A 57,671-nucleotide genomic window follows, 5' to 3' on the forward strand; every position below is an offset into this window, starting at 1 on the left:
GTGGTGAGCAATGACTTCCACGGGGGCTTTCTGGCCACCCGGCATCTTTTGGAACAGGGGTACCGGCGCATTGCCTATATCTCCCATCCCCGGTATACCATCTCCCTGAATCGATACATGGGCTATCTGAGCGCGTTGAACCTGGCCGGTGTCGAGCCTGAGCCCGGGCTGGCCGTGTTTTCCGATTCCTGGGAGTTTGAGGCGCCGGGTTATCAGGAGATGGGGCGGATGCTGGAAGAGCAAAACCCCCCGGACGCGGTGTTTTGCTTTACCGATCTTATCGCCAAAGGCGCGTACGATGCGGTCATGGATCGGGGGCTTATGCCGGGTCGCGACGTGGGAATCGTGGGGTATGACGACACCTCGGTCTGCCGCACTCTCTCTCCTCAGATCAGCTCCGTAAAAATCCACTCCTTTGAACTCGGACGCCAGGCGGCCGAGCTTCTCTTTGACAGGATCTCCGAACCCCGTGCCAAAGGCACGACCTCCATCATTCTCACCCCGGACCTCATGGTCCGTGAAAGCAGCTGCCGGGTATAGCGGATGCCAGTAAAAAGCATGCCTCCGGCGGCAAGGTGAGCCACCTTGAAAGCGGGTGTGCGAATGCTCTACGGCTGGCGGTGCCCTGGGCACTTCGCGTCCGCATTCGCGTGACGGGAGAGGGGTGGCAACGGATGTCGCACGTGCATGAGCTGCCGGTGCTTCCGTGTCAATTCACGGGTTGACATTACTCGCTCCCAGGGAACGTAACCAGGCGGAGCCTATGTACAAGAGAAAACAGCCAAAACGTGTCTCGTATCCGTTGTCACATCCCAACAAGCGACTCCCTCCCAACGGTATCGCGTAAATGTCGCGACGGAGCACGGCGCGCCCGAAAAACAGCACTGCAGAGAAGTTGAAGAGAAATGGAGCCCACCGAACGGAAACATTGCCCGGGCTTGGCACTACGGCATCCTCCTGGGCGCGCCGTGCTCCGCCGCGGCTTTTTTACTCGCTCCCAGGCTCCGCCTGGTAGTGTCTGGTGCAAGGCTCTGCCTTGCCGGTATGGTGAACCCTGGTTTGAAGCTTTAAATTTGCAGGTTGCGATGGGATCAGGCATGGAGGCGGAGCCTCGGGGGAACGTAACCAGGCGGAGCCTGGGTACGAGATAAAGTTATATTATCGTGTAGGGCCTGAGGCCCCGCCCTTGATTTCTCAGGAGACGGGGCCTCAGGTGTTTTGCGGTTATTTTTCGGCGGGTGCGTCCGGGGTCAGGCCCAGAACGACTCGGGCCACATGATCGGCCGCCTGTTCCGGGGAGGCGCAGGAAACCACGCCTTTGATATCGGGTGGATCGACCAGGCCAAAGACCTGTTTTTCGAACTGAAGGCCGAAGGCGAGCTCGGGGGGGGTGCCGTGGCCGCCACCGATGGCGATCAGGCAGAGGGCCGATTGGGCCACCGGGGCGTTGCGGGCCACGCCGATACCCGTGGCGATGGGGACGGTGACGTAGGGATTGGCCAGGGTCGGGTCGGCATCGGGCAGGATGCCCACGCTGATGCCGCCGGCCATGGCGCTCCCCTTGCAGGCGGCCTCCATGATGCCCTGGCGTCCACCGCAGATGAGGGTGAGCCCCATCTGGCCCAGGAGGTTGCCCATGGCCTGGGCTGTGTGAAGCTGAACATCGGTGGCCTCTCGGCCACCGATGACAGCCACGGGAATTCTGCAGGGGTGGCCACTTTCGGCCTGGAGCCACCGGACAGCGTCCTTCAGGGAGAGGGGACTACCTGTGGGGGGGCGCTCTTCGGGGGCTCGCTGTACCCAGCATCGTTCCCGTGGTGTAAATTGGGTGTTCGTCTCCGGGCAGATCAGCCCGTTTTCTATATCAAGCAACAGGGACATTGCGGTCTCTCCTGAGGGTAAAAAGCTCTCCGGCTGCCAGTATCAGTGTGCACAGGGTCAGCAGGATCACGGACAGGGCCGCGGCTGAAGGGAAATCTGTGCCGGTATCGGAGATGCGGCTGTAAAGGAGAAGAGGTAAAATATTAACCTGGGTGCCCACCAGGGCCAGGGCGGTACCATAGGCGCCGATGGCGACGGCCGAGACCAGGCAGAAGGCATTCACGGCGCTGGGCATGATCTGGGGGATCAGGATATCGATCACAGCCCGGGCCGGATGAGATCCCAGAGACTGGGCCGCCCGGATCTGTGCCCGATCAAAGTTGACCAGGACCGGCAGCAGGATGAGCACCACCCTGGGGATCAGATAGTAGGAGTAGGCAAAGGCCAGGCCCACGGGGCTGTAAAGAAACCCTGAGAACCGGGACGGGTCCACACCCACCTCGGCCAAGCCGAGGGTGACAAATCCGGATCGTCCATAGGCCAGAATAAATCCGTAGGCCACGATGAGCCCTGAAAACGTCAGGGGCAGGGAGATCCAGAATTGAAGGCTGGTGCGCATGCGTTCCGACAGGGTGGAGAGGTGAAGCGCCACCCCGAATCCCACCAGCAGGGAGAACGTCGGGGCGGTGAGCCCGATGACCAGGCTTCCCCCCAGCCCTTTCCAGAAAATAGGGTCCGTGAGAACCTTCTGAAAGGCCGAGCCGCCGTTTGCAAAGCCTTCCCCGGTGACCATGGCCAGGGGGATGACAAAGAAAAACAAAATGACCAGGGAGCCGGGGGCGGCCATAAGCAGCAGCCGCCACCGGTCCGATGTGTTGCGTTTATTTTCCAAGGATCAGCTTCGCCCAGGTTGTGTCGATTTCAGATTTAAGCGCGGACGCCTTGACCAGGTCCAGGGGTCGGAGCTGGGGGGTTTCCGGGAATCGGTCGGCGATGTCCGCGGGCAGCTTGAGGCCGGGAACTGAAGGCCGGACAAAGCCTTCGGCAAAGGTGGTCTGGCCCTGGTCCGTCATGATGAAGTTGAGCCAGAGTCTTCCGGCGTTGGGGTTGGGTCCGTTTTTTACGAGGCTGATGGCATAGGGGGCGGCCACGGTGGCTTCGCTGGGGATGACCACGGCAATGTTATCGCCCATGCGGTCTTTGTACTTGGCCTTGAGGCCGTCGTTTTCATACCCGATCCAGATGGGGATTTCTCCCTTGACGAATTTGGCGTACGGGGTGGTCCCTTCGACCCGCATGATGTTGCCTGTCTTGTGGAGAGAAGCCAGGTACTCCATGCCCGGGTTGATGTCGGTCATGTCTCCGCCTGCCCCGAAGTTGGCTGCAAAGCTCAAGACCTGGCCCTGTCCTGTGGAGCGGGGGTCCAGGTAGACAATGCTGTTTTTGTATTCGGGTTTGGTAAGATCGGCCCAGGAGTGGGGAATGTTTTTGACCAGCTTGGTGTTGACGAGAAAGGCGATGGTCAGCTGGTGGACGACAAACCAGCGGCCCTCTTTTTCCCGGTAGACTTCGGGCAGCTTTTCGAAGTTGACGGGTTTAAACCCTTCGAGCAGCCCTTTGGCGGCTGCGTCAATGGCCGAACCGCCGAAATAGTAAGCGGAGTCGGCCTGGGGGCGTCTGCGCGATTTGTCCAGGGCCACCACGGTGGCGCCGGAGCCCAGGTCGTTGTAAGCCATTTCTACCTGAGGGTAACGTTTCTTGAACCGCTTGAACATATTTTTCCAGTTGGCCCAGGTGGGGCCGGTGTCAAACGAAACCACCATGCCTTCTTCCGTGGCTTTTTCGTAGAGGGCTTTTTCGCCGGGGTAGAGCTCGGGGCCCTCAAGCGCGTGGGCTGCCTGGCAGATCAGGATCAGGGAGGCGGCACCGATCAGAATGGATTTAAGTTTCATCGAAAATCTCCAAGGTTGTGTGTTAGGGCTGAATCGGCAGGAGTCTGACATGCTCCGGCCTGATGTTGATTGAATCGATGGGGCCACGGATGCCCGTCTGGCCCAGGACCAGAGAAGGGCCTACGGACAGGTCGAAGCGGCGTATGGCGCCTAAGAAACGATCCCGGACTACCGCGCCGGTCAAGGCGTTGATTCCGTCGGTTGCCTTGCCGATACCGATGTTTTCCGGTCGAACCAGGACAGTAACGGGTTGGCCGGTGGAAAGGCCATGGGGCTCGGTCGTCAGCCGTCCGAAGGGGAGCTCTACGGTATCGTGGGCCACGGTTTTTCCGTCCCAGAGGTTGGCTTCGCCGACAAAGGCGGCCACGCTCCGGGTGGCGGGATGGTCGTAGAGTTCTCGGGGGGTGGCGACCTGGACCAGGCGTCCGGCTTCCATCACTGCCACGCGGTCGGCCATGGAGAGGGCCTCTTCCTGGTCGTGGGTGATATGGACCGTGGAGATGGAGAATTCCCGCTGAAGTCGCTGGATCTCATCCCGCATGCTCCCCCGCAGGCTGGCATCCAGGGCGGAGAGGGGCTCGTCCAGGAGCAGGGCCCTGGGAGCAAACACCAAGGCGCGGGCCAGGGCCACTCGCTGCTGCTGGCCGCCGGACAGGGTCTGGGGCATGCGGTTCTCAAAGCCTTGAAGGCCCACCCGCTCTAAGGCCTCTACGGCTTTTCTCTCACGGGTCTCAGAGGGGACTTTTCGGATTTTTAACGGGTAGGCCACGTTCTGCCAGGCGGTCATGTGGGGAAACAGGGCGTAGGTCTGAAAGACGACCCCCAGCTGGCGGTTTCTGACCGGAAGCTGGGTGATGTCATCGCTGCCCAGCAGGATCCGTCCCCGGTCAGCGGTTTCAAACCCGGCGATGAGTTTGAGCAGGGTGGTTTTCCCGGATCCGCTGGATCCGATAACGGCCAGGAGCTCGCCGTCACCGATGGAGAGGTTGATATCAAAGACACCCGAGGTGGTTCCCGGGTAGGTGAAGTTTACATTCTCAAGTGTGAGGCTCATGATCGATGTGTCCGGTATTGACTGGCGGAGCGGGCAGCAAGGGCGCCACCGGCCGAGGCAAGCAGTGCCAGGATAAGTAGAATGACGGTGGCGGCACAGGCGAACCCTGTGGAACCGTAAAAAGCCTGGAGCAGCACCACCGGGTAGGGCCTGTATAAAAACCCCGAGATGAGATTGGAGAGCTGGAACTCCCCGATGGAGAGGGCCGCCACCATGATGAGGCCTGAGCCCAGGCTGTGGCGCAGCAGGGGGACCACCACATCGAAGAACTGTCGAAAAAATCCGGCCCCCATGGATTCTGCCGCCTGTTCCAAGGTGTCCAGGTGGAGATGGCGCATGTCCGCCACCAGGGTCTGCAGAAGATAGGGCAGGGTCAGGACCACGTGACCCGCAATGAGCAGCCAGATGCTGTTCAGCCAGGGCAGGGCATCGCTGGTGAAGACCAGGATAAACCCGAAGGCCAGAACCAGTGGCGGGGCGGCAATGGGCAAGAGAAAAACAATGCGGGCTGCCGCCATGATTTTTTTGGAGGCGCTCCTGTACAGGGCATAGGCCAGGGGCACCGCAAGAAGGGTGCAGAAGATACAGGTGGCGGTCACCACCTCCAGGCTCACGATAAAGGCCCTTCGGAAGCTTCCGTCGTCCCATAATTCAAGGAACCACTCCAGGGTAAAGCCGGTGGGAAGCAGGGTGTTGGTCCAGGTCTCCCCGAAAGCTCCCACAAAGAGCAGGATAATGGGGATACATAGATAAACCAGGTATAAACCTGTGACAAAGCGCATGGCGCGAAACATTCCTCCATCGTGCCCTGGGTTCCCCCGAGGGTCGGCGGTGAGTATTGGTCTGTCCAATTATAGAAAATGGGCTGGCCACAAAATGATTATTAACAGTTTTTACTGGCCGAGACTCTATCGTTTACTTCTCAGGCTGTCAATGCTCACCGGGTGCCCTTTGTCGAATTAACACAAATTTAACAAATAAGGTAAGACCTTGTGATGTATTTTGGGGGGGATGGGACGGGGTGCGGAACGGTGGCTGGGGATAAATATTTTTAACGGGCCACTTGGCTGTTTAGCGGGCCACTTTTGGGGGATAGGTTGGCCCGGGAAGGCATGGCTCCGCTCGGGCGTTTATTGAAAGGGCATGAATGAAGCGAAGACATCGAACGAGGAACTTTTTTCATGGGGGGATGAATGCCACGGCGCGCTGCCTCACAAAAGGAGGGCAACGCGCAGCGGCAATCAGGTACAGAGGTGGTAACACCTCGCAATGGTAATTTGTGCACCAAGAACTTTTCTGTGCTTGGTTCAGGTATCGCTCCGCTCCGGCTTTTATCAAAAGGCCATGAGCGAAGCGAATACATCGAACGAAGAACGAGGAACCAAGCACCAAGCACTTTTTTTACTTACATCCGGATCACACGTCCCGGGGCGTTACCGGTGGTTTTGCCATCCGTTACCACGGGGGCGCCGTTGACCAGCACGTGGGAGATTCCGTCGGGGTGCTGGCAGGGGTCGGTGAAGGTGCCGTTGTCGCAGATGGTGTCGGGGTTGAAGACGGTGACATCGGCGAAGTACCCTGGTTTCAGGAGGCCTCGGTGTTCGATGGCGAAGACCTCGGCGGGGCGGCCCGTCATTTTACGGACGGCTTCTGTCAGGCTGAGGGCTTTTTTGTCGCGGGAGTAGCGGCCAAGGACCCGAGCGAAGGATCCGTAAACTCTCGGGTGGGGCTTGCCGCCCAGGAGGCCGTCGGTGCAGACGTTCATTTCGGGGCGTCTCATAAACCCTTCAACGTGCTCTTCCAGGCCGTAGAAGTCCACCATGCCCACGGCATTTTCTTCCTGCAGGAGGAGGTCGAAGGTGGCCTCGTAGGGGTTTTTGCCCCGCAGCTCGCCTAATTCTGTCAAGCTTTTGCCGATGGCGTCTTTGTTTTTGTCTGTTTTTACGTCAGTGACGAAGATGCCGTCAAGCCCTGCGAACTCCACGAAGTTGTCCCACCCATGGATGCCCGTTTCGATGTCTTTGACCATTTTTTTGCGGAGGTCTGCGTCTCCCAGTCTTGCCAGGAGCTTGTCGGTGCCGCCGTCGTGGACCCAGGGGGGGAGAATGACGCCCAGCATGGTGCTGCCGGCCACGTAAGGGTACTGATCGAAGGAGACTCGGATACCTTCGGCTTTGCATTTTTCCAGGAGTTCGAGCACTTTTTCATACTTATCGGCGTTGTTTTTGCCGCAGACCTTGAAGTGGGAGAAGTGGATCTTGGCCCCGGATTCCCGGCCCATGGTGATCACCTCTTCCATGGATTCAAGGATGGCGTCGGCTTCGCTGCGCTGGTGGATGACTAAGGGGCGGTCGAACTCTGCGCAGACCTTGCAGAGGGCGATCATCTCACGGGTGTCGCTGTAGGCACAAGGCATGTAGATGAGTCCGGTGGACAGGCCCATGCCCCCGGCTTCGAGGTCTCGCCTCAGGATATCCTGCATGCAGGCAAGGTCTTCATCGGTGCCGACCTTGTTGTCGAGACCGATGCCCTCCATGCGGACGTTGCCGTGGGGGATGAGGTACCCTTCGTTGGGGGCAGAACCGTTTGCTTCCAGGAGTTTCAGGTAGCCGTCGGTGGTCTTGAAGGTCCAGTCGAGGTCTTCCACGTCCCCATCTAAGCCGGCAAGGTTCTTGCGCCAGGGGCTGATGTATTCAACGGGGAGGGGAGCCGCAGAGATGCCATCCTGGCCCAGGATCTCGGTGGTGATTCCCTGTCGGGTTTTTGCCTCGACAAGGCGGTCTTTAAAAAGGAGCAGGTCAGAGTGGCTGTGGGTGTCGATGAACCCGGGGCAGATCACCTGGCCGTTGGCGTCGATCTCTTCGTCAAAGGTTCCTGCCGGGGCAGGGCCCGCTGTTACGGCCGTAATTCGGTCGTCTTCCATGATCAGGCTGCCGGAAAAGGCTGCGTCGCCTGTTCCGTCGATAATCGTTCCGTTTTTGATTAGACGTTTCAATTCAGATCTCCCGTGAATGCGTGTAACTGTTCGGCTTGCCTTTTCTGGTTAACGTGTGGTGAACCACAGAGCCTCAGAGGTCTTGGATGAAAAACCAAAAGCCTGCCTCCGGCGGTGAGGGATGCCCCTTCGAGTGCCGGTTGCAGATGATGACCCAGGCTATTCCACAGGTTTTGCAAGTCTGTGGACTCGGTGTCGTGAAATCGCCAAGTCCAGCGTATATCTGAGTGCCCTGTGGCAGGAGGAGGGCGACACCCTCCCCCTGCCACTCGGGACAAAACATATGGATAGATTTAAAAAAACAAGCACAGCCTGCGGCGTCCCGCCATCCGGGACGCCGCGAACTGTTTTGCGATTATGCTGCGTCTTCCTTGGCCTGTGCCTCGTGCTCTGCGGTGATGGCCAGGGGGGCGGAGGGTTTGCCCATGGCGATCTCGATTTTAGAGATGGCAAAAAAGACGACGGTGCTGGTGAAAGAACCGAAGATGATGGACATGACGCCGTAAGGCTCGCCCATCTGTTTCCAGACGATGGCGGCTACAGAGCCCAGGATGATGGACCAGAGTCCGGCGTTTACCGTGGCTTTTTTGTAGACCAGGCCGAAGACAAAGGCCGCAAAGGGACCGGCTGCGCGCATGGTAAAGGCGAGGATCAGAAGGGAGATGATGGGGTAATCGTTCAAGGCGATGACGATGGAGCATGCCCCCACGATGATGATGGCCCCTTTACTCCAAGTCATCAGATCTTTGTCCGCTGCCTTGGGGTTAAGGTAGGTCTGGTAGACGTCTTTCGTGAACAGGGTGGAGACGGCCAGCATGTTGCCGGAGGCGCTGGACATAGTCGCTGCCACAACCGATGCCAACACCAGCCCTGCGATGATTGTGGGCGCGAAATGCTGCGCTGCCGTGGGCAGGGCGCTGTTGGCGGAGATGTTGGGGAAGTGAGCCAGGGCGACCAGGCCGATGATGGCTGGGATAAATCCGTAGCAGGCCATGAGCACAGAGCAGAGGAAGGAACCGGTCTTGGCAACCTTGGCGTTTTTTGCCGCAAAGTAGCGCTGAACCGCTTCCTGACCGGTTGAGAAGGTCATGAAGTACATCAGGATCAGGCCGGCGATGGTTTTCCAGCCCACCTTGGTGAGGCCCAGCTGACCGGGAGGCAGGTTCTCCACAAGGTAGCTCCAGCCGCCTGCGTTATGTAAAATAATGGGCATGGCGATGGCCATCCCCACGGTAATGAAAAAGATGTGAACGATGTCGGTGTAGGCGACGGAGACCAGCCCCCCCATGAGGGTGTAGCCCGTGACCACACATCCGACGATCACAACCACGGTTTTTATGTCCGCTCCGGTGACCACGTGAATGACCGACGAGGTGGCCACCACCTGGGCGGCGGTGGCGAAGAAGAGCGCCGAAATGGAAAGGATGGTGGTGATCATGTGGGACGCCTTGCCGTAGCGTCGGCCGATAATCTCCGGAACCGTCGTGGCCATGGATTTACGCAGATAAGGAGCCACAAAGGAGACGAGGAAGATCCCGATTCCTGCGCAGACCACATACCAGCCGGCGGAAAGGCCCCATTCTCCGTATGCTTTGGAGGCAACGCCCAAGGTGGAACCGCCGCCAATCTCGGCGGCAGCCAGAGTCCCTGCGACCATCAAGGGGCCAAGCTGGCGGCCGGCCAGCATAAAGTCGTTTGAACCTTTGATTTTTCGTTTGGCAACCCAGAGGCCGATGCCAATCATGCCTGCCATATATGCGACAATGATGTAAAATGTGCTTGTCATGATACTCCCCTTGTTCGAATCAGTTGTTGAGCAGGCTTTTGATAATCGCTGAATACCCCTCAACCGCTTTTGCAAGCTGGTCGGTGGTGATGTATTCGTCGTCGGTGTGGGCCAGGGTCTCCAGGGAAGGGCCAAACCCTAAGGTTTTGATGCCCGCTTCTCCGGCATAGTGGCTTCCGTTGGTGCAGAAAGCATAGTGGGAGATCTTTGAATCGATGCCCACGGCTTTCAGTCCGGCCAGGGACTTCTGAATAAATGCCTCGTCCTCTTTGTAAAGCCATGCGGGGAAGAATCGTTCGGCGGAGATGGTTTCGCCGGTGTAGCAGGCCGCCTGGTCGGTGGCCAGGCCAGCGGTGGCAGAAAACTCAGAATCTTCAGCCGTGCAGGCAGCCACGGCTTCGTGGATGGGGGCCAGAACGCTTTCGATGGTCTCGCCCACCAGCAGACGTCGGTCGTAGGTGACGCGGCAGGAAGAGGGGACCACAGAGGCACCGGGGTAGGGGGCAGACTTGATATCCGTCAGCACGTTGGTCCCTTTGCCGAGGACGGGGTGATCCGGGGGGGTGATGGCTTCCACCTTATTAAGAAGGGCCATCATCTTGTGAACGGCATTGATGCCTGCTTCAGGCGAGGCGGAGTGAGCGGGTTTTCCTTGGGTTTCCAGGACGATTTCCGCGCGGCCACGCTGGGCGATTTTCAGGTTTAACTGGGAGGCTTCGCCGATGATGACGTAGTCCGGCTGAACCCTCTGGCTGATTTCTCGGGAGGCGACGCCTTCAAAGCACTCTTCGTGCACGGCACCCACCACGTGGATCTCCCCTTCGAAATCTCGACCGGTCTCTTCGGCCACCTGTAAGGCCGCGCAGGCCATGGCGGCCACGGCGCCTTTCATGTCGGACGAACCCCTGCCGAAAATTTTGCCATCGATGAGATCGGCACCGAAGGGTTTTTCGGTCCAGCGGGCCGGATCCACGGGGACGGTGTCGATGTGGCCGTCCAGAAGGACTTTTTTGCCGGGGCGGTTGCCGCGAATGGTGCCGGTGACACTTCCGTATCGGTCCACGAACACCTCGTCGAACCCGTTGGACTCCAGGAATTCTTTCAGGACCCCGGCAACCCCCGCTTCTTCACCAGAAACGCTGGGTTGCTTGATCATGTCTTGGCACAGTGTGATAACCTGCTCTTTTTTCGCTTCATTTAGCATTGTTTTTCCTCCTCATTCTCGGTATGGCGGCCAAACCAGGTGATGTCTCGGTAGATGTCAGGATCCGTATCGCCTTCGGTGCTTATCAGGAGCACGCGCGAATCGGAATCAATTTTCAATTGTTCCCGGATATATCCCAATTCCGGGCGTGTCATGATCAGGTGGAGCAGGCCGGCGGTGACGGCTCCGGATTCACCGGAGATCACCTGGGGATCGCCTGCGACCGGGGCGCCCAGGATGCGCATGCCGTTGGCTGCGACCCAGTCCGGGCAGGAGATGAAGCCGTCGGCGTAGTCGCGGAGAATGTCCCACCCGATGATGTTGGGCTCACCGCAGGCAAGGCCCGCCATCAAGGTATCCATGTCACCGGTGGTGAATCGGGGCTCACCGTCGCCGGCTTCGGCAGATTTGTAGATGCAGTTGGCCTTGTGGGGTTCAACCACGGTGGTGATGGGGCGATTTTCTCCGAAGGCGGTGGCCAGAAATCCCTGGATTCCTCCGGCATAGGAGCCGACCCCTGCTTGGAGGAAGATGTGAGTGGGAGCGCTCGCCTTGATCGCGTCCAGCTGCTCAAGGGCTTCAAAGGCCATGGTCATGTAGCCCTGCATAATCCACGCAGGGATGTCTTCATAGCCTTTCCAGGCAGTGTCCTGCACCATGACCCACCCTTTTTCCTGGGACTGTTTCCAGGCGAGGCGGACGGCGTCGTCATAGTTCATGTCCGTGATGGAGGCTTCGGCCCCTTCGGCCTGGATATTGGCCAGGCGGGTGAGGGACGATCCTTTGGGCATGTAGATGACAGATTTCTGGCCCATCTGCCGCGCGGCCCAGGCCACACCGCGGCCGTGGTTGCCGTCGGTGGCCGAGACAAAAGTGATCTCTCCCACGGCTTTTCGAGTGGCGTCGGAACGAATGGCCTCAGCCGTCAGCTCTGAAATGTCCACACCCAGGCGTTCAGCGATGACGCTGGCGATGGCGAACCCGCATCCGAGAACCTTAAAGGCGTTGAGCCCCATACGTTTGGACTCATCTTTCACGTAAACGCTGGCAACGCCCAACGTCTTGGAGAGCCCAGGCAGCGAGGCCAGGGGGGTGGGAGCGTATTCGGCAAAACTCTTAAAATAATCGCGAACCACCGCAGCTTTTTCAGCCGAAAGAAAGGCGGTGTCTGCCTTATCTCCCTTTTGCCGTGCGGAGGGGTTTGCAATAAAGTCGATGTTTGTGGTCATGAAGTGTCCTTAAATGTCGGCGGTTACTTCTGTTTCAACTTCGGCTCCCATGGGGGAGGGCGGCGACCTGAACGCAGCAGCAGGCAGGGTCGTCACCGTCGAAGAAGGGGGTGTAAATATCGTTCATGTCATCACATGAGTGCTTGGGTCTGTGTTGCTACGGGGGACAGATAAAGCAACTCGCGGGCCAAAAATGATAATTTTTTTATAACCTTCGGAGAACAGGGGTGTTTTGCCTTATTCATGCACTGAGTGGGGCAGCTTTAGGTGAAAAGTTGATTATCGTTTTGATAATAATTACCAAAATGATAATATTGCTTTTTAAGAAAATTTATAGATGGTATGGGCGGTTTCTTTTGAATATCCCTTCTGATTCGGGATAATTGGTGCTATGTATTTTTGCGCGCTATGGAAAATGGAACGAATATCAAAATGATAATAGGCGGATTGCAAAGGAAAGATCAGGATGCTTTATTCAATTGAAGAGTCCATCAGGAAATTTGCCCATGTGATTGCCGTGGTCGTGGGCATGGACGTGGAAGTGGTGGGGGCGGACCTGAAACGAATCGCCGGAACAGGTCGGTATGCCGAAGGGGATGGCAAAAGCATCGAGGATGAAGGCGAGGTCTATCGGCACGCCTTGAAAACCGGGCGACCGGTGTGCATCGATAACCCGAAGAATGATCCGATCTGCTTCAACTGCAAGAATCGGGAAGGGTGCGAAGAGAAGCTCACCCTCTGCTCTCCGATTCTCCGTGACGGCAAGGCCATCGGGATTATCGGTATCATCTGTTTTACCGAACAGGACAAACGTACCATCTTGAAGAACCGTAATAATTACGGGGCGTTCCTCTCTATGATGGCGGACCTGATCGCCGCCAAAGCCGAGGATTATCACCATATCACAGAGACCACCCAGACCCTGGACGTCCTGAGGCAGGTGATGGACGTTCACGCCGGGGGCATGTTTGTCTTTGGGGCCGATGGGAGCGTGACTTACGCCAACGCCCACGCCAGAAAGGAGCTGGGTATCGAAGACCCCGGAGATACCGTCTCCGTACAGCTGATCCCCACCGGCAACACCGTGGGGGATGCCGAAGAGTATGAACTCCATTTCGGGGAACAGCACCTGGTGATCATGGGGCAGATGGTGGACCTGAAAAAAGACGACCCCCGCTTCTCACGGGTGATGCTTTTTGAGACCCAGACCGACTTCACCCGGAAGGTGTCCAGTCTCACCTCCTCAGCCGGAGGGGAAGGTCTCGACGCCATCCTTGGAATGTCGCCTGCCATACGCAGGCTCAAAGAACAGGTCATGGCCATCACCACCTCCTCATCCACGGTTCTGATCAGTGGAAAAAGCGGCACGGGAAAAGAGCTGTTCGCCCGGGCCATCCATCATGAGGGCGATCGCCGGGAGCAGCCCTTTGTGGCCATCAACTGCGGGGCCATCCCCGATACCCTCCTGGAGAGCGAGCTCTTCGGCTACACCTCAGGCGCCTTTACCGGCGCAAACCCCGGGGGTCGCATCGGAAAATTCGAGCTGGCACATAAAGGGGTCCTCTTTCTCGATGAGATCAGCTCCATGCCTCTTTATCTCCAGGTGAAACTGCTGCGGGTGCTCCAGGAACGCAAGGTCGAACGCCTGGGTGCCAATAAACCCATCGACGTCGACATCCGGGTGGTGGCCGCCACCAACGATGACCTGCCGGAACTCATCGCCAAGAATATGTTCCGCAGTGACCTTTATTACCGACTCAATGTCATTCCCCTGGAAATTCCCCCCCTATGCGAACGCATCGAAGACATTGACCTGCTCGCCGACCATTTTCTCGTCAAGTACAGCCGCCGCTTCAGCAAACGGTTTAAAAAAATTGAAGGGTCCACCATGGCCCGTCTTCGCAGCTATGCATGGCCCGGTAACGTCCGCGAGTTTGAAAACATCATTGAGTTTATGGTCAATATGATGCCCGCCGACGGCGTCATCAATGACGCCCTCCTGCCCTCCAGGATTCTTCAAAATCACGACAGCTGTGCCGCCCTCCCCACAGAGAACGCCGTCCTCCCCCTCAAAGAGGTGGAAAAGCGGGTTATCACAGAAGCCGTGGCCCGCTACGGCAACGATACCAAAGGAAAACGCACCGCCGCCACCGCCCTGGGGATCGGGGTGGCCACCCTGTATCGGAAAATTCGGGAGTATGGGATTGAGTAGCGAGTAGTGAGTGGTGAGTAGTGAGTAGGGAGTAGTGAGTAGTGAGTAGTGAGTAGTGAGTAGGGAGTAGGGAGTAGGGAGTAGGGAGTAGGGAGTAGGGAGTAGGGAGTAGGGAGTAGGGAAAAGAGCCTCCGGCGGCAAGGTGTGCACCTTTCCGCCGGAGGCATCGATTTTTGTATCGTTTATTTTTGTGCTGGCCCTTATTTTTTTGTAGCGTTGCTCCGTGGTTTTTCAAAGTGCTGGTAATCTTTATAAGAGGTCCAGTTCCCGCCCCAATCCCATCCAAGCCGCAGAAATGTTTTTACAATCGGGCTGTCCGCCGTCAGGGTTCCGGCAACCATTGGGTCATAGGTTGATCCTGTGGGCAAAACCGTATCGCCTTTGATGTAAGGGTTCTGAAACGGATTGATATCAATGGCTCTCCCTTGTGCATGTTTGGACAGCCGGGTCGTGCTTCCTGTGATCATTCTGTAATTGAATGCCGATGTATTATTGGCCTCCATGGAAAGATCATCATCCCAGGAATTGTTTTTGCGAAAGTGCTTATCGGAAATGGGAATCACCGAATAAATAACAAAATGCTCGTTGAGTGCCTGTTTGAATACCGTTTTGATATCTTCTTCCAGCTCGCCATCAACCACCACCTGGCCTTCATGAATGCGATTGTCATATGAGTAATATTTAACCTGCACAATTTTCTGCTTTTTGCGCAGCTCTTCCGGGCATTTTGGATTCAGACCATTAAACGCTTCGTTTTCGGTCATCCTGGCATCGATGACGGAAACGTCCGGAGTCACCTGCTTGCTTTCAGCGTAGCTTGGGTTGCTGACAGCCAACAGCATAACGAATAAAGGGAAAATATAGAACAAGCGACTGAATTTACTTGTGGTCGTAGTTTTGATCATTTTAAAAAAGTTCCAATCTTTTCATCATTATATTTCCGGTTTATGTATTGCGAATATTCTAAATGCTTTATGTTAAGTAAAGTTGCATAACGTAACATGGAATATACTTTTGAACAAGCGGTTACTATAATAAGGAAATATACGAAAAGGGTGTGATCCCTCCTCTCTTTTCAGCGGTGAATGCGCTTCACCCGCCCTACGAGCCCGCTCTCCAAGCGCACTTTTATCCCATGGGGATGGGTGGCCGATTTTGTGAGAAGATCCCGGACGATCCCTTTGGTGAGGGTTCCGGTTCTCTGATCTTGTTTCAAGACGATGGAGACAGTCAGTCCCGCTTTGATATCTGCCCGTTTCGTGCCCTCATCCATGATAAAAACCTCCTGATGACTCTTTTTTGTTGGTTCCCCGGTCAGGAAACCAGCGTGGAATACACCCGTATCTTTCGGGGTGTTTTTTTGTACCGGAGGCCAGGCCAAGGCGGGCCTCCAGAAGCATCTCGTCATAAATCAACGGTGGGATATGACAAAAAAAGATAGCATATATTCATCGTTATTTTAAGCCCTGGAAAGCCCCTTCGCCCCCGAGACAAGGCTTCATCATCCTCTCCTGGATTCTCTCTCGCAGTGTTTTCGGTATTAGCATAATCAATGGTTAATAAAGAAAGTATCAATATATAGTATTGGAATATTCACGATCAGCCGGATATGAAGAGACGAAATTTTACTGACACTTTTTTCAATGTGAACCGTCACACACCATGATAACCAACCATTTCAGGGGTTAAAATACTTACAATGAAGAGACTACTTATTTCTTTAGCCTTACTCTCCCTCATGGGAAGCCTCCTCTGCACAGGGTGCAGCGCACCGTCAAAGCCCACCGAAGGCGCGGTCCAAAGCACCCAAATGAATATCGGCTACCTGGCCTCACCCGAACACCTCCTCTATTTTGTGGCCAAAGAGAAGGGCTTTTTTGAAGAGGAGGGCATCGATGCCAAACTGTACCAGTTTACAAACTCTGCCGAAGGGTTAAACGCCACCCTCTCCGGCAAACTCGACGTGGGGAGCTTCGGCGTCTCTGCTCCCCTGGCTTTTACGGCAAAGGGAGCGGATATCGTCGTCATTGGCGGGCAGAACTCCGGGGCCTGCGCCCTAGTCTGTAACCCTGGCCGGTATGAGGAGCTGAAGGATATACGCAACTACGCAGGGAAAAAGATCGCCAGTGTTCGTCTCTCCACCGCCGATGTTATCTTTCGGGGGGCGCTTATTGATGCGGGCATCGACTGGCGAAAGGGAGAGGCCCAGATTATCGAGATGGAATCGCCGGCGTCTACCATGGAGGCCCTGAAGAAGGGCCGTGTGGATGCGGCGCTGATCTGGTCCCCCTATGTGGCCATGGCCGAGGACCAGGGGGTGAAAATCGCCATGCACATCACCGATCTTTTTGACAACAATGTCTGCTGCCGCCAGGCCGTCATGGGCTCTGAGCTGAAAGAAAACCCTGAGCGCTGGCGCCATTTCATGGCCGCCCTCATCAAAGCCTACGATTTTTATCAGACCCACCATGAGGAGACCATCGACATCACCGAAAAATATGTGAAAGTCGACAAGAAATACTTGAGAAAAGAGACCTATGCCGATGACGCGACCATGATCTGCAGTCCGGATCCTTTGAAAAAGTCCACCCAGCGGTACTGGAATATTATGAAGGATACCGGCTTCATCCATTCAGATATCGCCATCAAGGATCACATCGATACTTCCATCTACAAGGCCGCCCTGGCCCGGCTCCTCCAAGAGAATCCGGACAATGAGAGCTACAAAAAACTCACGGCGGAATTTGCCCTCAACAACTAAGCCTTTTTTAGGTTGCGGGAAGAAATAAAAGCACAAACAGCAATGCCTCCGGCGGCAAGGTGAGCCACCTTGAAAGCAGGTTTGCGAATGCTCTATCCCGGATATTTCACGAGTCGAGTGCACCCATATTCAAGGCATCAGAGCTGCAGATGTAGTGGTTTACCTCAAAGCTCTGATAATGCAGAAGATGGGTGCACTCGGCTCGCCCGAAGAGTGAGAAAAGCGAGTAGAATACGGTGAATTGCATTTTTGAAATGCCTGTAGCTTACCTTGGTAACGTGCCGTAATAATGTATTATTGTTTTGGTATGGTCGTTTTCTCATGAAATATCCGGGCTAAGGCCGTCTGTAATCCGGGCACCCCGCGTCCGCATTCGCGTGAAGGGTGAGGGGGTGCCTTATACGCCGCAAATGCATGAGCTTCCGGTGCTTCCGTGTCAATTCACAGGTTGGCATGAACCGGAACAACTCAGGCGGCCAGGGGAGCCACCCTCCTCTGGCTTTCTGGAGAGAAAAGGGAAAAACAGATGGAAAAGATCCGACTGGACAATGTCTCCTTTGCCTATTCGCAGCAAAAATCGATGATCCCGGTGATTAGCGGAGTCGATCTTTCTGTGGCGGCAGGGGAGTTTGTCACCATTATCGGCCCCAGCGGCTGCGGGAAGAGCACCATCCTCAGCCTTTTGTCCGGGCTGAACAGTCCCTCTGAAGGGGATATTCTCATCGATGGAGAGGCGATCCGGGGGACCGGTACCGAGCGCGGGGTCGTTTTTCAGCACTACTCTCTTTTTCCCTGGATGAGTGCCCGCAAAAACATCATTTTTGGTCTCCGGCAGTTAAAGCCGCGCCGATCCCATAAAGAGCTGGCCGAGATCACAGACCGCTACCTCTCCCTGGTGGGCTTGGACGATGTAGGGGATAAGTATCCCAACCAGTTGTCTGGTGGGATGCAGCAGAGGGTGGCCATTGCCCGGGCCTTTGCCATGGACTCGGACATTCTTCTGATGGACGAGCCTTTCAGCGCCGTGGATGCCAAAAACAAAATGGGGCTCCAGGGCTTGCTCCTCGATTTATGGAACAGCGGTCCCCGGAAAAAGACCGTGGTATTCATTACCCATGATGTGGATGAAGCCATCCTCTTATCAGACCGAATCGTTGTCATGTCGGCCTGCACCAAGGGAATCAAAGAGATCATTCGGGTTAATTTTAATCGCCCCCGAAACCGATCCGCCCTTATTAAAACACCCGAGTATGCGGCGATGCGTCATATGCTGATCAATTTACTCTTCGACGATCTCATCGAAGAGGTGGCCGTTTAGGAGAAAAGACCCATGAATACTTTATGCCGGGCCGAAAAGGCCACCGACACTCCCCAAAAAGGGTTCCACACCATCGCTCTCCGGCTGCCGCTCCGTCTGGCAGATATCCTTTTTATCTCAGCCATGGTTTTGGCCGCCCTGCCGGGTAAAAGGACCATGGCCTTTGAGTACCGAGGTTACCTCATGGGCCTTCTCGGTCTCATTGAACTCCTCTACTGGCTTCACCAAACCATGCACAAAGAGCCCGTAAGGAAAAAATCCTCCGGAGATATCGCGGCCGTTATGTTTACAGGCATCATCGTCTGGGAACTCATGACGAGTCACCTGGATCTCCTTCAGCATCTTCTTTTTCCGGTGCCGGGCAAGGTGGTGGCCGTCTTTATAAGCGAGCTCCCCGTCTTTGCCCGCTGCCTGGTAAGTTCACTGGGGCTCCTCGGGGCCGGATACCTCCTGGCCCTGATCACGGCCATCCCCCTGGCCCTGATCATCGGATGGCGCAAACGCCTCTTTGCCGCCGTTAACCCCTTGACCAAGGTGCTGGGACCCATTCCGCCCATTGTCTATATCCCCTACGCCATCGTCATCTTGCCCACCTTTAAATGTGCCTCTATTTTTATTATCTTCATTGGGGCCTTCTGGCCCATCTTTATCGGCACACTCAACGCCACCTTCAATGTGGACAGGCACCTCATCGACTCGGCCCGGGTTCTCAATGTTTCGGAGAAAACCATGCTCTTTGAGATCATCCTCCCCGGCATCATGCCCGCCATCATCAGCGGGGCCACCCTGGGCCTGGTCTTCTCATTTATCCTCTTAACCGCCGCCGAGATGATCGGCGCCTCCTCGGGGCTGGGATGGTACGTCAAATACTTCTCCGATTTTGCCGATTACCCCCGGGTTGTGGCGGGTATTCTCTTCATCGGGTGTGTGGTCACAGCCATTACCGGATGCTTCGAAAGGGTCGAACGCCGCCTTTTGAGCTGGAAAAATTAGAGAAAAAGCGATGCCTCCGGCGGCAAGGTGAGCCACCTTGAAAGCGGGTTGCCGCAGCGCTTTAACCCTCGTTCCTCGGGTCAAATCACAGCGGCATCTTTCATGAAAATTGTGCATTTATTTTTTGCGTGAGCCTTTAATGATAAAGGGTCGCCATTTCTTTGTAACTGTTCAGCGATGCCTCCGGCATGGGGAGTTTCCTGGATAAAAAATACATGATTGCCACTTATTCCCATCCCTCATTAGGAAGGTTGGGAAGGGGTGCCAATCAAGACCAATAATGGTGTTTAAACACACGATTTGTCGTGGCATAAGCCGGTTGGCATGGAGCGCCGCACTCCTGTGCGGCACGAACGATGACGCATCCACAAAAAAAGCCGCACCGGAGTGCGGCGCTCCAGAGCCGGTTGGCTCAGCCATGGTCGCGAATTAACTTCGTGGTGAATCACATATGGCTGAAAAAGAATGGTAATCAGAAAAAAATAAGACCTGTTTATCAAACCCAGCCCATAAAAATTGGCAAAAGTTTGGCTCCCGGCAGGGCCGCCGGAGGCATTTTTCTTACCATAAGATCCCAGCTGGGGTTTTAATCATATCGATAAGGGGAAAACGCGTGATGGAGTCACAAGAGAGTTTGCTCAAAGAGTTGTCGAACCATGTGGTGGACATGGCCGAGGAAGAGGCTGTGGAGACGGCAAAGCGCTACATCGACGGGGGTTTCGATGCCTACGAGGGCATTGACCAGGGGCTGGCAGTCGGCATGGAGAGGGCAGGGCAGCTCTACGAGGAGGAGGAGTATTATATCCCTGAGCTGCTGATGTGTTCCGATGCCATGTATGCCGGCATGGATATTTTAACCCCCCATTTAAAGGCAGATGAGAGCAAGGACCGGCACAAGGTGGTCATGGGTGTGGTGGAGGGGGACACCCACGACATCGGTAAGAACCTGGTCAAGATCATGCTTGAGACCGCCGGCTTTGAGGTGGTGGACCTGGGACGGGACGTCCCCCCGGAGGACTTTGTCAGCAAAGCCATGGAGATCGGCGCTGAGATCATCGGCCTGTCGACGTTGATGACCACAACCATGGAGAACATGGAGCGCGTGGTGCAGCTCCTTGCGGAAAAAGGTCAGTCGCAGATTCGGGTGATGGTGGGCGGTGGCCCCATCTCCTCGGGATTTGCCCGGAAAATTGGGGCTCATTACTCTCGAAATGCTTCTCGGGCCGTGGAGCTGGCCAAGAGCCTGGTCGGGGAGGTCATCCCATGCTAACCGATCAGATGACCCCCATGGAACGGGGCAAGGCCCTGGCCAAGGGCGAAAGCGTCGACCGCCTCCCCTGCAATCCCAACGTCGCCAACGGCGTGGCCCGTATCTACGGGTGCAAAATCTCGGAGTTCAACACCAGCGCCAAGGCCATTGCCAATGCCCAGATCGCCTCCTATCGCCGCTTTGGATACGATGGCGTTCGGGTCTTCACCGATCTCTTCCCCTGGGCCGAGGCCATGGGAGCGACGGTGAGTTTCCCCGATGACAACACGGCCGACCTGGCAGAGCCCGCCGTCAAGGAGATCTCCGAGATTTATAACCTGGAGCCGGCAGATCCGTACAAAGATGGCCGCCTGCCTGTCCATATCGATGCGATGAAATACCTTGTTGACGAGCTTGGTGATGAGGTGGGATGTGCCGGAGGCCTTGTGGGGCCTTTCTCCAACGCCTTCTTCCTCTTCGGTATCGAGACCTTTACCAAACTTATCTTTAAAAACCCGGAGGCGGTGCACAGGGCCTGTGAAGTTTCCCTTGAGACCTGCATCCGATACGCCCAGGCCATCATCGACCAGGGGCTGACCCCCACCATCTCCGAACCTCTCTCCTCGTGCACCGTGGTGAGCCCCAAGCATTTCCGGGAGTTCGGAGCCCCTTACATCAAAAGGCTCGTGGCGTATATCAACACCCATGGCAAGCCTGTTACCATGCATATCTGCGGAAAAACAGACAAAATCTGGGAAGACATCGTCGATATGGGGGTTGCCGGATTCAGCGTCGATAATGTCGTCAATCTGAAACAGTGCAAGGAGCAGATCGGGGATCGCGTGAAGATTCTCGGCCACGTGGACCCGTCGGCCATTATCTATGCCGGCCCCCCCGCCGAAGTCCGCCGGGCCGTGGCCGACTGCGTGCAGCAGGCCTGGGACAGCCCCAAGGGGTATGTCATCATGTCCGGTTGCAGCCTGCCCGTGGAGACCCCTTCTGCGCACATCGATGCCATGATGAATGCGGCACGGGAGATCGGCTATCCCGTGGTACCTGAAAAGCTGGATCGCATGATTGCAGAGACCCCTGAGGCCTCCACCCAGCCGGAGATCATCACCCCAACCGCCTCAGGGATATGCACATGCCCACATTGATACCCACAAAGGAGAGGCTGACTCCCAAGGATAGGCTGACCCTGGCCCTGCAGGGAAAAACCGTGGATCGTCCGCCCTGTATCTGCCCCGGCGGCATGATGAATATGATCGTGGAATCGGTCATGGACAGGACAAAGAGTCCATGGCCCGAGGCCCACAGCGATTCTCGGCTCATGGCCGATCTGGCGGCGGGCATGTACGAAGGGGGAGGTTTTGAAAATTACGGGGTCCCTTTTTGCATGACCGTGGAGGCCGAAAGCATGGGGGCACCGGTCTCCATGGGGTCACGCACCCATGAACCCCGGGTGACGGATTACCCCATAGACGCAGTCTCCCGGTGGATAGAACTAAGGGATATCGATGTAACAACGGGCCGGGCAAAGGTGGTGATCGAGGCGATCCGGCACTTAGGGAAAAAGAACCCGGAGGTCCCCATCATCGCCAACCTCACCGGCCCCATCAGCCTGGCCACCTCCCTGATCGAACCGGTGCTCTTCTTCAAGGCGCTGCACAAAAAGCCCGAAGAGGCCCATGAACTCCTGGAGCATGTCACAAAAAATCTCATCGCCTTTGGCAAGGCCCAGCTGGAGGCAGGGGCCCAACTCCTCACTATCTCCGATCCCAGTGGTACCGGAGAGATCCTGGGACCCAGGATGTTCGCACGGTTTGCGCTTCCCTATCTCAACGCCATCGTCCGGGAGCTCAATGATTTCGCCAAGGCAGGCACTATCATCCATATCTGCGGACGGCTGAAAGGCATCTACCAGGAGCTGAATCTCCTGGGCTGCGATGCCCTCAGCTTCGACGCCATCACAGATGTCCGGCAGGTGGCAGAACATGTCACCGGCAAGGTCCTCATGGGCAATGTCAGCACCTTTGCCTTAGAGAACAGCGGCCCCGAAAAGATCACCGCCCTCTGTAAAAGTTGCCTCGCCCATGGGGTCGATATCCTGTCCCCGGCGTGCGGCATCGGCCCCCGCACCCCCTTTGAAAACATCCAGGCCATGGTCAACGCGGCAAAAAAGGGAGAGAAGAAAGAAGGGGCAAACAAAGAAGGGACGTAACGGTTTAGTTTATGCCTCCGGCGGCCCTGCCGGGGGCTAAACTTTTGCCTGATTTTATAAAGGCGGGTTTAACAAACAGGTTTTAAATATGTATTTCGTATTTACGTCGCCGGAGGCTTTTTTTGAGCTGAATAGTCACAAAGGGAAAAACAGGGGTCGTCTCTCTTAACGATCGATTCAGAAGTGCCCCCCCCTCGCGTTTTCTAGGGGGAAGCCCCTTCTGCTCTCTCGTTCCCAGGCTCCGCCTGGGAATGCTCCCCGGAGGCTCTGCCTCCATGTTTGAAACCCAGCAACCTGTAAGTTTCCCCCTGCGTTACGGCTTTCCGTACCGGCAAGGCGGAGCCTTGCACCCGACACTCCCAGGCGGAGCCTGGGAATGCTCCCCGGAGGCTCTGCCTCCATGTTTGAAGCCCAGCAACCTGTGAGTTTCCCCCCTGTGTTACGGCTTTCCGTACCGGCAAGGCGGAGCCTTGCACCCGATACTCCCAGGCAGAGCCTGGGAGTGAGAAAAATAATAATACAATGGGCGGCTAAAATACCGATGGGCTTTGACCCGAGGAATCCGCCTACACCCATGTCTAAGCGTCATCATTTGACGCACGTCAGTGGGCTACGGCGCGACAAGCGATCCGTCTTCGCCTGCGGCTACGCCGTGACATGGGGGCAAAGCCCAGCGGTAACCTGCTTTCAAGGTGGCACACCTTGCCGCCGGAGGCTTTTTTTTTAAGCTGAATAGTTACGAAGGAAAAAACAGATGTCACATCTTTTAACGATCGATTCAGAAACGCCCCCCCTGGCGTTTTCCAAGGGGAAGACCCTCCTTGAAATCCTTCAGGACCATGGCCGGGCTCCGGAGAGCCCCTGTGCCGGTAAGGGGACCTGCGGCAAGTGCCGGGTGAAGATTCTCGCCGGAGAGCTCTCTTCCCCCACCGAGGAGGAGACGGCGCACCTGACCCGGGAGGAGCTCGGCCAGGGGCTTCGGTTAAGCTGCCAGGTGATCCCGTCCGGGGATGTCCACCTGTCGCTGATGGCGGAGAAGAGCCAGGTTCACGAGATTTTAACCGACGGGGAGATGCCGGAGATCTCCGTGGCGCCCTGGATGGCCAAGCGGGTGATCCCCCTTACCCCGGACGCCTTAAAAAGCGGGCTCTCCCATGAGGCTCTGATTGAAAAGGCCTTAAACGCCCCCTTGGCCCCCGGCGAGCCTTCCCTGCTGGCGAGTCTGGCCATGAGTCTTCCAGCCGAACAGGTCACCGCCATCTGTGCGGGAGATCGCCCCGTGGGGATAGAGCCCGGCGATACCCGTGATCAGATGTACGGTATCGCCGTGGATATCGGCACCACCACCGTGGTGGCCGCCCTCATCGACCTGAACTCGGGACGGGAACTGGGCTGTGAGTCGGCGATCTCTCCCCAGAAAGAGTACGGTCTCGATGTCTTGTCCCGGATCGATTTTGTTCGGCGGGAAGAGAGGGGACTCCGCACCCTGCAGGAGGCCATGGTCACCTGTTTGAATGAGCTTGCCTTCACCCTTGCTCGCCATGCACGTATCTCCATAGAGCAGATCTACGAGATGAGCGTGGCGGCCAACGCCACGATGATGCACCTGCTCCTGGGCGTTGACACCCACTCCATCGGTCGGGCACCCTTTGCCACCGTCTTTTCCAGGAGCCAGTCCCTTCCGGCCACCGCCATTGGGTTGCGACTCGCCCCCTTTGCACGGCTCTACTGCCTGCCAGGGGTCTCCAGCTATATTGGTGCCGATATCGTTGCCGGGGTGGGGGTCTCCCGACTCGCACAAGGGAAGAAAAATCGCCTCCTCATCGACATGGGCACCAATTGTGAGCTGGTCCTGGCCAAGGCCGGCACCCTGACCTCCTGCTCCTGTGCCGCCGGTCCGGCCCTGGAGGGGATGAACATCAGCTGTGGCATGCGGGCCGCCGAAGGGGCTATTCAGGACGTGACGATCCAGGACGGCGCCATCACTTTGGACGTCATCGGCGGGAAAGCCCCCACAGGCATCTGTGGCAGCGGTATTCTATCCGCCATTTCCGAGATATCCCGCGTCGGCCTCATGGCAAAGACCGGGCGCTTAAAGAAGGGGGCCGATCTTGGGTTTGATGCGGCCTCCCTGGCCCCCTTTCTGATAGAGGCAGAGGGCAAAAGAGCGGTCACCCTCTCGTCCGGCCCCCAGAAAATCATCATCACCCAGGACGATATCCGCCAGGTGCAGCTGGCCAAAGGCGCTATTCTCTCGGGCATCCATGCCCTCCTGGAGTCCATGGAGATCCCCATGGAGGCCCTCGATGAGGTGATTATCGCCGGTCAGTTTGGTGCCCACCTCAGCGTGGAGAGTCTCATGGGCATAGGCATTCTGCCCCGGAGCCTGGCTGGAAAGATACGCTATATCGGTAACGCTTCAAAAACAGGGGCACGGATGTGCCTGCTCTCTAAGGAAGTCCGCACGGAGATGGAAGAGATCGCCACAGACGTCCACTACCTCGAACTGGCCACAAAAAAAGGGTACGAGCGGCTCTTCACCCGGTGCCTGAGTTTCAGCGAAACCCTGGAGGCCCCCCGGCCGAGGAGCAGATGCGCATGAACCCAGGACCCGAATTCAGATGCACCCACCCCGGCACCGAAGAGATCCCCGAAGCGCTTATCGATGAGCTGGGATTCAAAGTCCCAGAAATTCACACCGACACCCGGGAGATGGCACGCCTGGCCCTCGCCCTGAAAAAAGATCGCGGCGACGGCCTCTGCCGCCTCCCCTTCTGCATGACCGTGGAGGCCGAAGCCATGGGGGCCCAGATCACCCTCGGCAACAAGAGAAACGGCCCCCGGGTGGCGGGTTATTGCCTTCCGGATATCGATGCCGCCATGGGGATACAGAGGATCGACCTCTCCCAGGGAAGAGCGTTGGCGGTTCTGGATTGCGTAGCCGATCTAAGCACCCAGGGTGAGGCCGTGGGGCTAAATATCCACGGCCCCTTTACCCTGGCCTCATCCCTTATCGACCCCCGGCACCTCTACAAGGGGATGAGACAAAAAAGCGAGGCCGTGGATCATCTCATGCGGGTGATCGAGGCCAGCATCGTGGCCTACGCCCTGGAAGGGATAAAAAGGGGGGCTCAGCTCCTCTCCTACGCCGATCCCGCCGGAGCCATGGATCTCATCGGCCCCAAGCTCTACAAGGAGGTTAGCGGAAAAATCACCGCCCGGATCTTACAAAAAATAGAGGCGTCTAATGAAAATACCCTCCTGCACCTCTGCGGTAAGACCTCCACGGCCCTGGAAAAATGCGGTCTAAGCAGCTCCGAGCCCGTCCCATACGACCCGGAGCTCACCTACGGAGAAGCACTTACGGCGTTTTTAAAGCAGCAGCCCGGGGTCAGTATTGTGGGCCACAGCTGCATGAAACAAACGCCAAAGCACAATCGGCACCCAAGGTTGTGGGCGATCCATCTCGGCTCATAAAAAAAGCCTCCGGCGGCAAGGTGGGGGCACCTTGAAACCCTATAGCGAATGCGTGGAGATTGTCGTGATGCCCTTGTTTTCTGGGCATTCGCGCCAAGGGTGATACTCGGCAACCGGCACTGCTGAAGACGCCGATATCATGATTCCGAAAAACAGGGTGAGGGGCCTCCTGGCGAAAAACGCTTAGCCCCCAGCTAAAAAAGCCGCGACGGAGCACGGCGCGCCCAGGAGGGTGTCGTCTCTCCGCTCGTTGTCAAAGCCATGGCCGTGTTCCCCTTCGGTGGGGGCCATCTTTCTTCAATCTCTCAACAGCGCTGTTTTTCGGGCGCGCCGTGCTCCGTCGCGGCATTTACGCGATATCGATGGAAGGGAGTCGCTCGTTGGGATGTGATAACGGATGCGAGATAAGTTTAGCTACCGGCAGGGCCGCCGAAGGCATAATTTTCACAGAGAAATGCATGCGGTTTCTCAAAAGGCCGCTGTGATTTGACCACGAGGAACGAGGGGGCAAAGCGCAGCGCAAACCCGCTTTCAAGGTGGCTCACCTTGCCGCCGGAGGCTTGCTTTTTGCTTTTTGCGTATTCCTAACGAACGACCCAGGAGAGATCAGCAGTATGAAATGGGAAGAACTTCGGAGGCGTCTCCTTCCGTGGGGCGTATTGGCCCTTGTGTTGATGGCTGTAAGAGGGGTGGCGTCCCATGGCATCCATGACCCCCTGATGCAGGACAAGGTTCCTCTGCTCTATTTGACCCTCATCTTTTTGGGGGGATTGATCATCATCGGCGGGGTCAAGGGGATAAAATCCATCTTCACACTGATCTTCACCATCTGGGTTATCCTGAAGGTTCTCCTTCCCCTTATTCTGAAAGGGTACAACCCGGTTTGGGTCACCATGGCCCTTTGTGCCCTGGTGATTGCCGTCACCTTAAGTGTCATCGGCGGGGTTAATCGAAAAACCCTGGCAGCCACCATCGGAACCTTCGGCGGGGTCACCATCGCCGGGCTTTCGGCCCTTATTATTGGTCATATGGCCCAGCTTACCGGCCTTGGGAACGAAGAATCCATCCACCTCATTCTCTACTCCCGTCACATCGATTTCAGGGGGCTTCTCTTGGCAGGCATTATCATCGGCGCTTTAGGGGCTGTGATGGATGTGGGCATCTCCATTGCTTCTGCCATGCATGAGATCCGAGTTGCAGATCCCGGGATCGGGGAAAAAGAGTGGATCGCAGCCGGCATGAAGGTGGGCCGTGATATCATGGGCACCATGTCCAATACCTTAATTCTTGCCTATGCAGGCAGCAGCCTGAACCTCCTGCTCCTTTTAACGACCTACGATCTTCCTTTGAATGAAATCATCGGACGAGACACCCTGGCCGCAGAGGTCCTGCGAGCCCTGGCCGGCAGCGTGGGGCTTCTCTTTACCATCCCGGCCACCGCCATCGCCGCGGGGAAACTTGAAAAGGGTTGAAAAGGGGTTATCCCGCATCGTTGGCGCATATATGTATTTTGCTTTCTGTGGTCAGGTAAAATTGATATGGCAGGCCATGGCTTGAAAACAACAGGGGTGATAACGAGTAGGCATAACTGCCTGCCTTTGACACGATAACAAGATCACCGATGGTGGCTTTTGGAAGCATGGCATCCTTGACAAGGACATCCGTTGCTGTGCATAAGCTGCCAACAACCGTTACTTTTTCAAGACACGATTTGTCTCCATCTGGAATCATAACTTCAAAGGCATCGGTTGCCGTAAATAAGGGCTCTGAAGCTTTTAATGTGGCATTTTCAGGTGAATAATCCATTAAAAGCTCAGCAATAGAGGGCCTTAAAAAACCATTGAGCCCTTTTTGCACAATCAGGTATTTGGTTCCGTGAGATTCTTTAATATCGACGATACGGGTCACATACTGGCCCGCTTCGCACGTGATAAACCGGCCGGTTTCAATGATGAGTCGAGCGTTGAGTTTACTCTTAAATCGTTGAACCAACCCTTGGCTGTCACGGCTGAGTTTTTCCATGTCAAGGGGTGTGTCATGGGCAAGAGAGTAAACAATGCCAATCCCTCCGCCCAGGTTGATGAATTCCATCTCCCATCCCAGGGTTTCTTGACAAAACAGACCCAGCTCAACAATTTTTTCATAATATCGATAGAGCTTACTGTGATCAAGAATCTGACAGCGCAGATGAACATGTATTCCAACGATTTTTATGTGTGAAAAACTGTTAAGAAATGCTTTCTGCTTTATCAAGGTGTGTTCATCAACGCCAAATTTACTGCTCGATCCTTTTCCTCCATCCATAGAAAAGTCAATGTTGACTCGGAGCCCAACTTTTGTATGCATGTTTTTTTGTTTTGAGATGTCATTGATCAGCACCAATTCGTTGTAGCTGTCCGCAATAATGATGGCCTTGTCTATTGTTTTTTCGATATCCTTGCGAGTTTTACCGGGGGCTGAATATAGAATTTTTTCATAAGGAACGCCGGCTTTTTGGCCTATCACCACTTCTTCTGCTGAAGCGGCATCTGCGCCAAAGCCCTTGGATGCGACAAATTTGACGATAGGATCCAGTGGGTTGGTTTTTATTGAATACAAAAATTCATAGTGCGAAAAATTTTCTAACAATATGTTAATCTGCCCGGATATTTTTTTTTCGTCATAGATGTAAAAAGAGTCATCGTATTGTGCCATTAATTCTTTGATTACATTGAACGTTTCTTCCATTAACTTTCCCTTCGGACGGCTCTGACCTTGTTAATTTAGGCTATCGAGGTGACACTTATAGAACGGTTTCGCGGCGTTTCCGTCAAAAAGCGATGCCTTCTATGCTCTTGTGCCTGGAAAACAGGCTCCAGCTGACAGGGGATGATCCCTGAACCTTAGCCCGGATATTCCATGAGAAAACAATCGAAAGTAAGGAATAACATATAATTATAGCTTTTTACGGCAATATTTTCAGTCGTTTCAAAAATGCAAAATGTAATCCACGGTATTCTGTCTGATTTTCTCACCCTTCGGGCGAGCCGGGTTAGGAGGCGAATTATCTCACCCTTTGTTCCTCGGGTCAATTCACATCCAGCGCATATATATTAGAAAACGTTTGGCTCCAGAAGGGCCGCCAGAGCCGTAATCGGACTCATTATTCGCGGTGCAATGAAAAGGGGTTGTGTCGCATGTTAAGACGCGACCCCTTCTCTTGGTGGGGCCGATGTGCAGAGCCTGTTTCTTCCAGATTGTTTGGCCCGATACAGGGCGTTATCTGCCAGGTGTATGAGCTCATGGATTTCCTTGATCCCAGGATGGTACTGGACTTGGCCAAGGCTTATGGAAAGGCGGATCTCGGTATCTCCGTCTATCAGAAAGGTCATGGATGAGATGGCTTGGCGAATGTGCTCTAAGATACACTGGGCTTGGGAGATCGTGGTATTGGGGAGGATGATGCAGAATTCTTCTCCTCCGTAACGCCCCACACTGTCGGTTCTTCGGACTTTCTTCCTGATGGTATCTGCGAGGCGTTTCAGCACGATATCTCCGGCATTGTGACCATGGGTATCGTTCACTTTTTTGAAGTGGTCGATATCCACAATGCAAAGGGTAAAGGGGTTGTTATAGCGCGCTGCACGATCCATTTCGCTTGTTAAGATCTCAAGTATTTTTCGGCGGTTGATGAGTCCGGTCAACTCGTCTCGGGTCGCAATCTCTGTGAGCTGCTGTTCTGCTTTTTTGCGTTGGGTGACATCTATTCCGATACCCCAGGTGTACCAGCCAGGAATAGGGGCCTTGACGCTGGTGTTAGACCAGGACAGAGTACGTATGTCCCCGTTTTTGCATAAAAGGTCGACTTCCCAGTCACGGTAACTGCCGTTAAATTCAAGAAACTCTTTAATGTTTTTGGCGCGCTGGACCGGGTCAGGGTAGAAAAGTTCCAATGCATTGGGATTGCCAACAATTTCGGCACTGGTGTAGCCGGTGATCCGTTCGCACTCCTTGTTCCAGAAAAGAACCACCCCGTTCTCATCCACGGCATCAAACATGACGGGCATGTTTTCAACCACCTTTTTAAATACCGGCCATAGGTCTGATGCCTCTTTCAGGGTGTCCCGGTTGGCATTGCCGGGTTTACGGCTCTCCAGTTTGTCATGGTTGAAATAGAGATAAAGAAGTCCGGTGAGGAGGAAGGTGAGACCGATGGTCGTAAGGCTGAGGAGAGCGATACCGCTATCATCAGGTGAATACAGCTGGAGGCACTGGCATCCCAGGATTAAAAAAATGAGACCACCAATAAAGAGCTTCAACCTTTTGAACATGGATAACCAACCCCTTTTTAAACAGATCTGTGTATGCCGTGTCTGGAAATATAGTAAACAGGCAATACAGTAAAAAGCTGGCAACTGGCAACAATAAAGGTGATAGTTTATTCATGTCTTGGGCGTGATGCTTTTCAAAAGGAGGCCTCTATCCCTTGGAACTTCTTCTTAAACCAGAATCATATGGTTTATTAACTATCGTTAGAGTCACTTGAGGCACGGTTAAGCTGAAAAGGTGCAGTGGGAAAGGGGCGCGTCTCTCTCCTTTTCCCCTTTTTTCAATGGTTAAAACGTGGTAGTGCGGGGGCTTCGCTAATTCTTAAGACTCACTTCCACGCGATCCTGGAAATGAGTCCGGGTTTTATGCTCTCAGAAGACGATTTTCTCTCTTTTGACTTCGGACAGATGGCATTTGGTGTGGAAAATTCAGAGCGATTGAAAAAATATCGTGAATATCTTTACCATGCCGGTGCCATTGGCAAGCGTGGATTCTAATCCACAAGCCGGCCGCGATCGTTACCTTTCCGTATTTTTCAGTCAGCCGTTGGTGTCATATAGTTGGGATTGCGGGGTTCCACCAGACGTTTGAGATCAAGCCAGAACTGAGTTCGCGGTTCCGAATCCGGTGGCTGTTGAATCGGCAATTCAAGGAAAGGGACCGTCATGTTCAAGGCGTGAAATTTCTCCGATAGAATTTCAGCCATAATGCCCATGAGCAAGGGCTCTTCAGGCTCAGGTTTCTCAACAGGTATGGGCGATTCCGTGTTGTACCTGTTGACCTTGTGCTTGCCCCAGTGGATGCCGCAGGTCGGGCTGTTGCGCAGTCCGATATAGCCGACCAGGCGAAAGCCATTTTTCAGAAATTCTTCAACCATCAGTAAGGGGGTCTGCAGAAGTTCTTTGCAATGATTCCGGAAAAAAATATTGTCATATTGCTGCCTTCCCTGGGGATTGCGCTGCAATCCCATGGCGGTGGTCTCCGGGCAAGGGTATTGAATGATACCGACCCGTAATTTCATAAAATAATCCACCAGCTCATGGGACAGGGGGAAATTCTGCCCCAGCACGTGAACGCGGCAGTATGGGTTGATTAAACACTGGGCAACCAGAATGATTTTTTTGTCTTTTTTTCCCATGATGGGGCTCCTTATTTGCGGAGGAGGTGGGTGGAGAGCTCTGAGTGTGGGTGATGTCAGGACGCATTTTCCCGGGTATTACGTGGGGAAACAGACAGCCTAAAATAATAAATTGTTATTACAGCCTGTTGTCGTGAAATATCCGGCAAAGGGTTTTCATTTCAAGATGACAATCTCGTTACCTGGGGTCGCTCGGGAGCCTTGTTTACACATGGCAAGGAAGGGGGCATGTGGGGGGTGTTACGTTTTACATGGGCGCATTAAACATTTGAATCAGTCTTATCTTACAATGGTTTAGCATAGGCTGGTTCCCAGGGCAAGTGCGGCTGTAAATGACAACGTCCCCATTGTATACCTTGTTGGGTTTGGCTTGAAGATCGGGAGCGTGCCCAAATGACAAGGTCGGCAACATCTGGGATGTTCAGATCTTTTATTTCGTAACAATCCAGTGAGGGCCAATCGGCCAACATCTCATGCTGTTTTGGAAAGGTGCTCCCTCTGCTCTTCAAGGCTGTCGATGCATCGCTGCCAATGCCTTTGGCAATTTTTGCCACCTGTGTGCAGCAGCTCGCGGAACCGGTTGATCAGCCGCTTCATGTCGGCCGGGGACAGGTAGTCCTCGGCGCAATCGATCAGGGCGATCCGCACGCCGTAGTCATCGGTGCGGGTTAATGCAAAGACCCGGTCTGCAAGGTCCTTTTTTTCCGGGTGATGGGGTGCATAAGACAAAAAGAGGTCCCTGGCCTCATAGGTGTAGACGTCTCCGACGGTTCCGCCAGAATCATCGCATATCTCAAGGACCACCTCATCGGTCTCAAAAAAGTCCAGCACCAGCTCCGCGCCCAGGCAAGGGTCCTCAGCTGAGCCTGCGTAAATATCATCTAGGATCCCGCCCAATCGGTAGATCAGGGCCGAGGTTTCATCCCATGCGAAATACTCGGTGCTGTGTTTTAGCTCGGAAAGCTTGGCCCTGACTCGCTCCACGTTACCTTCGGCTGTGGACAGCATGCGCGAGATTACATCAAAGACCTCAGGGTGTGTCTCTCCCAATTCCAGGAGGGTGTCTGCTAAAACCTCTTCGCCTAAAGCCATCAATCGCTGTTTTTTGTCGTCACTCATCGCTTGAATCCCTCGAGAAATTTATATAAATACATCAAATCTTACATGAACAACGCATGGATGACAGCAAAAAACCATTCGAGATTTAGCCGTATGAGAACTCGAGGTACTCGGCGTATCGACAGCCGAAGAGCATTCGTAACCCCGCTTTCAAGGTGGCCCACCTTGCCGCCGGAGGCATTTTTTACTTCAGGGTTTCAATAAAACATCCTCCCGATCCCCCCGAGTCCTCTTTTTCAGCCTCCACCCATGCCGCTTGAACCGCCGAGAAATGATAGACCTTGATTTCGATGGAGGTGGGATGATTCATCCTTGATCCGGGTACGACAAAGCCCTGGCCTTCGGGCGTCACATTGCCTTGCCTGTCGCAGACCTGTTCCCATGTCTGGCCGTCGTATAAAAAGACGCTGAGGGTGCTCGCGTCCCTGTCCCCGCAGGGGATAATAAGCTTGACCGGCACGTTGAACACGGCTGGCGGCCTGAGGTTCATGGGCAGGTTCACCGCGGTGACGCCCTCGACGTTTAGCTGCGGGATCTCTTCTGACGGGCCGAAACCGGGTGTCACAGGGCCGGTGCTGTCATAGACGATGGTGGCCCCTTTGAGTCCGGCGCTTAGTGCTTTCACCCCGGCATCGTACTCGCCGACCAACGCAGGATCTTCCGAGGTCAGCCTTTCCACCTTCGGCCCGGCAGCCGCTGCATACGTGTGCGCCTGTTCTGTTTCCACGTTAAAGGCGAATACAGCGGGTGTCATCGTCCCTCCTCGCCGATCCGTTGCCTCCATCGTGACATTGACCGTGGTATCAAAGGCATAGGTCGGATCCAGGGCGTCTTCTTCGGATCTGTCGTAGGCCACCCACACCTCTTTGACCCTGTCTTCCGGGTCGTCGGTCAGCCGGACGATGCGGACCACGTTCGTATCATAAAGGTTCCGATCATAGGCGGGCGCCTGGCCATCGTTGATATGAAACACAATGCTTTGCCCGTCTCTGAGGTCTATGCCGTCCGCGTCCCTGATGCAGGCGGCAAAACAGGTATTGTTCGGTATGCGGGTATTATCGCTGATACCCGCTTTGTCATGGGGGATGGTCTCGGGAATGATCGGGGGCGTGGGCACAGGCCGCACCGGATCGTGGGGGCTTGATTCTCCGTCATCCACCTGGCCGTTGGCGTTGGCATCTTCTTCGCCGTCCATCCACCCATCTCCATCGGTATCCGGTTTCCACGGGATGGTTTGGGTGGTGGGGTCCGAATCCGGGATAAACACCGCCGTATCGGTATCCGGGCCGATGGCACCGGCGGTCAGGCCGGTTTCAGTTCCATCCTGGATGCCGTCGCCATCGGAATCCGCGCGGGTCGGATCTGTTTCTCCAGGGTCCACCATCCCGTCCCCGTCCAGATCCTCTAAGGAGTCGGGAATGCCGTCATCATCGGTGTCCTCGTCGACATTTTCAACTGTAATGAGAAACGATTTTTCAAAACTACTGGTGGACCCGTCATTGACCCGGACTCGAATCGTGTAGTGATTCCGGGCCTCAAAATCAAAGACAGCGGAGGTTTGCAGCGCCTCACCATTTATAGCAAAAAAGCCGTTGTCTTCATCCCCGGTTCCTGACACCAACTCGAAGGTATGCGTGCCGGCCGGATCAGAGGTGAACAAGTTGCCCACACGGGTGCCGACGGGTTGGTTTTCAGACACAAGATGGCTGTCAAGGGTAAGCTCCATGCCAGCGGTCTGAACATCTAAGGTCGCCGAGTTGTTCCGGGGACTGTTGCCCCCTTCGGCACTGACCCGGTAGTGATACTGTGAGCCACTGGTCAAGCCGGTGATGTCGACCTGGGTCACATCCCCCACATCAAGGCGATAATAACCGGGCACATACCGACCCCCGACCATGATGGCCGGATCGCCCATCAGGTTGAGGCCGAATTGGAGCCAGCGGGCCACGGTCCCGCCTAAGCTCAGGGCAATCAAGTCAGCCTTGTGCAGGGCAAAGGTTTCTCCTGAGGAGATGAAATCCGTTTCAAACAGGCGGGTGTAATACCTAATGGCATAATGCATTGAATCCCCGTAGCTGGAAAGGAAGGTATCGCTTGCGGGAGCTGAGTCCTGGCAAAACCAGCCATAATTGCTGGAACCTATATAAGTGAGGGCGCCACCCTTCGGGTTGCGGATAAACGCCTCGCTCAGGCAAGGATCCCGGTCACTATTATTAAACGCATTGCTCAAACAGGCGGTGGTGTAAACAAACGGCGTGAGCCCGGTCAGGGTTTCGATGTCGCCGCTGAAAATAGCGGAAGTCGCTCCTTCGAGTCCCCACGCTACTTGGTTTCCATGGGTGCTGCAGAACAGATGAGTCCACCCCTGGTTGTAGATGGCCTTGGCTGTCGCCGCGGAGAGGTCGTAATCGCCTGGCCACTGGGCGTCCCAGGAGGTCAGGGTGTCAAACAGAAGACCCAGGGTGTCCGGTTTGTGCAGGGGTTGGATGTGGTCGCGATAAAGCCTTCTGACCCACATCTCGGCATCGCTGACAGTTCTGTCGCTCGGCTCTCGGAATTGTAGGAGTCCGTCTGTCATGAGGTCCGTGGGCCGGTCCTCGCCAGAGTAAACATCATTAAGTTTCGAACCTGTCAACAGCATGGTGGATCTGGACAGAGCCTGTGGGTCGGTTTCAAAGGCGGTGAGTTTATCGACATAAGCCTTAACGTGGGCCACGGTTCTCACCGGGATCCGCCCCACGAGGACGTCCGGGGCCAGGTCCACATGGTCCGCCTCCTCTCCGTATATCTGGTTGCCGTTACCGTCCCAGTCGCCATCCAAGGCCGCGTAATAGAGGTCTGTGGGCATGTCCTCATTATAAGAGTCAACATGAACCGGACAGATTCTTGCCGGGACCACGGTGTCATCTCCGCCCAGGACGACATAGAGGAGGCCTTTTTGCTCAACATACTCTTGGATGCAGTGACGAATCTTGTCCTGCTTGTCTAAGCCCGTATACTCGGCGTCGATCTCTTCCAGGATTTTGATTTCACATCTCAGGCCTCCGGCGTCCTGTCGGTGTTGGGTGAGCGCACCAAAAGCCCCTGCCAGCTCTTGGCTGGTAATGATCAGGTAGTCTACCCCGTCTGTGCCCCTGCGTTTTGGAGTCTCAAGGACCGTACGTGGGTTAACGACCATGCTGTTGAGCGCATCTTGGAACAAGGGTTCTGCGGGCAAGCCCTGGCGGCGAGTTTCCTGGTAATGGACCGTGACCACCAGGCGCGTGGCCAGAAAGAGCTCTTGGGCCGCTGGGGCGTAGCGTACCGGGTTGAGTCTGAGGGAGACAAACGATTGCCCTCGCATGGTGGCATCCCCTTGCAGAACCGCCAGAGTTTCTGGGGTTTTTCCTGGTGCGGCATAGGCCGCCGGATCCGGTTCAACAAATCCGCTGGCAGGCAGACTGGGCGACTGAGCAGGTTGCACGGGGTAGAGGCGTGCGCCCGTTTTCAGGCTGACCTCTTCACCGCTGACGTCGATGCCGGTGACCTGGGCCCCGGATGGAATCATCAGGTTGATGTACCGGGCCGGCAGCCACGGGGTCCCCGGCGCATCCTGGGGCATCACACCGTCTTTCAAGTCGACGGTCATAAATCCTGATTCCTCGGTAAAATTCACATCACCGGGTACAAAGGAACATTCCACCGTTGTCATGCCCGGTTCGGTGCGGGTGACGGGCGAGCCGGATTGTTTCGTGTTTGGGCGAGAGCGCCTGGTCAAGGGGGCCCCCGATTCCCAGACGTCAATATAATAACCGGTGGCTCCGTCCACCGGAAGCCAGCTGGCGGTGAACTGGTTGGCGGTGACGGATGTGGCCTTAAGATCAGTGGGTGGGGAAAGATTTTCCGTTTTGAATGTATTTGTTTCACCGTAGGTGGTCTGGTCACCATGGGTGGCATAAGCCCGCGCATAATACTCAGTGGTGGCCGAAAGCCCCGTGATCAGACTGGAAAAAGAGCCGGCCTGACCCGTTTCAACGGTATGCTTGTCGGAGGTGGTGGGAATGGCCGCGGGGCTCCAGCACACGCCCCGGCTCGTGATGGGGGAGCCGTTGTCGGAAATCACGTTTCCTGTACAAAGGGCCGTGGTGGGGGTTACCTGGGACATTACCCCAGTCTTTACAATCGGTCCTCCGGAAGTCACGGAATCCATAGAGATTGTCACGTTGTATATAGCGATACAGTCGTCTGGTTCAGCCGTGCCGCTAAAGGCCAGGTAAATCTGGTCCAGATCGGACGGCAGGGCAATCGTGCAGGCCTTCAAATCCGATGGCAGCTTAAAAGAATCATCGGTCTGCCACGTCTCTTCGGAATTTTCTCTGTAATAAACCTGAATGTTGCCAACATCCTCACTGTCGTATTCAACGGACAATACCGGGCTTGCCACCCCGGCCAGGTCGATCTTGGGAGTGATCAGCCGGGCCTGATCACCCTCTGTCCTTGAACAAAAAATGGCCTCTATATCATCGGGATGATTTATGCTGCTTATTGAGTAACTCCATGGGGTGTTTCCGGAAACAATCTCCTGGGTCCAGCCTGGTGGGGCCTGAGTCTCATGGTCAAATCCTTCATAAAACAGGGATTGGAGGGTGGTAAACATCCTGTCCACCCCATAGCGCGTCCCCGCTGAGTTTCTTGCCACGGCACGAAAATGATACGTCGTCATTGGCTCGAGCCCGGCGATGGTTGTATTAAACTCAAGGTCATCAAGACTGGCACCTGCAAACTGTTCCGGGGTGGTGCTGCCGTAATCCTCCGTTAATCCGAACTCAAAATAATAATAGACGGGAACGGTTGTTTCACTGTTGTTTGGGTTGACCGTGCCATGTAGAACGGCCAGGGAAGAACTGACATCTGTGGCCGGTTTTGTGGTGGATAGCGGCATGTTTGCCGCTGCTTTTGAGTCAAAGGTGCCATCGAGGCCATAGGCTGTTATGTCGTTATCGTATTTTGCAACAAGGCGGTAATGATAGGTGGTCAAAGGAGACAAGTCTGTCAGTACAGTGGATACGGCCAGGTCCTGGGTGCCATCAAGCGAGCCCTCAATCTTTGTTGACGCGCCATAGTCTGTGTCCGGTCCGTATTCCACATAAGAGGTCGTGGCTGTACCATGGGGGTTGATCCATCCCGTTATTGTGGTTTGATCAAGACTCACCACAGCGTTTCCGGTACGTGCGTCAGGGGCGCCGGCGGACCCGGCTGTGGTGACATAATTTAAAGTGGAGTAGACGGATCCCCGGGCATTGGAGGCCACCACCCGATAATGGTAGGTGGTCTGGGGAGTCAACCCCGGCAGGACGATGGAGACATCTTCAAACGTGGTGCCAGAACCGGACGAAGCGGTGGCCGTGTCGGTCAGGCACTCAATCGTGGTCCCATATTCAACATGGACCTCGGTATTCTCTCCTTCCGGGTTGACCATGGCATTGAGGGTGGCCTGTGTGTCTGACGTATCGGTGGCTTCTGAGACACGAACAGACGGACCCTCACCTTCGTAAACCAGGTAGGTGCCTTCGCATGCCGCGTGGGCGGAGTTGTAACGGATGCGCATGTATCCGTTCTCCCCCCAGGTGTCCCCCCATGAGTTGCGTAATATCCAGCATCCGCCGCCGCCTTCGGGGGGTGTGTCGTCCCAGCCCACCAGGGAAATGACATGGTTGGTCGCGGCATAATAACAAATCCCGTTCGGGTCATCGTCGCAGGTTGTGTTTTGGTCTTCGTAGACACCGCTTGAATACGCCTGGAAGGCGTCGGTGACAAGAACAGAGACGTCAATGACACCAAAGGCCATGATGGCCCGTTTCATGGCGTCTATGTCTCCGCAGGAAATCCGATGCCAGGATTTGAATTGGGTGAGTGTTGGATACGAATCCGGGCATGCTTGATTGCCAAGGTCGTACGGGTGGTCCGTTTCATTGGCAATGCCGAAATCCACCAGGCCGTCTAACTCTTCGTAGTCGTAATCGGATCCATCGCAGCCGTCAAAACCTGTGTAGTGATCGGTAAGGCAAAACGCGATGAACGCCTCGGAAAAATCGGCGACATCGTTGTTGAATTTATTCGTGACAAAATTATAGGCGCCTTCAGCCGACGCGCTGGCCCCAAAGGCATAGCAGGATCCACAATTGCCCTGGTCTCGGACGGGTCCGATATATGAATGGCCTTCAACTCCCCGCCAGTCGAAGACATCCGGCAAGGCAAGGTGCTGCATGTCCTGGAGGGGGCCTTGGCTTATTGATCTGCGAAGGGCCTTGGATGCGCCGGGTGAACGACGGGAAAAAAATCGGCTCTTTTCACCCGGTGCCATAGTGAAAATAGGGGTGGCTTCTACGGTAAAGCTGTAGCCGTTGTGCTGGATTTTATCTTGAATGTCAGCCAGGGTATCACCGGGTTCAAAGCGAAGAGGACCGTCGGCGGGTGCTGCGGAAGCGATAGAAGCAAAAGCGAATAAAAAGTAGAGAAGTATGAATGCCGACTTGCTGAAATTTTTCACAAGGTTGCTCCTTTTACCACTGTGCTGAGCACAACGAACGTCATATCTGAAAAAGACCATCAAAAAAAATAATTAAGCAATAAAAATATCGGTAATTTTGAGAGAATCTTTAGCTTAATTTTTTAACCGGTAAAATGAGGGCGATTCGTGTGTGGAGATTCAAGCCTTGCCGCCGTGAAAGGAGATTGCGAATGCGCTTTCCCCCCTTGTCACGCCGGAGGCTTTTGCGTAGGCGGATGCCTCGGGGCAAATCACATTCGCCTTTGATTTAGATTGGTTTGAATCAATTTTTTAAAACCTGTTTATCAAACTTTTTAAAAGTTTAGCCCCCGGCAGGGTCGCCGGAGGCAATTTCAGTTCAGATTTCGCCTGTGTCTTCATCCCTTTTTATTTCAGTCCTTCAAAAAACAGGTCCCAAAAGGGATCGGCGTTCGGTTCCAGAAGGGGCTGCACGATTTTGTCTTTGAGGACGGTGTTTTCCTTTAATTTGGCGTCGAATCTGCCCAGGACGAAATGTTCGATTCCGAGCTCGTCCCAGACGTTCTGCACGTCTTGCACATGGCGGGGGTCGACAGCGGCCAGGAGGGTTCCTTCACTGATGGCCTGCCAGGGGTTAAAGCCCAATTCTCTGGCAAGGGTGGCAATATCCTCGGGTATTTCCACCTGATCGAAATCAACCATGACCGGGACACCCGACGCTTCGGACATCTCCCAGAGTCCTCCCTGAACTCCCCCTTCGGTGGCATCATGCATGGCATGCACACCGCCCGCTTTGAACGCGTGCAGGGCCTCCTGGACAACGCTGATCTGATTCGCCCGGTCACGCAGCGTATCGAGCATCTCCCCGGACATATTTTTTTCAAGTCGTTGTCGATGCACGATGGAGAGCAGGGCCGCGGCTTCGATGCACGGTCCCTTGGTCATTAATATCGTATCACCGTCTTTGGCTCCGCCGGGTGAGATCCATGCGTCCTTGTCCGCGGTGCCCCAAACGGTGACACCTCCCACGGTCGGCACGGTCACGGCCCCGTACCATCCGGTATGACCGCCTACAATGGAAATCCCCAGTTCTTCGGCTGCACGGGAAATGGCGGTAATGATCGTGCGGGCGTCCTCTTCGGGGGAGCCCAGGGGAAGCAGGAGGGTGTAAGTCATGAACTGCGGATTGACTCCGGTGACGGCGATATCACTGGCACCGATATGCACCGTGAACCATCCCATGAGATCCAGGGGGAGTCCGGGAGCGGGAAAAATGGGGTCTTCGGCAATGGCCATGACCCGTCCATCCTGGGTCTCTATGATCGCCGCATCCAACCCCGGGCCAGGGCCCACCAGCAGGCTGTCGCACGGTTTTCCCAAGGCTCCCTGTACCAGCCCCTGCAATCGCGAGGGGCTCGGTTTACCCACCAAATTACTCATGATCGACCTTCCTTCCTAAAACATCTTCCACATCTGTTATTTTTCCCTGCAGGCGCCCCGTGGCTCCTTTGCGATCATCCAGGGTGATGGAGGTGAGCACCCGGGGTGCCCGCTTCATCATCAGGTTATGGCAGCCCATGATCAGCGCCATGACCTCGGCCTGATCTCCCTCAATGGTTGTCTGCATGGCCCCAAGCCTGTAGTCCAGGCCGGAGGCAGCGATCAGTTCCACCACAGCGGCGATATGTTCCTTCAGCTCTTCTCCCACCCCAAAGGGTAGAATGGTAAAACTTGCCAGCATGATACACCTCAATGTGAATTTTTTTTTTGAGAGCCGCGGCGTGATTACTTAACGTGTCTTCAATGATCATCGCGTCACCCCTCTTCGATTTAGCGAATTGTGTAACCCGGATATTTCTGAGTCATCATGATCAGACGTCTTTTTGCTGCGATTAAAGTCGGGCCGTGGCTTTTTATGTTGCCCACTCAGTCGATTGACGGACAACGGAGGACTATACCGGATTTGGTGTGCCAATGCCAGAGATGGTGTGGCGGGCTCGATGGGGTCTCACGACCAGGTGAAGGGGAATGTATTCTCATAAGGGATGTGACTGTCGACGGAAGGTTGAATCGTATTCCATATTTCTCTAACTGCAAATTTTACAAAATTAGAGAAGGTGGCCGAAGCGAAGATCAAGGCCTGATTTGCTTGACCGCTTGTGTTTTGCCGCGCAGCATGCCTCAAATTTGCAGCTTCGGCCGGTCTGAACTTAAACGCTTTGATTTTCAGCTCAATTGCCGATACAATGTTTTTGTTTTATTTCGCCCGGCTGCCGCTCCACGTGCATGGTATTCACTGTTCTTAACGCTTCCTCTCCTGTTCTGTACAAACGCATAAATATTGTCTTCGGTGACACCCTAACCCGTATATTTCATGAGAAAAAAATCAGGACTAAGGAATAATTCATAATTACAGTTCTTTGCAGTCATATTTTTAGTCGTTTCAAAAATGCAAAATGTAATCCACGGTATTCTGTCAGATTTTCTCACCCTTCGGGCGAGCCCAGACATTTAGTGAAAAACCACGATACAAAAGAATATATATATTCATTATAGGGCGTTGAGGTGGAAAACCAGGTATTCGAAAAACACAACACATACCACCATACGCTGCACGAATGCGGACGCGATAACGTCTGAGTGACGTCACCCGAAGCGCCTTCGCAAACTCGCTTTCAAGGTGCCGCCACCTTGCCACAGGAGGCTCGTTTTTGCCTCGAACTTTAACCATAAGAAGGCAACGTTGGCGATATTCCTTAATATTTGGTCCTTAGCGACGCAAACCCAAGCCTGATAAGGAGAATAAGATGAATGACGGTAGCAAGTGCCCGGTAACAGGCAAGTCTGGCAGCCCCAGGGCGGGGAAAGGGACCTCGAATCGGTTCTGGTGGCCGAATCAATTGAACCTGAAGGTGCTTCATCAGAATTCTCACATGCTCAATCCGATGGGGGAGGCCTTTGATTACGCGGAAGCCTTCAAGTCCCTCGACCTGAAGGCCGTGAAGCAGGACCTTTATGCGCTGATGACCGACTCGAAGGACTGGTGGCCAGCTGACTACGGTCACTACGGGGGGCTTTTTATCCGCATGGCGTGGCACAGCGCAGGCACCTACCGCACCGGAGATGGCCGGGGCGGGGCAGGGTCCGGCAATCAGCGTTTGGCTCCGGTGAACAGCTGGCCTGACAATGTGAACTTAGATAAGGCGCGTCGTCTGCTTTGGCCGATTAAGCAGAAATACGGTCAGAAAATCTCCTGGGCCGATCTTCTGATCCTTGCCGGCAACTGTGCCCTCGAGTCCATGGGGTTCAAAACCTTTGGCTTCTCCGGCGGGCGTGTGGATGTTTGGGAGCCCGAAGAGGACATTTACTGGGGGACGGAGACGGAGTGGCTTGGCGATACGCGTTACTCCGGTGATCGGGAACTCGAAGACCCGCTCGCCGCCGTGCAGATGGGGCTCATCTACGTGAACCCGGAAGGGCCAAACGGTCATCCGGATCCCGTGGCCTCGGGTCGCGACGTTCGCGAAACCTTTGCGCGTATGGCGATGAACGACGAAGAGACCGTTGCACTTGTCGCTGGCGGGCATACCTTTGGCAAGTGCCATGGCGCCGGCAATGCAGCGCTGGTGGGGCCGGAGCCCGAAGCCGCCCCCATGGAAGAGCAAGGCTTGGGCTGGAAGAGCCGTTTCGGCAGTGGTAAAGGGGGAGATACCATCGGCAGCGGCATCGAGGGGGCCTGGAAGCCAAACCCGACTCAGTGGGACATGGGCTATCTGAATGTGCTGTTTAAATACGAGTGGGAACTGGTTAAGAGCCCGTCCGGTGCAAATCAGTGGCTGGCACGGGACGTGGATGATGAGGACAGGGTCGTCGACGCCCACGACCCATCCAAGACACATCGGCCGATGATGACCACAGCAGACCTCTCCCTTCGCTTCGACCCGATTTATGAGCCCATCGCGCGGCGCTACCAGCAAAACCCCGACGACTTCGCGGACGCCTTCGCCAGGGCGTGGTTCAAGTTGACCCACCGCGATATGGGCCCCCGCACATGCTACCTTGGCGCCGAGGTACCGGCAGAGGAGTTGATCTGGCAAGATCCGGTACCCGCCGTCGATCATGAGCTGATCAATGCATCGGACATTGCAGACCTCAAGGCCAGAATTCTTGCTTCGGGCCTGTCGATCTCGCAACTGGTCTCCACCGCCTGGGCTTCGGCGTCCACATTCCGCGGTTCCGACAAGCGCGGCGGGGCCAATGGGGCGCGCATTCGTCTATCACCGCAAAAGCATTGGGAGGTCAACCAGCCGGATCAGCTGAAAACCGTGCTGCAAGCCTTTGAGGAAATTCAAAAGGCCTTCAACAGCGCGCAGTCTGGGCAAAAGAGGGTCTCGCTTGCCGACCTTATCGTTCTTGGGGGGTGCGCAGCCGTTGAACAGGCGGTGAAAAATGCCGGGCATCTCGTGCAGGTTCCTTTCGCTCCGGGTCGGATGGATGCGTCGCAGGAACAAACCGATGTGGCGTCCTTTGCCGTCCTCGAACCGGTGGCCGATGGGTTCCGCAACTACCTGAAAACCAAATTTTCAGTCCGGGCAGAGGAGCTGCTGGTTGATCGCGCGCAACTGCTGAGGTTGACCGCGCCGGAGATGACGGTTCTTGTGGGCGGTATGCGCGTCTTGAATGCCAACTTCGGACAGTCGCAGCACGGCGTTTTTACCCGGCGACCCGAAACACTTACCCATGACTTTTTCGTAAATCTGCTCGACATGAAAACGAGGTGGGAGGCCAGCCCGGAAGATGAAGACGTGTTCGAGGGCCGCGATCGGAAGAGCGGTGAACTCAAGTGGACCGGTACCCGTGTGGATCTCGTTTTCGGTTCGAATTCCCAACTCCGCGCCATGGCGGAAGTCTACGCATGCGAGGGCTCCCAGGAAAAGTTCCTGCACGATTTTATCGCGGCGTGGAACAAGATTATGTGCCTGGACCGTTTCGACATCGTCTGATGGCAGCTCCAACGTCTTTTGGCGCTGCTTGCAAAGAGGTAAGAAAGTGCACAGCTAAAAACCGGTTCCAGTCGATGGCATCACGCTGCCGCTGGAACCGGAATTCAATTTGTAAACTGGCTTTCAAGGTGGCTCACCTATTCGCCAGAGTTATCCCGGTTAAAGTCAACCCGTGAATTGACACGCAAACACCGACAGCTCATGTGCTTGAGACATCCGTTGTCACCCCTCACCCGTCGCGCGAATGCGGACGCGAGGTGCCCAGGGTAGCGCCAGCCGTAGAGCATTCGCAAACCCGCTTTCAAGGTGGCGCCACCTTGCCGCTGGCGGCTTGCTTTTTGACTTATTTTATGGGGGTGGGTATGTTTCGTGACGGCAAGTAGCAGATGTCCTCAAATCCTCTCTTGCGGAGGGGAGGCATACGCTTGTCAATACATTGAGCTGGACCGGGATGTCACGGCCCGTTTTTCCGAAGTTCTGGATCCCAGACGCTTTTTTTGACCGGTTCTTTTTTTTATCTTTCGGACGGGCCGATTGAGCGTCGGGCTTTTGGCGTGACGACAACAAAATCTGATCAAGGCACATGAAACGAATTATTACTTTTATCACCGGGCAATGGTTTTTACTCTGGGTACTCTCGTTTACGGTCTTTTTAACCTCGGGTAACGGAGAAAATTGGGCAAGATGGCAATGGGGAATAAAGTATGACGCCAATGAATGGGGCGGAATGCTGGTCTCAATTTTGCTGGTGATGCTTCTTTCTGGGGCCGCATTGGTGTGGCTTTATTATTATTTCATCAAACATTGGGCTCATTGGCGGGAGCAGGGCGTTGTTTCTGTAGAAAAGACGACGATGATCGCTACCATTCCCCCGGGGTTTCTCTTTTTTGTTCTGAACGGATTCGATCCTTTTTTCCCGGTCTTCCGGTTTATCGCTCACCTGTTTACAGCTGGGTACGGTATGCCCCGGTTGATGACCTATCTTGCCCTTCCTCTTTTGGGCGTCGCGCTTCTGGGATGGGTTTTCCCGATCGTCATGGAAGGCTCCAGAAAAATCGCCCTTTCAATCGTGGCTTCCTGGATGACGATTCCTGTCATCACGTTTACCGATGGGGTGGTTGGCGGGACAAGGTCCGGTTGGACGGGGTATCTTAATCTGGCGGACACCGCCCTTCCTGTTTATGTGGCCGCCTCGGTGCCTCTTGCATATATTGGCAGCGTTGTGATGTTGACGGCCCTTGGCAAACGTCGTGAAAAACAGGTCACTGCGGCATGATTTAAAAAGGCAGGAAAGAGGGATGGAAACAGAAAAGCCGCATTTAGGTGCGGCTTTTCTGTTTATCGCTTTTCATGCCACACACGGAGTGTGGCGTTCCAGCGGCAGGGTGCCGCTGAGGGGACCTTTTAGATCCTATTTGTGCATGGCGGTTCGGGTCAACAGGTTGGATTTGACATCAAAGTAGATCTCTATGGGGCCCTGGATGCCCGCGATGAGGGTGCGGATCTCCTCTTTTGCTTTCTCTACATGGGCCACGGGCTCAGGCAGTCTGATGGTGACCCTTCTTGCCTGGGAGGTGATTTCGGCGCTGTGGTATCTGTTGACGATGGCGGCCTTGAGGGTAGCGCAAAGGGCCATATCTTCGAGCTGGGCTTTGGCTTGTCGGGTCTCGGTGAAGTAATCCAGCTCCAGCGTCTTTAGGATGATAGTGACGCATTCGTCTATGGAAATATGGCGAAGGTTGATGACCAGGTCGTAGAGTTCACAACTGCGTGTGTCTGTTTTATAGAAGTACGTGCTCCAGTTGCAGCGCTCTTTATCGTCTTTTTCGAGGCGTTTTCTGGCCTCATCCTCGGAGATGTTTTCTCGCTCCATCTCTTCTGCGACCCGAGCCTCCATATCGGCCACGAGCCTGACCTTTAAAATGTGGGGGACATCCTGGACGAAAAAATGCCCGGCCAAACCATGGTACACCACATTGTCTTTTTTCAAGTGGGTCAGAAGAGCAGATTTGACAAAGGCGGTGTAGCTCTCTTTTGCGTGGGAAAAATGATCATAGCCGGTTGGGCCGTCGTGGATGGCTTTGGCGAGCATGGGTTCCGGGACGTTGAATTGTTCAGAGGCTTCCAGGAGAACTTCCCGGGAGAGGCACTCATATCCCAGGGTTTCCGCGACTTTTTCCGCGACGATCTTTCCTTTGCTGCAGGATGGGCGAGAGATGGTGATGATCGACATGGTGCCTCCTTTGTGGGGTATGGATCCGGGGGTTTGCGTCTTGTATCGGGGCAGGCCCGGGAGGAGACTCGGCAAGCTGTCGGGCAGTCCTCTGTACCTGAGTGGTACGGACCTTGTTGAGGTTTAGCATAAGTCCTATTCCAAGACAAGGACACCACCGTGGGGTTGCGTGCAAGAGGCTATTCAATCACAAAACACACGAAAAATGCGAAAAGGGCCAGCATCCGAAGCCCCCACATGAGATTTTGTTGTTTCGCGTTTTTTACGCGTCCTGTTCGGGGTCTATGTACTCGAGGATGTCGCCGGGCTGGCATTTGAGGTGCCGGCATATGGCGTCCAGGGTTGACAGTCGAACGGCTTTGGCCTTGCCGGTTTTGAGGATGGATAAATTTTGTTCGGTAATTCCGATCAGTTTGGCCAGCTGAACCGACTTCATCTTCCGTTTGGCCAGAACCACGTCTAAATTCACAATAATAGGCATCGTCGCTCCGTCTATACGGTTAATTCATTCTCTTCGTTCAAGACCCTGCCTTCATCCATCACCCATGCAATGAAAAAGACGACCCCTCCGATCACCAGGGTGGTGAGCTCCGGTGAGCCGAATGAGACGCCGATGACTCTGCTTCCCGGAGGGTTGCCCAAAGAGAAGATAACGCTCTTGGCCGATTCGTAGACGATGGATGCGAGAACCCAGAGCACAAGGCCCTTTGCGGTTTTTTTAAAAAGGATGACATGTTCGAAGGAGAAGATGACGCCTTGTCTGTAATACGAAAAGAGCTGCCGGATATTGATGAGGCCATAGCCCAGAGCCGACATGGGAAGCAGGCTGAAGGCAAAGCCAAGGACCTGAAGCGTCACGGGCAGGTGGTTCGGGCTCAGGCCGGGGGCGTTGATATTTACGGAGATCAGGGTGTCGGGCAGTTGATTGATCAGGATCCAGTACAAAAGATAATAGAAGGGGATGATGGCAAGGAATCCGGAGAGAAGAAGGTAAAAGTTCCGGCTGTGTTTTTTGATTTTCGACACGTTATCCATGGGGGTCTCCTGTGTTGTTTTTTCGTAGATCGTACCATGGCGTTCTCTTTTGTCAATCATTCATTATTGTTTTACGATAATGAATGGGTCTTATTCTTCTAAGCTTTGTTCCTGTTTCAGGCCCCCGGCGCGATTGCCGGGGGCTTTTTTTATGGGGGATTATTCAGAGTCCAGGGCCAGGGCGATGGCCTCACCGCAGCTGAAAGCTTCGGCTCCCTCCGTTGCAGGGATCAGAGTGTACTCACCGACCTTTTCGCCCTGTTGTGCCAGCTCATGGAGGCGGCTGCAGGTGGCTTCTATGGCCAGGGTTCCGTCAAGGCTTCCGGCGACATAGTTTTTGGGGATAAAGACACGCTGAACGGAAGCCCGGACGCGTCCGTCGGTGCATTTTTTTGCCTGGACATCCAGAATGCGTCCTTCACCATTGGTGAAATAAGTGGTTTCCCCTCCGTTTTGATTCAGAGACACCATCGCCAGATCGTAAAGTTCGCTTCCTTCGTGGGCAACCCGTCCGAACATGAAATCCATCATGCCGGCTGACGCCTGGGTGCTGCATAAGGTAATGGCGCAAAGCACCAGCAGGGTAGAGACGATACGTGAATGGGCGGCAGTTGTTTTTTTCATGGTTCCAATACTCCTGGTTCTATATGTGATTTAAAGGCCGATCGCTGTGGGTGGTTGACGCGCTGGACACGTGCCCGGCGGTCTCTGTTTTCCGGCGACTCGCCATCCGTGAAGAGGTTATACAAGCTTGATTAAAAATCATGTAGGGGGTAACAAAACATTTGATAGATGTATTTTATGCAATAAGTGGGAGGGCACGGATGATAGAAACCAATGAACAGCTTTTTTTGCGGGTGGTGGAAGCTGGAAGCCTGAAAGCTGCCGCGGAGCAGGTGGGGACTGATCCCTCTTCGGTGAGTCGTAAAATTGCCGGCTTAGAGGCGCGTCTCGGGGTGAAGCTGCTTCAGCGCTCCACCCGTCGTTCTGAGCCCACGGAGGCGGGATTTCTTTATTACGAAGGCATGCGCAAGTTGTTGGATGAGCAGGCAGCCCTTGAGGCCAATGTGGCCCGGGAGACAGAGACTCCCAGGGGATTGCTTCGCGTCAGCGCACCCAATAATGTGGGGGAGGCGCATGTCGCCCCGGTACTCACCTCCATGGTGACGATGTACCCGGACCTGAAGGTGGAGCTTATTCTCATGGGAGAGGCACCGGATCTAAACGAAAAGGGAATCGATGTGTCTATTCGTGTCGGACCTCTTCCCGATTCCACCCTGATCTGTCGTAAACTGGCGGAGGTTCCCATGGTGCTGGTCGCTTCACCGGGGTATCTCAAAGGGAGGCCTTTTCCGAATGAGCCCAGGGACTTGTTAGATCATGATTTTCTCTTGTTTTCGAGAAAGCTTCAGGCAGAACCCTTAGCGTTCATCGGCCCGGATGGACTCCAGACGGTGAAGGTCACCGGCAAATTTATTATCAACAGTGTTTCGATATTGCACAGGCTCACTGAGGAGGGCCTGGGGATCAGCATCGGGAGCCGGCTGGTGTTGAGGGATCGACTTGACAGCGGTGAGCTGGTGCAGCTGTTGCCCGGGTATCAGATGACCCCGTATCCTCTCTATGCCACCTATGCCTCCACGGCCTTTGTTCCGGCAAAAATTCGCTGCTTTGTGGATCTCATGGTCCGGTATTCGTCCGGTGTGTTCAGAGACTGAGGCTTCTCGCTCTGAGAACGCAGGGGCTTGTGTACCAAGGGCGGCGCGTTCTGCTTACTCACCGGGGGCAATCATTGTCTCCGGGCGCACCAGGGCATCGAACTCCTCTTCGGTGACGAAGCCGCTGGAAAGAGCGGCGTCGCGAAGGGTGCAGCCTTTGGTCAGGGCCTCTCTGGCGAGTCGGGCCGCCTTGTCGTAGCCGATGAGAGGGACCAGGGCGGTGACCAGCATAAGGGATTGGTCCCGCAGCTCGGTGATGCGGACAGTGTTGGGCTGGAGTCCTTGAATGCAGTGCTCGGTGAGGCTCATGACAGCATCGGAGAGGAGTCGAATCGATTGGAGAACGTTGAAGATGATGACTGGTTTGAAGGCGTTGAGTTCCAGGTGCCCTTGCGCTCCGGCGATGGTAACGGTGGTGTGATTGCCCATGACCTGGGCGCACACCATGGTCATGGCCTCGCACTGGGTGGGGTTGATTTTTCCGGGCATGATGGAAGAACCGGGCTCGTTTTCCGGCAGGGCAAGTTCACCGAGCCCGCAACGGGGCCCGGAGCCGAGAAGCCGGATGTCGTTGGCGATCTTGTTGAGGCTGATGGCCAGGGTGTTTAAGACCCCGGAGATCTCTACCATGGCGTCATGGGTGGCCAGGGCTTCAAACTTGTTCTCCGCTGAGACAAAGGGCCACCCCGTATAGGTCGCCACTTCGGCGGCGAACGCCTCGGCAAACCCGCTCTTTGAATTTAACCCGGTGCCCACGGCCGTTCCGCCCTGGGCCAGGGGGTAGAGGCGTTTGAGGCTGTCCTGAACTCGGTCTATGCCCAGCCCCACCTGGGCGGCATAGCCGGAGAACTCCTGGCCCAGGGAGAGGGGGGTGGCATCCTGAAGGTGGGTTCGCCCGATTTTGATGATGTCCTTCCAGGCCCCGGCCTTGTCGTCAAGGGCGGCGTGAAGGCCTTCCATGGCAGGGAAGAGACGGTGGTGCAGCGCTTCCACGGTGGCGATGTGCATGGCCGTGGGGAAGGTGTCGTTGGAGGACTGGCTTAAGTTGCAGTGGTCGTTGGGATGGACGGGGCTTTTGGAACCCATGGCGCTGCCCAGGCGCTGGTTGGCCCGGTTGGCGATGACCTCGTTTACGTTCATGTTGGACTGGGTGCCGGAGCCGGTTTGCCAGACCACCAGGGGGAAATGGTCATCGAGGGTGCCGTCGATGACCTCCCGGGTGGCATCGGCAATGGCTGCGCCCAGGGTTTTATGGAGGGTGTTTTGTTTGAGATTGGCAAGGGCCGCACACAATTTAACGATTCCCAAGGCCCGGATCAGGGGGGGCGGCAGGCGCTCATCTCCGACGTTGAAATGCTGGAGGGCTCGCTGGGTCTGGGCGCCCCAGAAAGCATTCGCCGGGACGGCAATGGGACCCATCGAATCGGTTTCATTGCGGGTATCGTGCATCGTATGCGCTCCTTTATGGGGGTGGGAAGAGAGGCTTGAAATGAGGCCTGCGTGGGGTAAGACGTATCAGGTGTTCCGGGACTGTGGTGGCAGCACAAGGGGCAGGTGCGGGAGAGGGCTTTTCTGTTAATGTACCGTGGTTTGTCTTCTTTTGTAAAGTTTTGGGGAGATGCCCGGAAAAACAGGGGGTGAAGGGTTCGTTCTAAAACAGGGGCAGGACCCTGGGGGTGGCCGATTAGGCCAGCCAAGAGCCATTTAACTCCCAGGGGCACAGGCAGGACGTGGCAAAAGAGAGGGGGCAGGATGAAAGATCGCGGGTGTTTTGGGTTTTCCGTTGCGGCGCTATGATGCGTGGGTTGCAAAGACAGATGAGATAACAGACGGAGGCGAGGGTGACCCAGCCGGTGAGCATCATTTTCTGAATGAGGCCGCCCCCCTGTAGCAGGGTGTCTTGATTTACGAGGAAAAACCAGCCGATGATTCCCAGGAGAGTGATGAGACAGAACCCCCATCGTCGAGGCCCTTGGAAATTTGTGACCTCTTTTGGGCGGGTGGTGGCGAGGATGTCCCGGGCCATGTCCAGAAAGGTGAGGGGGGCGGAAATATCTTCGATGTGGATTTTAAGGGAGGTTTTTTCCCCTTCGAGCATGAGGATATCTCCCCTTTCATCCTGAAGGATCTCCCGGATGACGAGGGGGGCCTGGCCTTGTTGTGGGTTTCTGACGAGGACCCTGTCCTCTTTCAGGATCAGGAAAAACGATTTTCGGGTGGGGAAGCGGAGGCTCTTTTTTTCAGCAAACTGCATGCGCATCTTGACGCCTATATGCACACTGAGGGCTTCAAACAATCGGTGAAGGGTGCAGCAGGAGGCCGGAGTATTGCTGGTTGCCTTCAGGGTGAGTTCCGGAGAGGCACCTGTGAGGATGAGCGTTAAAGCATAGTGGTTGATTTCATACCCCCCTCGTGTGACCTGATGGCTTGAGGAGAGATAGAAGGTGGTGATCTCATCAAAGTGAATTCGGCCCTTATTCCATGAGAAGAAGGCGGTGCCCTCTTTGTAGACCAGCTGTAAATTTTTGATGTCGTGAGCGTCTGATTCCATGTTGTTGCACCCATTCCTGCTGATATTTTTGAGGCCATATTTTGAACCCATATTTTAGAAACGGGCTCTTTGTTTCTTCTTTTAAGTATCACAGGAAACGATGGGGGGCGTGTAACACAGCTCACACAGGACACCCCGGGGGGGCTGTTTTGAGATTTTCGAAGGGGGTTGTCCTCGCGGTCGGGTCAGCTTTTGCCGCCGACAATGAACGCTTTGATTTTTTTCAGGTACGGGATCACGACGGCTACGGCAATGGCGGCAAATATGTACTGGATGACGTGGAACCGGTGCTCTAAAAAATCAAAGCAGTAAAACCAGGCCATGATGGCTGTGAGGGTGCCAAGAAAGGTGGCGGATAAATTTCTGACGAGGTCCAGCCGCAGCATGTAACCGATGATGGACCCAATGACAGGGCCTGTCACCGGCAGGGGGGCCATGACAAAGAGAAAAATACCGATCCATCCATAGGGTTGTATTTTGTCTTTCTGCCCCAGGGCTTTTGCGTTGAGTCGGTCCATAAAGGTGATGATCCACGGGACCCTTAAGTAGCGTTGAGTGCTGAGGACAAAGCCGGCATAGGTGAAGCAGACGATGAGCACTTCGATATAAAAATTATAGCCAATGGTCAGGAGGGCTCCCATTCCGTTATAAATGCACAGTCCCACGCCTGCGGCCCGGCCGCCGACGGCATGGGCACCAAACACAAGGACGAGAGTTTCGGCTTTTTTAAGGTCGGTGACGCCGTAAAATCCGATAAATACCATGAGCAGAACACTTAAAAAGACGCCCACGAGCAGGATTTTGAATTCAAAGGAGTTGAAAAGGGTTTGTTTCATGGTGGCATCGGTACCATCAAGGATCGGTTAAGGTCAGTGGCGTGTGTCGGGTTCATGAAAGGATAGGCAGGTTTAAATCTGATTTTTATCACACTGCCCGTTTCTTTACCAAGGGATAATCGCTGTCACGAGGGGGGGGATCCATATCCATAGCCCGGATATTTCACGAGTCGGGTGCGCTTATCTGCAAGGCATCAGAGCTGCAGATGTAGTGGTTTACCTCAAAGTTCTGATAACGCAGCAGATGAGTGCACCCGGCTCGCCCGAAGGGTGAGAAAAGCGAACAGATAACCGTGAATTACATTTTGTATTTTTGAAATAACTGAATTTTCCGCAATAACCTATTTAAATAACAGCTTATTGTTTTGGGTTAATCGTTTTCTCGTGAAATATCCGGGATAGGTTCGTTGGTGCGTCTCTTACCTGTTGGGAACACAAGAACGCCCGTGTTCATGAAGCTCATGGATAAGGGCGTTCTTGTGTCCTGTCTTTTGGCGGTATTCAGCTCTTGATGCGGGAAAGAGCCTCTGGCGGCCCTGCCGGGGGCTAAACTTTTGCCGGATTTTATAAAGACGGGTTTAACAAACAGGCTTTAAAAATGGCTTTTATCAAATTTTATTTTAGCAACTCCACAAAGGCTTCCACGCGGGTCTGGAGCTGGCCCATGTCTTCCTGGCTGTAGTCGGTTTCGATGCGCAGGGTGGGGAGGCCGCCTTCTTCGAGTTCTTTTTCGATGGGCATGGCCTCCAGGGCGTAGGGCTGGCAGAAATTTAAGGTGTATTGGATGACGCCGTCGGCCTTGGACGCTTTTGCTAATTCTTTGATGTGGTCGGTGCGCTCGGTGTTGGGGGTGAAGATGGCGCAGTCGATGGCGAGGTAGCGGTCCACGAGGGCGTCGATGAGGCCGTCCAAATCGTCTGAGGAATCATCCGTGAGGTTGCGGCAGCCGCGTTCGCCCACGCAGGACTCTTCGGCGACGATGACGGCCCCGGAGGTCTCGATGATGGCGGGGAGCTTCCAGTTGGGCACGGCCATGGGACAGCCGGAGACGAGGATGCGGGGGGTGCCTTCGGGGATGACCGAGATCTTTTCTGCGATGCGTTTTTCAAGCTCATCACAGAGGGCGTTGACCGAGGCCGTGAAGCGGACGGGGTCGTCGTAGAAGAAGACCTGATTGGCGATGAGGGCGTCCAGCCCCGAGATGGGCAGGACGGTGCCTTGCCGCAGGGCGGCCAGCCGGGCCATGGCTTTTCGTTTGTCATTGACGATGGCGATCCCTTTTTTCAAGGCGGCCACGTCGATGGTTTTTCCGGTTAAGGCCTCCACAGCCTCTTTGTAGCGGATGAACTCCGCCTTTAAAAGGGCCTTGCCTTCAGCCGATTTAACCTGGGGCAGGTCCATGACGTAGAGGTTGTCCATCATGGTGCTTAAGGTCTCGTAGGCTTTCTTTTTGCCGTCACAGGTGTTTTCTCCCACCACCAGGTCCGAGCACTCGAGGTAGGGACAGACCTTGGCAAGCTTAAAGCCCATGGAGGACTTGATGAGGGCGCAGGTGTTTCTGGGGAGGTATTTCTCCACCTCGTCCATGGCAAAATCGGCCCCGGAGCAGAGACCGACGTGGACGGCCTCGGCCGCCAGGGTGATCTCTTCGGGCACGAAGACGCAGTAACAGCCAATCACCTTTCGGCCTTCGGCCCGTGCGTCCACCAGCTCCTGGATGCGCTGCCCGTGGACCTCGCTCATCACAAAATCAAAATACCCCATGTTTTCGGGGCGCTTCTTCTGGGCCAGATAGATGTCGCCGTAAGCCTGACCCAGCACGCTGAGCAGGGCGTCATGGGCCTCGATGTTGAGGCCGAGGTCTTTCCACATCGGGGTGTGATCGGTGGTCATGGGGTCTCCTTTGGGTGTGCTTATTAGGTTGTCGTGTAGAGATAAGGGGGCAGAAAAAAACAAAAGCATAAAAAGCAAGGCCCTGCCGGGGGGCTAAATTTTTGCCTGATTTTATGAAGACAGGTTTAACAAACAGGTTTTACAAAATAATATTGATTAAATTTCATCTTAAAAGCGGATGTGATTATCTCTTATTCACAGCCATGGGTTCCCTGTCCATTTCAGGCTTCAATGTCACCCACACCGGTGAGATTACGGCGGCGTCGTAGGATGGGCACCCATTTAATATCAAAGGGCGAAGCGTGCCCATCTGGCAGTCGGGAAACCCACAACGCTGAAAATTGCATAAATTTTGACGACGCAGCATCTCTCCCCGGTGATCGGTTGTACCCGCGCCAGATGGGCACGGCACACCCTTTGCCCATCCTACAGGTTGCCAGCAATACCCAGTGTACAGAGTTTATACTGCACCAAAACCTGCTTTCAAGGTGTCACACCTTGCCGCCGGAGTTATTCCGGTCAACGGCTGAGTTGGATTCTGCCCACCTACCGCTCATGTACTTGCGACGCACTGTGCGATTCCTTGCACTTCACGCGAATGCGGACGCATTTCAGCCCGAAGTGGCGACTCCCGATGGGCATTCGCAAACCCGCTTTCGAGGTGGCACACCTCGCCGCCCGGCTTTTCTCTTTTTCTCTTTAAATCATCTCCAGAAACGCCTCCACGCGGATTCGGATCTGTTCGGTATCTGACGGCGAGTAGCCGGTGTTGACGTGGAGGACGGGGATGCCGCATTGCCCTTCCAGGGTTTCGGCCAGGCGTGTGTGTTCCACGGTGTAGGGATGGCAGTTCTGGAGGGTGGCGTCGATGACTGCGTCCACGTGGAATTGGTCCACCAGGGAGACAAGAAATTCCAGGCGTTTTGTGTTGGGGCTCATGCAGGCGCAAGGGGTGCCGAGGTAGTGATCCGCCAGGGCGGTGATCATGTCCCTTTCTTTCGTGACGGGGCGGAAGATACTTTTGAGGCCACCGCAGTGTTCCTGGGCCACCACCTGTCCGCCCAGCTCCTCCACGAGTCTCAACACCTTGTCCGATCCGCTTCCCATGGGGCAGCCGGTGATGAGGACCCGGGGGCCGTTGGCTTTCCCGGTCTCGCCGGAGGCGACTTTCTCAATGGTCTGGAGGAGATCATCCAGCATGGCGTTGTAAGCGGGGAGGTCTACGGCCACGTTGCGTGACTCCATGACCGCAAGCATCTCTTTGCCGGACAGGGGCGGCACGGGGCGTGCCATGAGGTTTGAGAGGGCCATAAGTTTTTCATTGCGGGCGTTGATGAGGGTTGTCTCCCGGGTAAGGGCTTCATCGGTGATGGTGACCCCGGTCTGTTCTTCAATGAACGTTTTCAGCCGGGCCACTTCCGCGCGCCAGAAGGCTTTGGCAGAGGTGTTCTCCGCCGCATAGGGCAGCTGCATCACATGGACCGGTTTGAGTTTTGCCATGCGCTCGAACATCTTCTTTTTGCCGTCGCAGGTGGTCTCGCCGATGATGAGGTCGGCGGCCGTAAAGTAGGGGCAGGTTCCAGAGAGGGCAAACCCGTAGCTGGATTTGATTAAGGGGCAAAGGGCCGCCGGGAGTTCGGTTTCCGCTGTGGCAATGGGCTTTTCGCTCTTGCCGCAGAGGCTGACGGGGATCATGCCGGCGGCCCGCACGAGCTCTTCCGGGGCAAAGACGCAGTAGATGCCCGCCACCTTGATGCCGTTTTCCGGGGCCTCGGCAAGATCGCCCTGGCAGAGTTCGGATAAAAGGGAAAAGGGCTTCAGGGCTGCCAGGATATCGGGGTGTGTGGTTCGTTTCATAACTGCCTTCTATGGTTAAAGAACGGGAAAAACAGCCTCCGGCGGCAAGGTGGCGCCACCTTGAAAGCGGGTTTGCGAATGCGCATCGGGAAGCGTTTTTTGACGCTGTAATGCGTCCGCATTCGCGTGAAGGGTGTGGGGGGTACCTTGTACGTCGCACGTACATGAGCTACCGGTGTTTCAGTGTTCATTCATGCGTTACCATGCCCATTCACAACCTGGGATTCAGGAATGGCGAAGCCCCTGTGGCTGAAAATCTTCCGGTCACCGCAGGGTTGTCTGGTTTTATACGTTTGGAACGGCTGCCGGGGTTGATGAGCAGGGCGTGGATGGAGACCGCCCCCATGATGACGACGCCGTAGACCATTCGGGTCCACAGGCCGGACAGACCGATGCTGATAATGCCCGCCTCGATCATGCCGATGATGATGGATCCCACGAGGGTGCCGTAGAGGGTCCCTTTGCCCCCGAAGACCGAGGTGCCACCCACAAAGACGGCGGCAAAGACGAGGAGCATGTAGCCTTCCCCCTGGGTGGGCCACCAGCTGGCCATCTCCATGCAGACCATGGCGCCTGAAAGGCCTGTGACCATACCCATGAGCACAAAAACACCGGTTCGCACCCCTGCCACAGGGATTCCCATCATGCGGGCGGCGTCTGCGTTGTCCCCGCAGAATCTGAGGTGATCTCCAAAGATGTGCCGGTTTAACATCAGCCAGAGGAGCACCATGAGCAGGGCAAACCAGACCGCCTGGGCCGGGAGGACGCCAAACCAGCGGCCCACCATGACATGGTGAAAGGCGGTCTCGCGAATTTCAGCCATATTCACGGCCAGGCCGTCAGCCAGGAGCACGGTGGCCCCGCGCCAGAAGAATTGGGTGCCGATGGTGGCGATGATGGCCGGGACGCCGAACCCTACCACCAGGAGGCTGTTGAGACCGCCGGCAAGGGCACCGGTGAGAATCGCCGCGCCCATCCCCAGGGCCGGGCTTCCGGTCATGATAAAGACCTTGGAGAAGGCAAACCCGCAGGCCGCCATCACGGCGGGAAAAGAGAGGTCCATCTCTCCGGTGATGATGACCAGGGTCATGGCCAGGGCGATCATCCCGGCAAAGGGAATGGTGGAGAGATAGGCGATGTAGATCCTGGAATGGAGAAAGGTACGGGGCGCCAGGGCCATGAACCCCAGGATCAAGACAA

At 55.2% G+C, this 57,671-nt stretch carries 43 protein-coding genes (1 of these 43 running past the window's edge); 15 read left to right on the top strand and 28 right to left on the bottom strand.

Translation table 11 applies throughout. From position 1 onward, the window contains the following. Positions 1-540: LacI family DNA-binding transcriptional regulator (locus Q1Q75_RS12275; protein ID WP_300670874.1), on the top strand; the 540-nt coding region annotated here is incomplete at its 5' end. 684 nt (positions 541-1,224) lie between these two features. Here Q1Q75_RS12275 and Q1Q75_RS12280 read toward each other — a convergent pair. The 9 genes from Q1Q75_RS12280 to dpaL all read right to left on the bottom strand — a co-directional run bounded on the left by Q1Q75_RS12280 (position 1,225) and on the right by dpaL (position 12,041). Beyond that, the gene (locus tag Q1Q75_RS12280; protein WP_300670876.1) at positions 1,225-1,881 is read right to left on the bottom strand and encodes a DNA-binding protein; all 657 of its coding nucleotides are present in this window, start codon (positions 1,879-1,881) and stop codon (positions 1,225-1,227) included. Then, positions 1,865-2,713 carry an ABC transporter permease gene (locus Q1Q75_RS12285; RefSeq protein WP_300670879.1) on the bottom strand — a complete coding sequence of 283 codons (849 nt, stop codon included), beginning with the start codon at positions 2,711-2,713 and terminating at the stop codon, positions 1,865-1,867. The genes Q1Q75_RS12280 and Q1Q75_RS12285 overlap by 17 nt, the downstream gene beginning before the upstream one ends. Then, a complete protein-coding gene (locus Q1Q75_RS12290) occupies positions 2,703-3,773 on the bottom strand; it encodes an extracellular solute-binding protein (protein ID WP_300670881.1) in 1,071 nt (356 codons plus the stop codon). The genes Q1Q75_RS12285 and Q1Q75_RS12290 overlap by 11 nt, the downstream gene beginning before the upstream one ends. A gap of 22 nt (positions 3,774-3,795) precedes the next feature. After that, on the bottom strand, positions 3,796-4,827 hold the full coding sequence (locus Q1Q75_RS12295) for an ABC transporter ATP-binding protein (RefSeq protein WP_300670883.1): 1,032 nt from the start codon (positions 4,825-4,827) through the stop codon (positions 3,796-3,798). Beyond that, a complete protein-coding gene (locus Q1Q75_RS12300; protein WP_300670885.1) occupies positions 4,824-5,609 on the bottom strand; it encodes an ABC transporter permease in 786 nt (261 codons plus the stop codon). The genes Q1Q75_RS12295 and Q1Q75_RS12300 overlap by 4 nt, the downstream gene beginning before the upstream one ends. A 623-nt stretch (positions 5,610-6,232) precedes the next feature. Continuing rightward, positions 6,233-7,822 carry an amidohydrolase family protein gene (locus tag Q1Q75_RS12305; RefSeq protein WP_300670887.1) on the bottom strand — a complete coding sequence of 530 codons (1,590 nt, stop codon included), beginning with the start codon at positions 7,820-7,822 and terminating at the stop codon, positions 6,233-6,235. Between the two features lie 355 nt (positions 7,823-8,177). Continuing rightward, positions 8,178-9,608 (bottom strand): sodium:solute symporter, encoded by a 1,431-nt coding sequence (locus tag Q1Q75_RS12310; RefSeq protein ID WP_300670889.1) that lies wholly within the window; start codon positions 9,606-9,608, stop codon positions 8,178-8,180. 19 nt (positions 9,609-9,627) lie between these two features. Then, entirely contained in the window at positions 9,628-10,812 is a 1,185-nt protein-coding gene (locus tag Q1Q75_RS12315) for a YgeY family selenium metabolism-linked hydrolase (protein WP_300670891.1), read from the bottom strand. Next, the gene (dpaL, locus tag Q1Q75_RS12320; RefSeq protein WP_300670893.1) at positions 10,806-12,041 is read right to left on the bottom strand and encodes a diaminopropionate ammonia-lyase; all 1,236 of its coding nucleotides are present in this window, start codon (positions 12,039-12,041) and stop codon (positions 10,806-10,808) included. The genes Q1Q75_RS12315 and dpaL overlap by 7 nt, the downstream gene beginning before the upstream one ends. 466 nt (positions 12,042-12,507) lie before the next feature. Here dpaL and Q1Q75_RS12325 point away from each other — a divergent pair, with 466 nt between their 5' ends. Beyond that, positions 12,508-14,253 carry a sigma 54-interacting transcriptional regulator gene (locus Q1Q75_RS12325; protein WP_300670895.1) on the top strand — a complete coding sequence of 582 codons (1,746 nt, stop codon included), beginning with the start codon at positions 12,508-12,510 and terminating at the stop codon, positions 14,251-14,253. Between the two features lie 200 nt (positions 14,254-14,453). On the opposite strand, the gene Q1Q75_RS12330 is transcribed toward Q1Q75_RS12325, so the two are convergent. Together Q1Q75_RS12330 and Q1Q75_RS12335 are read right to left on the bottom strand one after the other, a co-directional pair. Continuing rightward, the gene (locus Q1Q75_RS12330) at positions 14,454-15,158 is read right to left on the bottom strand and encodes a M15 family metallopeptidase (RefSeq protein WP_300670898.1); all 705 of its coding nucleotides are present in this window, start codon (positions 15,156-15,158) and stop codon (positions 14,454-14,456) included. Between the two features lie 170 nt (positions 15,159-15,328). Continuing rightward, positions 15,329-15,526 carry a YwbE family protein gene (locus Q1Q75_RS12335; protein WP_300670901.1) on the bottom strand — a complete coding sequence of 66 codons (198 nt, stop codon included), beginning with the start codon at positions 15,524-15,526 and terminating at the stop codon, positions 15,329-15,331. Between the two features lie 426 nt (positions 15,527-15,952). Here Q1Q75_RS12335 and Q1Q75_RS12340 point away from each other — a divergent pair, with 426 nt between their 5' ends. The 9 genes from Q1Q75_RS12340 (at position 15,953) to Q1Q75_RS12380 (ending at position 27,744) form a co-directional block, all read left to right on the top strand. Further along, positions 15,953-17,014: an ABC transporter substrate-binding protein gene (locus tag Q1Q75_RS12340; RefSeq protein ID WP_300670904.1), complete on the top strand. Its 1,062-nt coding sequence runs from the start codon at positions 15,953-15,955 to the stop codon at positions 17,012-17,014. Positions 17,015-17,540: 526 nt separating this feature from the next. Further along, positions 17,541-18,332: an ABC transporter ATP-binding protein gene (locus tag Q1Q75_RS12345; RefSeq protein ID WP_300670906.1), complete on the top strand. Its 792-nt coding sequence runs from the start codon at positions 17,541-17,543 to the stop codon at positions 18,330-18,332. A gap of 12 nt (positions 18,333-18,344) precedes the next feature. Further along, positions 18,345-19,325 (top strand): ABC transporter permease, encoded by a 981-nt coding sequence (locus Q1Q75_RS12350; protein ID WP_300670909.1) that lies wholly within the window; start codon positions 18,345-18,347, stop codon positions 19,323-19,325. A gap of 616 nt (positions 19,326-19,941) precedes the next feature. Continuing rightward, positions 19,942-20,595, top strand: a complete 654-nt coding sequence (locus tag Q1Q75_RS12355) for a corrinoid protein (RefSeq protein WP_300671009.1) — start codon at positions 19,942-19,944, stop codon at positions 20,593-20,595. Then, entirely contained in the window at positions 20,589-21,731 is a 1,143-nt protein-coding gene (locus Q1Q75_RS12360; protein WP_300670912.1) for a uroporphyrinogen decarboxylase family protein, read from the top strand. Before Q1Q75_RS12355 ends, Q1Q75_RS12360 begins: the two co-directional genes overlap by 7 nt. Then, the gene (locus Q1Q75_RS12365; protein WP_300670915.1) at positions 21,719-22,795 is read left to right on the top strand and encodes a methylcobamide:CoM methyltransferase MtbA; all 1,077 of its coding nucleotides are present in this window, start codon (positions 21,719-21,721) and stop codon (positions 22,793-22,795) included. The genes Q1Q75_RS12360 and Q1Q75_RS12365 overlap by 13 nt, the downstream gene beginning before the upstream one ends. 754 nt (positions 22,796-23,549) lie before the next feature. Next, complete coding sequence (locus Q1Q75_RS12370; RefSeq protein WP_300670917.1) at positions 23,550-25,397, top strand: ASKHA domain-containing protein; 1,848 nt, start codon at positions 23,550-23,552, stop codon at positions 25,395-25,397. After that, on the top strand, positions 25,394-26,272 hold the full coding sequence (locus tag Q1Q75_RS12375; RefSeq protein ID WP_300670920.1) for a uroporphyrinogen decarboxylase family protein: 879 nt from the start codon (positions 25,394-25,396) through the stop codon (positions 26,270-26,272). Before Q1Q75_RS12370 ends, Q1Q75_RS12375 begins: the two co-directional genes overlap by 4 nt. A gap of 614 nt (positions 26,273-26,886) precedes the next feature. Beyond that, on the top strand, positions 26,887-27,744 hold the full coding sequence (locus Q1Q75_RS12380) for a YibE/F family protein (protein ID WP_300670951.1): 858 nt from the start codon (positions 26,887-26,889) through the stop codon (positions 27,742-27,744). A gap of 7 nt (positions 27,745-27,751) precedes the next feature. Here the strand turns inward: Q1Q75_RS12380 and Q1Q75_RS12385 are convergent, their stop codons facing one another. Both Q1Q75_RS12385 and Q1Q75_RS12390 read right to left on the bottom strand, forming a co-directional pair. Further along, positions 27,752-28,999, bottom strand: a complete 1,248-nt coding sequence (locus Q1Q75_RS12385) for a hypothetical protein (RefSeq protein WP_300670953.1) — start codon at positions 28,997-28,999, stop codon at positions 27,752-27,754. A gap of 452 nt (positions 29,000-29,451) precedes the next feature. After that, entirely contained in the window at positions 29,452-30,582 is a 1,131-nt protein-coding gene (locus Q1Q75_RS12390; protein WP_300670955.1) for a sensor domain-containing diguanylate cyclase, read from the bottom strand. Positions 30,583-30,945: 363 nt separating this feature from the next. Here Q1Q75_RS12390 and Q1Q75_RS12395 point away from each other — a divergent pair, with 363 nt between their 5' ends. Next, positions 30,946-31,077, top strand: coding sequence for a hypothetical protein (locus Q1Q75_RS12395; protein ID WP_300670957.1), 132 nt, complete (start codon positions 30,946-30,948; stop codon positions 31,075-31,077). A 38-nt stretch (positions 31,078-31,115) separates the two neighbouring features. Here Q1Q75_RS12395 and Q1Q75_RS12400 read toward each other — a convergent pair whose 3' ends face one another. From Q1Q75_RS12400 to Q1Q75_RS12420, 5 genes are all read right to left on the bottom strand, one after another. Beyond that, positions 31,116-31,718: a hypothetical protein gene (locus Q1Q75_RS12400; protein WP_300670960.1), complete on the bottom strand. Its 603-nt coding sequence runs from the start codon at positions 31,716-31,718 to the stop codon at positions 31,116-31,118. Positions 31,719-32,189: 471 nt separating this feature from the next. Next, entirely contained in the window at positions 32,190-32,837 is a 648-nt protein-coding gene (locus Q1Q75_RS12405; RefSeq protein WP_300670962.1) for a DUF6880 family protein, read from the bottom strand. Between the two features lie 184 nt (positions 32,838-33,021). Beyond that, positions 33,022-39,366, bottom strand: a complete 6,345-nt coding sequence (locus Q1Q75_RS12410; protein ID WP_300670964.1) for a C25 family cysteine peptidase — start codon at positions 39,364-39,366, stop codon at positions 33,022-33,024. A 387-nt stretch (positions 39,367-39,753) separates the two neighbouring features. After that, entirely contained in the window at positions 39,754-40,785 is a 1,032-nt protein-coding gene (locus Q1Q75_RS12415; protein ID WP_300670966.1) for an AIR synthase family protein, read from the bottom strand. Further along, positions 40,778-41,086: an MTH1187 family thiamine-binding protein gene (locus tag Q1Q75_RS12420; RefSeq protein ID WP_300670969.1), complete on the bottom strand. Its 309-nt coding sequence runs from the start codon at positions 41,084-41,086 to the stop codon at positions 40,778-40,780. Before Q1Q75_RS12420 ends, Q1Q75_RS12415 begins: the two co-directional genes overlap by 8 nt. 1,066 nt (positions 41,087-42,152) lie before the next feature. On the opposite strand from Q1Q75_RS12420, the gene katG reads away from it, so the two are divergent. Both katG and Q1Q75_RS12430 read left to right on the top strand, forming a co-directional pair. Next, the gene (gene katG / locus Q1Q75_RS12425; RefSeq protein WP_300670971.1) at positions 42,153-44,348 is read left to right on the top strand and encodes a catalase/peroxidase HPI; all 2,196 of its coding nucleotides are present in this window, start codon (positions 42,153-42,155) and stop codon (positions 44,346-44,348) included. A 583-nt stretch (positions 44,349-44,931) separates the two neighbouring features. Continuing rightward, positions 44,932-45,624: a hypothetical protein gene (locus tag Q1Q75_RS12430; RefSeq protein ID WP_300670972.1), complete on the top strand. Its 693-nt coding sequence runs from the start codon at positions 44,932-44,934 to the stop codon at positions 45,622-45,624. Positions 45,625-45,759: 135 nt separating this feature from the next. On the opposite strand, the gene Q1Q75_RS12435 is transcribed toward Q1Q75_RS12430, so the two are convergent. From Q1Q75_RS12435 to Q1Q75_RS12450, 4 genes are all read right to left on the bottom strand, one after another. Beyond that, positions 45,760-46,581 carry an AAA family ATPase gene (locus Q1Q75_RS12435; protein ID WP_300670975.1) on the bottom strand — a complete coding sequence of 274 codons (822 nt, stop codon included), beginning with the start codon at positions 46,579-46,581 and terminating at the stop codon, positions 45,760-45,762. A gap of 262 nt (positions 46,582-46,843) precedes the next feature. Continuing rightward, positions 46,844-47,062 (bottom strand): helix-turn-helix transcriptional regulator, encoded by a 219-nt coding sequence (locus Q1Q75_RS12440; protein WP_300670976.1) that lies wholly within the window; start codon positions 47,060-47,062, stop codon positions 46,844-46,846. A gap of 11 nt (positions 47,063-47,073) precedes the next feature. Then, positions 47,074-47,616, bottom strand: coding sequence for a DUF2975 domain-containing protein (locus Q1Q75_RS12445; protein WP_300670978.1), 543 nt, complete (start codon positions 47,614-47,616; stop codon positions 47,074-47,076). A gap of 159 nt (positions 47,617-47,775) precedes the next feature. Then, the gene (locus Q1Q75_RS12450; RefSeq protein ID WP_300670981.1) at positions 47,776-48,240 is read right to left on the bottom strand and encodes a hypothetical protein; all 465 of its coding nucleotides are present in this window, start codon (positions 48,238-48,240) and stop codon (positions 47,776-47,778) included. Positions 48,241-48,440: 200 nt separating this feature from the next. Here Q1Q75_RS12450 and Q1Q75_RS12455 point away from each other — a divergent pair, with 200 nt between their 5' ends. Continuing rightward, positions 48,441-49,334 (top strand): LysR family transcriptional regulator, encoded by an 894-nt coding sequence (locus Q1Q75_RS12455; RefSeq protein ID WP_300670984.1) that lies wholly within the window; start codon positions 48,441-48,443, stop codon positions 49,332-49,334. A 54-nt stretch (positions 49,335-49,388) separates the two neighbouring features. Here the strand turns inward: Q1Q75_RS12455 and fumC are convergent, their stop codons facing one another. The 6 genes from fumC to Q1Q75_RS12485 form a co-directional block, all read right to left on the bottom strand. Then, positions 49,389-50,783: a class II fumarate hydratase gene (gene fumC / locus Q1Q75_RS12460; protein WP_300670985.1), complete on the bottom strand. Its 1,395-nt coding sequence runs from the start codon at positions 50,781-50,783 to the stop codon at positions 49,389-49,391. A gap of 235 nt (positions 50,784-51,018) precedes the next feature. Then, a complete protein-coding gene (locus tag Q1Q75_RS12465) occupies positions 51,019-51,885 on the bottom strand; it encodes a hypothetical protein (RefSeq protein ID WP_300670988.1) in 867 nt (288 codons plus the stop codon). 185 nt (positions 51,886-52,070) lie between these two features. Further along, positions 52,071-52,721: a small multi-drug export protein gene (locus Q1Q75_RS12470; RefSeq protein ID WP_300670990.1), complete on the bottom strand. Its 651-nt coding sequence runs from the start codon at positions 52,719-52,721 to the stop codon at positions 52,071-52,073. A gap of 615 nt (positions 52,722-53,336) precedes the next feature. After that, on the bottom strand, positions 53,337-54,614 hold the full coding sequence (locus tag Q1Q75_RS12475; protein ID WP_300670993.1) for a double-cubane-cluster-containing anaerobic reductase: 1,278 nt from the start codon (positions 54,612-54,614) through the stop codon (positions 53,337-53,339). A 699-nt stretch (positions 54,615-55,313) separates the two neighbouring features. Beyond that, a complete protein-coding gene (locus Q1Q75_RS12480; RefSeq protein ID WP_300670995.1) occupies positions 55,314-56,471 on the bottom strand; it encodes a double-cubane-cluster-containing anaerobic reductase in 1,158 nt (385 codons plus the stop codon). Positions 56,472-56,682: 211 nt separating this feature from the next. Beyond that, a protein-coding gene (locus Q1Q75_RS12485; RefSeq protein WP_300670998.1) for an ABC transporter permease crosses the window boundary here: on the bottom strand, positions 56,683-57,671 show its 3' portion. Its footprint extends 64 nt past the window's final position; only the last 989 of its 1,053 coding nucleotides appear in the window; the start codon falls outside the window, past its right edge; it ends in the stop codon at positions 56,683-56,685.

It is taken from the genome of Desulfoluna sp. (assembly GCF_030145185.1).
In the GTDB taxonomy this organism is placed as follows: domain Bacteria; phylum Desulfobacterota; class Desulfobacteria; order Desulfobacterales; family Desulfolunaceae; genus Desulfoluna.

Bases quoted from the DNA above. Each gene is read 5' to 3' on its own strand.
- Q1Q75_RS12280 (WP_300670876.1), bottom strand. From the start codon at position 1,881: ATGTCCCTGTTGCTTGATATAGAAAACGGGCTGATCTGCCCGGAGACG.
- Q1Q75_RS12290 (WP_300670881.1), bottom strand. From the start codon at position 3,773: ATGAAACTTAAATCCATTCTGATCGGTGCCGCCTCCCTGATCCTGATC.
- Q1Q75_RS12295 (WP_300670883.1), bottom strand. From the start codon at position 4,827: ATGAGCCTCACACTTGAGAATGTAAACTTCACCTACCCGGGAACCACC.
- Q1Q75_RS12300 (WP_300670885.1), bottom strand. From the start codon at position 5,609: ATGCGCTTTGTCACAGGTTTATACCTGGTTTATCTATGTATCCCCATT.
- Q1Q75_RS12310 (WP_300670889.1), bottom strand. From the start codon at position 9,608: ATGACAAGCACATTTTACATCATTGTCGCATATATGGCAGGCATGATT.
- Q1Q75_RS12315 (WP_300670891.1), bottom strand. From the start codon at position 10,812: ATGCTAAATGAAGCGAAAAAAGAGCAGGTTATCACACTGTGCCAAGAC.
- dpaL (WP_300670893.1), bottom strand. From the start codon at position 12,041: ATGACCACAAACATCGACTTTATTGCAAACCCCTCCGCACGGCAAAAG.
- Q1Q75_RS12325 (WP_300670895.1), top strand. From the start codon at position 12,508: ATGCTTTATTCAATTGAAGAGTCCATCAGGAAATTTGCCCATGTGATT.
- Q1Q75_RS12330 (WP_300670898.1), bottom strand. From the start codon at position 15,158: ATGATCAAAACTACGACCACAAGTAAATTCAGTCGCTTGTTCTATATT.
- Q1Q75_RS12335 (WP_300670901.1), bottom strand. From the start codon at position 15,526: ATGGATGAGGGCACGAAACGGGCAGATATCAAAGCGGGACTGACTGTC.
- Q1Q75_RS12340 (WP_300670904.1), top strand. From the start codon at position 15,953: ATGAAGAGACTACTTATTTCTTTAGCCTTACTCTCCCTCATGGGAAGC.
- Q1Q75_RS12345 (WP_300670906.1), top strand. From the start codon at position 17,541: ATGGAAAAGATCCGACTGGACAATGTCTCCTTTGCCTATTCGCAGCAA.
- Q1Q75_RS12350 (WP_300670909.1), top strand. From the start codon at position 18,345: ATGAATACTTTATGCCGGGCCGAAAAGGCCACCGACACTCCCCAAAAA.
- Q1Q75_RS12355 (WP_300671009.1), top strand. From the start codon at position 19,942: ATGGAGTCACAAGAGAGTTTGCTCAAAGAGTTGTCGAACCATGTGGTG.
- Q1Q75_RS12360 (WP_300670912.1), top strand. From the start codon at position 20,589: ATGCTAACCGATCAGATGACCCCCATGGAACGGGGCAAGGCCCTGGCC.
- Q1Q75_RS12365 (WP_300670915.1), top strand. From the start codon at position 21,719: ATGCCCACATTGATACCCACAAAGGAGAGGCTGACTCCCAAGGATAGG.
- Q1Q75_RS12370 (WP_300670917.1), top strand. From the start codon at position 23,550: ATGTCACATCTTTTAACGATCGATTCAGAAACGCCCCCCCTGGCGTTT.
- Q1Q75_RS12375 (WP_300670920.1), top strand. From the start codon at position 25,394: ATGAACCCAGGACCCGAATTCAGATGCACCCACCCCGGCACCGAAGAG.
- Q1Q75_RS12380 (WP_300670951.1), top strand. From the start codon at position 26,887: ATGAAATGGGAAGAACTTCGGAGGCGTCTCCTTCCGTGGGGCGTATTG.
- Q1Q75_RS12385 (WP_300670953.1), bottom strand. From the start codon at position 28,999: ATGGAAGAAACGTTCAATGTAATCAAAGAATTAATGGCACAATACGAT.
- Q1Q75_RS12390 (WP_300670955.1), bottom strand. From the start codon at position 30,582: ATGTTCAAAAGGTTGAAGCTCTTTATTGGTGGTCTCATTTTTTTAATC.
- Q1Q75_RS12395 (WP_300670957.1), top strand. From the start codon at position 30,946: ATGCTCTCAGAAGACGATTTTCTCTCTTTTGACTTCGGACAGATGGCA.
- Q1Q75_RS12400 (WP_300670960.1), bottom strand. From the start codon at position 31,718: ATGGGAAAAAAAGACAAAAAAATCATTCTGGTTGCCCAGTGTTTAATC.
- Q1Q75_RS12405 (WP_300670962.1), bottom strand. From the start codon at position 32,837: ATGAGTGACGACAAAAAACAGCGATTGATGGCTTTAGGCGAAGAGGTT.
- Q1Q75_RS12415 (WP_300670966.1), bottom strand. From the start codon at position 40,785: ATGAGTAATTTGGTGGGTAAACCGAGCCCCTCGCGATTGCAGGGGCTG.
- Q1Q75_RS12420 (WP_300670969.1), bottom strand. From the start codon at position 41,086: ATGCTGGCAAGTTTTACCATTCTACCCTTTGGGGTGGGAGAAGAGCTG.
- katG (WP_300670971.1), top strand. From the start codon at position 42,153: ATGAATGACGGTAGCAAGTGCCCGGTAACAGGCAAGTCTGGCAGCCCC.
- Q1Q75_RS12430 (WP_300670972.1), top strand. From the start codon at position 44,932: ATGAAACGAATTATTACTTTTATCACCGGGCAATGGTTTTTACTCTGG.
- Q1Q75_RS12435 (WP_300670975.1), bottom strand. From the start codon at position 46,581: ATGTCGATCATCACCATCTCTCGCCCATCCTGCAGCAAAGGAAAGATC.
- Q1Q75_RS12440 (WP_300670976.1), bottom strand. From the start codon at position 47,062: ATGCCTATTATTGTGAATTTAGACGTGGTTCTGGCCAAACGGAAGATG.
- Q1Q75_RS12445 (WP_300670978.1), bottom strand. From the start codon at position 47,616: ATGGATAACGTGTCGAAAATCAAAAAACACAGCCGGAACTTTTACCTT.
- Q1Q75_RS12450 (WP_300670981.1), bottom strand. From the start codon at position 48,240: ATGAAAAAAACAACTGCCGCCCATTCACGTATCGTCTCTACCCTGCTG.
- Q1Q75_RS12455 (WP_300670984.1), top strand. From the start codon at position 48,441: ATGATAGAAACCAATGAACAGCTTTTTTTGCGGGTGGTGGAAGCTGGA.
- fumC (WP_300670985.1), bottom strand. From the start codon at position 50,783: ATGCACGATACCCGCAATGAAACCGATTCGATGGGTCCCATTGCCGTC.
- Q1Q75_RS12465 (WP_300670988.1), bottom strand. From the start codon at position 51,885: ATGGAATCAGACGCTCACGACATCAAAAATTTACAGCTGGTCTACAAA.
- Q1Q75_RS12470 (WP_300670990.1), bottom strand. From the start codon at position 52,721: ATGAAACAAACCCTTTTCAACTCCTTTGAATTCAAAATCCTGCTCGTG.
- Q1Q75_RS12475 (WP_300670993.1), bottom strand. From the start codon at position 54,614: ATGACCACCGATCACACCCCGATGTGGAAAGACCTCGGCCTCAACATC.
- Q1Q75_RS12480 (WP_300670995.1), bottom strand. From the start codon at position 56,471: ATGAAACGAACCACACACCCCGATATCCTGGCAGCCCTGAAGCCCTTT.